Annotated in this window: 50 protein-coding genes (1 of these 50 running past the window's edge); 20 read left to right on the forward strand and 30 right to left on the reverse strand. The window is 52.2% G+C overall.

What is annotated here, in order from left to right; genetic code table 11:
* The first annotated feature begins 1,266 nt into the window (after positions 1-1,266).
* The gene (locus tag AC52W5_RS13865) at positions 1,267-1,623 is read left to right on the forward strand and encodes a hypothetical protein (RefSeq protein ID WP_495671418.1); all 357 of its coding nucleotides are present in this window, start codon (positions 1,267-1,269) and stop codon (positions 1,621-1,623) included.
* Positions 1,624-2,233: 610 nt separating this feature from the next.
* Here AC52W5_RS13865 and AC52W5_RS13870 read toward each other — a convergent pair.
* From AC52W5_RS13870 to AC52W5_RS13880, 3 genes are all read right to left on the reverse strand, one after another.
* Positions 2,234-4,435: an alpha-amylase family protein gene (locus AC52W5_RS13870; RefSeq protein WP_495671419.1), complete on the reverse strand. Its 2,202-nt coding sequence runs from the start codon at positions 4,433-4,435 to the stop codon at positions 2,234-2,236.
* A 70-nt stretch (positions 4,436-4,505) separates the two neighbouring features.
* Positions 4,506-5,735: an alpha-amylase domain-containing protein gene (locus tag AC52W5_RS13875; protein ID WP_495671420.1), complete on the reverse strand. Its 1,230-nt coding sequence runs from the start codon at positions 5,733-5,735 to the stop codon at positions 4,506-4,508.
* 250 nt (positions 5,736-5,985) lie between these two features.
* Complete coding sequence (locus AC52W5_RS13880) at positions 5,986-6,669, reverse strand: zinc metallopeptidase (RefSeq protein WP_495671421.1); 684 nt, start codon at positions 6,667-6,669, stop codon at positions 5,986-5,988.
* 495 nt (positions 6,670-7,164) lie between these two features.
* Here AC52W5_RS13880 and AC52W5_RS13885 point away from each other — a divergent pair, with 495 nt between their 5' ends.
* A complete protein-coding gene (locus tag AC52W5_RS13885; RefSeq protein ID WP_495671422.1) occupies positions 7,165-10,587 on the forward strand; it encodes a chemosensory receptor in 3,423 nt (1,140 codons plus the stop codon).
* A 185-nt stretch (positions 10,588-10,772) separates the two neighbouring features.
* On the opposite strand, the gene AC52W5_RS13890 is transcribed toward AC52W5_RS13885, so the two are convergent.
* The gene (locus tag AC52W5_RS13890; protein WP_495671423.1) at positions 10,773-11,519 is read right to left on the reverse strand and encodes a glycine-rich domain-containing protein; all 747 of its coding nucleotides are present in this window, start codon (positions 11,517-11,519) and stop codon (positions 10,773-10,775) included.
* Between the two features lie 310 nt (positions 11,520-11,829).
* Positions 11,830-12,183, reverse strand: a complete 354-nt coding sequence (locus AC52W5_RS13895) for a hypothetical protein (RefSeq protein ID WP_495671424.1) — start codon at positions 12,181-12,183, stop codon at positions 11,830-11,832.
* Positions 12,184-12,413: 230 nt separating this feature from the next.
* Between AC52W5_RS13895 and AC52W5_RS13900 the strand changes: the two genes are divergently transcribed.
* From AC52W5_RS13900 to AC52W5_RS13915, 4 genes are all read left to right on the forward strand, one after another.
* The gene (locus AC52W5_RS13900) at positions 12,414-12,812 is read left to right on the forward strand and encodes a hypothetical protein (RefSeq protein ID WP_495671425.1); all 399 of its coding nucleotides are present in this window, start codon (positions 12,414-12,416) and stop codon (positions 12,810-12,812) included.
* A 125-nt stretch (positions 12,813-12,937) separates the two neighbouring features.
* Positions 12,938-13,633, forward strand: a complete 696-nt coding sequence (locus AC52W5_RS13905; RefSeq protein WP_495671426.1) for a hypothetical protein — start codon at positions 12,938-12,940, stop codon at positions 13,631-13,633.
* A gap of 33 nt (positions 13,634-13,666) precedes the next feature.
* Entirely contained in the window at positions 13,667-14,629 is a 963-nt protein-coding gene (locus tag AC52W5_RS13910; RefSeq protein ID WP_495671427.1) for a hypothetical protein, read from the forward strand.
* Between the two features lie 117 nt (positions 14,630-14,746).
* Positions 14,747-16,138: an SLC13 family permease gene (locus tag AC52W5_RS13915; RefSeq protein ID WP_495671428.1), complete on the forward strand. Its 1,392-nt coding sequence runs from the start codon at positions 14,747-14,749 to the stop codon at positions 16,136-16,138.
* Between the two features lie 237 nt (positions 16,139-16,375).
* On the opposite strand, the gene AC52W5_RS13920 is transcribed toward AC52W5_RS13915, so the two are convergent.
* From AC52W5_RS13920 to AC52W5_RS13935, 4 genes are all read right to left on the reverse strand, one after another.
* Positions 16,376-17,875, reverse strand: coding sequence for a carboxypeptidase M32 (locus AC52W5_RS13920; RefSeq protein WP_495671429.1), 1,500 nt, complete (start codon positions 17,873-17,875; stop codon positions 16,376-16,378).
* A gap of 248 nt (positions 17,876-18,123) precedes the next feature.
* On the reverse strand, positions 18,124-19,479 hold the full coding sequence (locus tag AC52W5_RS13925) for a cache domain-containing protein (protein ID WP_495671430.1): 1,356 nt from the start codon (positions 19,477-19,479) through the stop codon (positions 18,124-18,126).
* Positions 19,480-19,585: 106 nt separating this feature from the next.
* Positions 19,586-20,284: a response regulator gene (locus AC52W5_RS13930; protein ID WP_495671431.1), complete on the reverse strand. Its 699-nt coding sequence runs from the start codon at positions 20,282-20,284 to the stop codon at positions 19,586-19,588.
* Positions 20,265-21,620 carry a cache domain-containing protein gene (locus AC52W5_RS13935; protein ID WP_074974623.1) on the reverse strand — a complete coding sequence of 452 codons (1,356 nt, stop codon included), beginning with the start codon at positions 21,618-21,620 and terminating at the stop codon, positions 20,265-20,267. Before AC52W5_RS13935 ends, AC52W5_RS13930 begins: the two co-directional genes overlap by 20 nt.
* A gap of 388 nt (positions 21,621-22,008) precedes the next feature.
* Between AC52W5_RS13935 and AC52W5_RS13940 the strand changes: the two genes are divergently transcribed.
* Positions 22,009-22,833 carry a Crp/Fnr family transcriptional regulator gene (locus tag AC52W5_RS13940; protein ID WP_495671432.1) on the forward strand — a complete coding sequence of 275 codons (825 nt, stop codon included), beginning with the start codon at positions 22,009-22,011 and terminating at the stop codon, positions 22,831-22,833.
* Positions 22,834-22,904: 71 nt separating this feature from the next.
* Here AC52W5_RS13940 and AC52W5_RS13945 read toward each other — a convergent pair whose 3' ends face one another.
* From AC52W5_RS13945 to AC52W5_RS13965, 5 genes are all read right to left on the reverse strand, one after another.
* A complete protein-coding gene (locus AC52W5_RS13945) occupies positions 22,905-24,323 on the reverse strand; it encodes a TolC family outer membrane protein (protein WP_495671433.1) in 1,419 nt (472 codons plus the stop codon).
* Between the two features lies 1 nt (position 24,324).
* On the reverse strand, positions 24,325-25,686 hold the full coding sequence (locus AC52W5_RS13950; protein ID WP_495671434.1) for an HlyD family type I secretion periplasmic adaptor subunit: 1,362 nt from the start codon (positions 25,684-25,686) through the stop codon (positions 24,325-24,327).
* An 82-nt stretch (positions 25,687-25,768) separates the two neighbouring features.
* Positions 25,769-27,484: a type I secretion system permease/ATPase gene (locus AC52W5_RS13955; RefSeq protein ID WP_495671435.1), complete on the reverse strand. Its 1,716-nt coding sequence runs from the start codon at positions 27,482-27,484 to the stop codon at positions 25,769-25,771.
* Between the two features lie 162 nt (positions 27,485-27,646).
* A complete protein-coding gene (locus tag AC52W5_RS13960) occupies positions 27,647-28,477 on the reverse strand; it encodes a calcium-binding protein (RefSeq protein ID WP_495671436.1) in 831 nt (276 codons plus the stop codon).
* A 949-nt stretch (positions 28,478-29,426) separates the two neighbouring features.
* On the reverse strand, positions 29,427-29,810 hold the full coding sequence (locus tag AC52W5_RS13965; protein ID WP_074974627.1) for a YegP family protein: 384 nt from the start codon (positions 29,808-29,810) through the stop codon (positions 29,427-29,429).
* Between the two features lie 353 nt (positions 29,811-30,163).
* Here AC52W5_RS13965 and AC52W5_RS13970 point away from each other — a divergent pair, with 353 nt between their 5' ends.
* Complete coding sequence (locus AC52W5_RS13970) at positions 30,164-31,507, forward strand: cytochrome P450 (RefSeq protein ID WP_495671437.1); 1,344 nt, start codon at positions 30,164-30,166, stop codon at positions 31,505-31,507.
* A gap of 227 nt (positions 31,508-31,734) precedes the next feature.
* The gene (gene trbK, locus AC52W5_RS13975) at positions 31,735-31,926 is read left to right on the forward strand and encodes an entry exclusion lipoprotein TrbK (protein ID WP_495671438.1); all 192 of its coding nucleotides are present in this window, start codon (positions 31,735-31,737) and stop codon (positions 31,924-31,926) included.
* Between the two features lie 245 nt (positions 31,927-32,171).
* Here the strand turns inward: trbK and AC52W5_RS13980 are convergent, their stop codons facing one another.
* The 4 genes from AC52W5_RS13980 to AC52W5_RS13995 form a co-directional block, all read right to left on the reverse strand.
* Positions 32,172-33,242, reverse strand: coding sequence for a hypothetical protein (locus tag AC52W5_RS13980; protein WP_143104315.1), 1,071 nt, complete (start codon positions 33,240-33,242; stop codon positions 32,172-32,174).
* 52 nt (positions 33,243-33,294) lie between these two features.
* A complete protein-coding gene (locus tag AC52W5_RS13985; RefSeq protein ID WP_495671439.1) occupies positions 33,295-34,011 on the reverse strand; it encodes an iron-containing redox enzyme family protein in 717 nt (238 codons plus the stop codon).
* Positions 34,012-34,199: 188 nt separating this feature from the next.
* Positions 34,200-35,204: a phenylacetaldoxime dehydratase family protein gene (locus AC52W5_RS13990; RefSeq protein ID WP_074974632.1), complete on the reverse strand. Its 1,005-nt coding sequence runs from the start codon at positions 35,202-35,204 to the stop codon at positions 34,200-34,202.
* A gap of 85 nt (positions 35,205-35,289) precedes the next feature.
* The gene (locus AC52W5_RS13995) at positions 35,290-35,988 is read right to left on the reverse strand and encodes an iron-containing redox enzyme family protein (RefSeq protein ID WP_495671440.1); all 699 of its coding nucleotides are present in this window, start codon (positions 35,986-35,988) and stop codon (positions 35,290-35,292) included.
* Between the two features lie 423 nt (positions 35,989-36,411).
* Between AC52W5_RS13995 and AC52W5_RS14000 the strand changes: the two genes are divergently transcribed.
* Positions 36,412-36,921 (forward strand): O-acetyl-ADP-ribose deacetylase, encoded by a 510-nt coding sequence (locus AC52W5_RS14000; protein WP_074974633.1) that lies wholly within the window; start codon positions 36,412-36,414, stop codon positions 36,919-36,921.
* A gap of 96 nt (positions 36,922-37,017) precedes the next feature.
* On the opposite strand, the gene AC52W5_RS14005 is transcribed toward AC52W5_RS14000, so the two are convergent.
* Positions 37,018-37,353, reverse strand: coding sequence for a DUF5335 family protein (locus tag AC52W5_RS14005; RefSeq protein WP_074974634.1), 336 nt, complete (start codon positions 37,351-37,353; stop codon positions 37,018-37,020).
* Between the two features lie 310 nt (positions 37,354-37,663).
* Between AC52W5_RS14005 and AC52W5_RS14010 the strand changes: the two genes are divergently transcribed.
* The 3 genes from AC52W5_RS14010 (at position 37,664) to AC52W5_RS14020 (ending at position 39,858) form a co-directional block, all read left to right on the forward strand.
* Positions 37,664-38,662, forward strand: coding sequence for an isoaspartyl peptidase/L-asparaginase family protein (locus AC52W5_RS14010; protein WP_495671441.1), 999 nt, complete (start codon positions 37,664-37,666; stop codon positions 38,660-38,662).
* A 292-nt stretch (positions 38,663-38,954) separates the two neighbouring features.
* Complete coding sequence (locus tag AC52W5_RS14015; RefSeq protein WP_495671442.1) at positions 38,955-39,209, forward strand: Clp1/GlmU family protein; 255 nt, start codon at positions 38,955-38,957, stop codon at positions 39,207-39,209.
* On the forward strand, positions 39,130-39,858 hold the full coding sequence (locus AC52W5_RS14020) for a Clp1/GlmU family protein (RefSeq protein ID WP_495671443.1): 729 nt from the start codon (positions 39,130-39,132) through the stop codon (positions 39,856-39,858). Before AC52W5_RS14015 ends, AC52W5_RS14020 begins: the two co-directional genes overlap by 80 nt.
* A 117-nt stretch (positions 39,859-39,975) precedes the next feature.
* On the opposite strand, the gene AC52W5_RS14025 is transcribed toward AC52W5_RS14020, so the two are convergent.
* The 4 genes from AC52W5_RS14025 to AC52W5_RS14040 form a co-directional block, all read right to left on the reverse strand.
* Positions 39,976-41,328: a glycoside hydrolase family 15 protein gene (locus AC52W5_RS14025; protein ID WP_495671444.1), complete on the reverse strand. Its 1,353-nt coding sequence runs from the start codon at positions 41,326-41,328 to the stop codon at positions 39,976-39,978.
* A complete protein-coding gene (locus tag AC52W5_RS14030) occupies positions 41,282-41,944 on the reverse strand; it encodes a hypothetical protein (RefSeq protein WP_495671445.1) in 663 nt (220 codons plus the stop codon). Before AC52W5_RS14030 ends, AC52W5_RS14025 begins: the two co-directional genes overlap by 47 nt.
* A gap of 69 nt (positions 41,945-42,013) precedes the next feature.
* Positions 42,014-42,556: a THUMP domain-containing protein gene (locus AC52W5_RS14035; protein ID WP_495671446.1), complete on the reverse strand. Its 543-nt coding sequence runs from the start codon at positions 42,554-42,556 to the stop codon at positions 42,014-42,016.
* Positions 42,557-42,596: 40 nt separating this feature from the next.
* Positions 42,597-43,592, reverse strand: a complete 996-nt coding sequence (locus AC52W5_RS14040) for an SDR family oxidoreductase (protein WP_495671447.1) — start codon at positions 43,590-43,592, stop codon at positions 42,597-42,599.
* A 234-nt stretch (positions 43,593-43,826) separates the two neighbouring features.
* Here AC52W5_RS14040 and AC52W5_RS14045 point away from each other — a divergent pair, with 234 nt between their 5' ends.
* The 3 genes from AC52W5_RS14045 to smbP all read left to right on the forward strand — a co-directional run bounded on the left by AC52W5_RS14045 (position 43,827) and on the right by smbP (position 46,007).
* Positions 43,827-44,294, forward strand: coding sequence for an amidohydrolase family protein (locus tag AC52W5_RS14045; RefSeq protein ID WP_495671448.1), 468 nt, complete (start codon positions 43,827-43,829; stop codon positions 44,292-44,294).
* Positions 44,291-45,118 (forward strand): metal-dependent hydrolase family protein, encoded by an 828-nt coding sequence (locus AC52W5_RS14050; RefSeq protein ID WP_495671449.1) that lies wholly within the window; start codon positions 44,291-44,293, stop codon positions 45,116-45,118. The genes AC52W5_RS14045 and AC52W5_RS14050 overlap by 4 nt, the downstream gene beginning before the upstream one ends.
* A gap of 547 nt (positions 45,119-45,665) precedes the next feature.
* Complete coding sequence (gene smbP / locus AC52W5_RS14055; protein WP_495671450.1) at positions 45,666-46,007, forward strand: small metal-binding protein SmbP; 342 nt, start codon at positions 45,666-45,668, stop codon at positions 46,005-46,007.
* A gap of 175 nt (positions 46,008-46,182) precedes the next feature.
* On the opposite strand, the gene AC52W5_RS14060 is transcribed toward smbP, so the two are convergent.
* Both AC52W5_RS14060 and AC52W5_RS14065 read right to left on the reverse strand, forming a co-directional pair.
* Entirely contained in the window at positions 46,183-46,584 is a 402-nt protein-coding gene (locus AC52W5_RS14060; protein WP_495671451.1) for a hypothetical protein, read from the reverse strand.
* A complete protein-coding gene (locus AC52W5_RS14065) occupies positions 46,581-48,701 on the reverse strand; it encodes an Agd3-related carbohydrate deacetylase (protein WP_495671452.1) in 2,121 nt (706 codons plus the stop codon). Before AC52W5_RS14065 ends, AC52W5_RS14060 begins: the two co-directional genes overlap by 4 nt.
* A 199-nt stretch (positions 48,702-48,900) precedes the next feature.
* Between AC52W5_RS14065 and AC52W5_RS14070 the strand changes: the two genes are divergently transcribed.
* Positions 48,901-49,398, forward strand: coding sequence for a VOC family protein (locus tag AC52W5_RS14070; RefSeq protein WP_495671453.1), 498 nt, complete (start codon positions 48,901-48,903; stop codon positions 49,396-49,398).
* Positions 49,399-49,507: 109 nt separating this feature from the next.
* Here the strand turns inward: AC52W5_RS14070 and AC52W5_RS14075 are convergent, their stop codons facing one another.
* On the reverse strand, positions 49,508-49,729 hold the full coding sequence (locus tag AC52W5_RS14075; RefSeq protein WP_495671454.1) for a hypothetical protein: 222 nt from the start codon (positions 49,727-49,729) through the stop codon (positions 49,508-49,510).
* Positions 49,726-49,995 (reverse strand): helix-turn-helix domain-containing protein, encoded by a 270-nt coding sequence (locus tag AC52W5_RS14080; protein ID WP_112891833.1) that lies wholly within the window; start codon positions 49,993-49,995, stop codon positions 49,726-49,728. Before AC52W5_RS14080 ends, AC52W5_RS14075 begins: the two co-directional genes overlap by 4 nt.
* Positions 49,996-50,332: 337 nt before the next feature.
* Between AC52W5_RS14080 and AC52W5_RS14085 the strand changes: the two genes are divergently transcribed.
* From AC52W5_RS14085 to AC52W5_RS14095, 3 genes are all read left to right on the forward strand, one after another.
* Entirely contained in the window at positions 50,333-50,653 is a 321-nt protein-coding gene (locus tag AC52W5_RS14085; RefSeq protein ID WP_495671455.1) for a hypothetical protein, read from the forward strand.
* 234 nt (positions 50,654-50,887) lie between these two features.
* Entirely contained in the window at positions 50,888-51,481 is a 594-nt protein-coding gene (locus AC52W5_RS14090) for a hypothetical protein (RefSeq protein WP_495671456.1), read from the forward strand.
* A 100-nt stretch (positions 51,482-51,581) separates the two neighbouring features.
* Positions 51,582-52,663, forward strand: a protein-coding gene (locus AC52W5_RS14095; protein WP_495671457.1) for an IS3 family transposase whose coding sequence is annotated in 2 segments (ribosomal slippage) — positions 51,582-51,834 and positions 51,834-52,663 — 1,083 coding nt in all. Because the reading frame shifts where the segments join, the coding sequence is not laid out codon by codon here.
* A gap of 270 nt (positions 52,664-52,933) precedes the next feature.
* On the opposite strand, the gene AC52W5_RS14100 is transcribed toward AC52W5_RS14095, so the two are convergent.
* The 3 genes in view from AC52W5_RS14100 to AC52W5_RS14110 are tightly spaced (each overlapping or abutting the next) and all read right to left on the reverse strand, a layout consistent with a single transcriptional unit that may run on beyond the window.
* Entirely contained in the window at positions 52,934-54,028 is a 1,095-nt protein-coding gene (locus tag AC52W5_RS14100) for a hypothetical protein (RefSeq protein ID WP_495671458.1), read from the reverse strand.
* Positions 54,015-56,504: a DEAD/DEAH box helicase family protein gene (locus AC52W5_RS14105; protein WP_495671459.1), complete on the reverse strand. Its 2,490-nt coding sequence runs from the start codon at positions 56,502-56,504 to the stop codon at positions 54,015-54,017. Before AC52W5_RS14105 ends, AC52W5_RS14100 begins: the two co-directional genes overlap by 14 nt.
* On the reverse strand, positions 56,504-57,671 hold the 3' portion of the coding sequence (locus AC52W5_RS14110; protein WP_495671460.1) for a DNA methyltransferase. 1,022 nt of this gene lie beyond the right edge of the window; the window shows 1,168 of its 2,190 coding nt (coding positions 1,023-2,190); its start codon lies off the right edge, out of view; it ends in the stop codon at positions 56,504-56,506. Before AC52W5_RS14110 ends, AC52W5_RS14105 begins: the two co-directional genes overlap by 1 nt.

A 57,671-nucleotide genomic window follows, 5' to 3' on the forward strand; every position in this document is an offset into this window, starting at 1 on the left:
CAAACGCAATCTGCTGCTCGGTAAATTTGCTTTTCTTCACGTCATGACTCCTTTCCAAAAAGGTAAAAATCATGCCGGAAATTCTACTTTTAAATGGTACGGTTTATCGGGGTAGGGTCAGGGCTTCCAAAAGCGTTAAAGTTTTGACGAATAAATCATCATTTAATTTAGTGTGGCGAAGCTTTATCCTTATGCCATCGCGCCCATTAGGTATCTGCATGGCCAGGCGATATCGCAGGACGTAATAGTCATTTGAACAAAGTGCATTTTATCTATGGGAGAGGGAGGAAATATGGCGGATAACGAACAAAAACACCAACTTGTTCCAGTACAACCGCGAGAAACCAAACCGAAAGAAACCGTGACGCGGGTTTATGAGATAGACGGCGTCAGATACGTGGAGACTCAAGAATTCGGTTGCCAGTTGGTTAGTCGGGAGAGAAAAAGACCTCAAGTCACTATTGATAACGGAAGGCAAATCTTGGGGGAGAAGTTTGTTCCTTTGCACTCCAAAAGGTCGGGGTTATTTGAATACAAAGTCTTCTGGTGTCTCCAATCCGCTAGAGATGATCAGGGACGAAAGATCAGCAAAACACAACTATTCAGAAATTTATTCCTAAGTTAAGGAATTCATAAGTGTTTTAAAGTTTGGCTGGCAGTTATAAAGCGTGAATTTTTAGGAATCCGGCTCGATTCAAAAAGCAGAATTGAATAGCTGGGGAGTGCCCTCTGGCACACTCCCTCAGAGGGAAATCACGTTGAATGGAAGGTTGTAGATTTCCCTCGCTTCCACCAAAATTAAAAGGTCACCCTTGAGGTGGTTTTTTGATTTCAGAGCATCCAGTCGCCGGCGGATCGGATGCAACTGTTATCATTCGATCATTACTGAACTTCTACTTTTGCCCCTGCCCGTAAGTGCATTTTTCCTTCAATTTCCGATCAATCGAATTTGATCCCATCGATTTGAATCATCATTTAATTATCGATCTGGCCAAAAAATACCATGAATCTCATCATTCCGGGCTTGACCTGGAATCCAGCCCCGACCAATAATGGCGTGCTTTAAACATCACTGAAAACCGCTTTCGCCGGTATGACGTTCGTACTATTTGCTTGCCTAATTAATAGCTTGGGGTGAACTTTATCCTTATGCCTGCCAAGTTGTCGCACTCCTTGGTATCTGCATGGAAAAGCGCGCAATACTGCGGGACGTAATAAGTTATTTGAACAAAGTGTATTTTTATCTAAGGGAGAGGGAGGAGATATATGGCCAAAGAACAGAAACATGAACTTGTTCCGGCACAACCGCAAGAAATCAAACCGCAAGAAATCAAACAGGAAGAAGCCGTAACGCGAGTTTATGAGATAGGTGGTGTCAGATACGCGGAGACTCAAGAATTCGGTTGCCAACTGGTTAGTCGGGAGAGGGATAGACCCCAGGTCACTATTGATAACGGAAGACAAATCCTGGGGGAGAGTTTTGTTCCTTTGCATTCCGAAAGGTCGGGGTTATTTGAATACAAAGTCTTCTGGTGCCTCGAGTCCATTAGAAATGATCAGGGGACAAAGGATCAGCAAAACAGGGCTGTTCAGAAGTTTATTCATAAGTTAAGGAACTCATGAATGCCTTAAAGTTTGGTTGGCAGCTATAAAGCGTGATATTGCAGGAATCGAACTGAAGTCTCAAAGCAGGAATCAAACAGGCTGAACGAGTTTGCTTCGGCTCGCTTCTCATCATCTTATGCTGCTCCCAACCGGGGATCCCAAGTGAACCTGGAATCCAAGCTGATCGGATTTTAAAACTGTGTAAAATCGGAGTGAAACACCGTTGAACGGTGGAGGTAACGGTGGAGGTTGTAGATTGTCGCCAATTAAAAGACCACCCTGAGGTGGCCTTTTAATTTCAGAGTATCCAATCGCCGATCGATCTTGTTTGGACTGTTAACATTCAGTCTGCTATCTTTGTCCTTGACCCATAAGTCCATTGTATCTTCAATTTTCGATCACCCGAATCTGATCCTATCAATTTTCTCATCTTGTGTCCTGGAACACGCTAAACCACCCTCTTGATGTATTTGTCGGGGACCACAGAGAATGGGAACGCTGGAATACTTGGAGATCGAAGGAAGATGATTTCAACAGGACATATATTTTTTCATTGATTGATTTTTATCCCGGGCCAGAGGTTTGATTATTCGAGCGCGGATGTCCTGGAAAGAGGGACAGCGAGGTTTTACCTCACACGCTCCAGTCGCAAATATTGGACTTCATTCGGCGAACTGAAATGTACATGGATACCGTTTGTGAAGATGTCGTTAGCCGTTCGGGGGTGAGGCCACAAGACAGCAGAAGGGTCATCCGCGACAAGGTTGCGCACTTGATAACGCACGCCGAGATTGATATCCAGCGGAACATTACTGGGAACCGCAAAGATTTCCGGGTTCATTTGCTGATCTCGCAGGTTCACGAATACGAGTAGGATATTGTCATCCTCCCATCTTGCGACTGAAAATATTGCCTCGTTAAACTCGCCTCCCCGTTGTCTGGTCAGGAAAAAGCGGTTGGTTGAGCGTAACCCGGGGTTTTGCTCGCGAGCCGCATTGATCCTGCGGTACATCTCAAAGACCTGGGGGTTGCTCCGGCCCCAATAGTCGGTGAGGTTCTGCCAGGAATACTGAAAATCGACCTTATTGCCAACCCCCAAGGGCTGGCCCATGTACACCATTGGGGCGCCAGGAAGAGCCGCAGCCACAGCATAGCGTGCCATCATCAACCATGTATTCGGATTTCCTTCTTCATCATGGCTCGTTCCATTGCGCAGGACGGGCGCGTTATACCCGTAAATATTCGCTTCCTGCTCCAGGCTGCCGACGAGCTGGCTCATCGTAACGGCACTGTTTCTATATAACCAGTGGTCGACAGTGGTCAAGAGATCAAAGTGACGAGCGACGCGATAACGAATGGGATCAGGATCCAAAGCTTCGGCAAGAAAGATGAAGTCCCACTTCTTCTGACGGGTCTTGTTGATGATGTACTCCCAAGCCTGTGGAGGCAGCCCCTGAGCGAAGTCGGCCCGGATGCCGTCCAGCTTGTTGTCAGTCTTGTCAAGCCAGTAAGGGAAGAGATAAGCAAAGTAGTTCCAGATATTCTCAACCTCGAAATCATGGCCGCCGGCCGGATCGAGATCGGTATACAAGAGATCGCGCTCATCCTCCGCACTGCCGCGGCTCGTATCACGTCCATGGCCGGGCTTTGGACCTAGGGAAGAATAGTCGCCAAAGTACCAGTCAATCCCTGCGTCATACCATTGGTGTTCCCCCAGACGATCAGTCGGCGCATACTCGGCAATGTCGCCCTCATTGCTGGCGTGGGAGCGGTAGTTGGATTTGCTTGTACTCCATGACGGGCGAGCACGGGCAACCGGCTGCCGCGCCTCATTTTGGGGAACAAGCCCTAGGTCGGCCGCTCCTTGCCCAAAGATGACATCACGTCCGGCGTGGTTGAGTGCGACATCGATAAAAACGTTCAGGTCGAGGTCTTCAGCCTTGCCCACCAAATACCCAAACTCACGCAGAGCAGACTCAGAAGTGCCTCCTTCCGAAAGTCGCTCACTGACAGACCAGTAATCCCGCGCGGCGTACGGACTGCCCGGAGAGTAATTTTCCACGCGTCGCCCCTGGTTCGGGTCCAGGCGTTCTTTTGTATTGGGGAATATTGGCATCAGCCAGAGTGTATTAAACCCCAGTGTGCTGCGAACATAGTGAAGGTTGAAAGGATCGTAACCATCCCGATCGTGATCGGTGAAGTCGTCGAGTGTACTGTGCTGTTGACCCGGTCCGCCCGACGTGGCTTCCACCACATACGGATTGGCTTCGTAAAGCGTCAGGTTCAAGGCTTTTCGCGGTGAAACGACAATGGCAGCATCACGTTGCATCCGGCCATCAGCTTTGAAATCGTTATGCCAACGCCACGGGCCATTGCCAATGCGGAACCGTCCCGTCAGCCTGTAGGCGCCGGCGCGGGTTGCAGCCAGCGTTGTTTTATATAGCTCATTATTGCCCACGTGGCTGACATAGCTCATCGGATAGGTCATATAGTAGCTGCCGGGGCGGCCAGCATCATTTACATTCTCCCAGACCTTGGCGTGGTCCCGTCGATTCAGGTTCGTAAAGACTTCCACCTGCAGCCCCGATAGCGCGTGCCCATCGGCATTGACTTGAACCAATACATCGAAGAAAACCTGCTCGTTTCGATCCTCATCCAGAAAGTAATGGACTGTCCCATAATTTCCAGGTCTCGCGTCACGCCACACCACGTCATCCCGGATCGCCAACCCTCCCATCCAGGGTTCCGCCCTGCCGACCGTCGGCAGCAAGAGGAAGATGCCAAGGCCGAACAGAGCTGCTTTCAACAACCTGGTACATTTGGATTTCATGCTCCCTCCTCTGGATGAGAAACCGGGTCCATCTCAATAAGAATAGACCAGGCACAAATTCCATTTCATGCTATCGGGGAGCCAACATCACGTAACTCATGGGTGGGATCCAAACCTCCACGTATCCGTCATTGTTGGTCCACTTGTCTTCTACATGAAAACTGTAATCATGCAGCTTCATGTTCCTCCAGGAAGTTTGCACCCATTGGTGGGACCAAGTCTCGGATTGATTGATTCCTGCAAGCAGATGTCCGGCACGTTCGAAAATTAGCGTGTTACGGTCTTTGTAGCGATTGATGTACGTGCCTTTTGCAAGATTCTCGTGAATCCAGACGAGGTTATTGATGGCCTTGTCATTAAGGAGCACGTTGTAGAAAGAGGGATACCCAGGGTAGGCTGAAATAAATGCATAAGCCAGCAAACGGTTGGGTGGAGGGCCGTAGTCGTGGTTTTCAACAAACGTCAGCGCTTTCTCGCCATTGCGCGCTGCGTATCCGGTTCCATCGAGAGCGGCAAGATTGCCCCCAAACTTGAAGTTGTCCGCCATCGCGGTATAGAGGCTCTGGTCAGTGACCGCCATGCCCGTATCGACATACGTTTGAAGCTTGTTTATATCCGACTCGACAACTTCGCCAAAATTGTATTTGCCCCATGCGTTGACGTTATTGACTATGTAGTCCTTCCAGAACCATTTCGGCACATGTTTTGCTGCATCCCAGCGATAGCCGTCAAATCCCATATTGTTGGTTTTAACGAGAAAAGCAAACAGTTCCTGCCGTACATACGGAGATTCTTGTGCCAAGTCCTCAAGTCCAAATAAAGAACCATTCTCAACTTGGTGCTCATCTTGCCAGTTCGAAATTCCTCCTGCCTGGTGAAAGTGTTCCGGACGAAATCGGTCATACGTAAAACGATGGTTCTGGCACATATGGTTCATGACCATATCGGCATAAATGTGCATGCCCGCACCGTGGACTGATTCGATGAGATCGGCCAATTGCTGTTCAGATCCGTGGGAACTGTTGAAGCTGGTGAAATCCTGCGGGTTATACCCCTTGCTTATTCCACATGATTTCTGATGCGGCGGAATCAAAATAGCGGTATATCCTGCCGCTCGTATCTGATCGACATGCTGCTTGATGAATTCCCAGTTCCATGGAAACTGGGCACGAGAGTGGGGATCGTGCTGGAGTTGAAGTATTACGCCGCCCTGGCTGCCCTGGGGGGCCAATCCTAGTGACAGGACAACAATAATGAGAAATTGAATGATCTTCGAAGCGAAACGCAGTTTTTTGTTCATATGAGATAGCTCCGTGATCGCACAGGGGACGAGAAGCTCGATTTGAATTTACTCCTGACAGATCATCCGTTCATCGCACTTCCAAATCATAGTCCGCGTTTACTCTGTGAGATGATTGGACTTCATCAGAGAAATTGAAAAGCGGGGTAGAGGCAGCGAAGAGTGGTGGGGATTGGAAATCAGAGCCGTTCAAGATCAATGGTAAGCCAGCCGAATTCACCCCCTTTGATCATTTTGCATCTGGCCTCCATCACCGGCGCAAGATCGCCAACCAACGAGCCATGTTGAGGAGAGTCATCAGGGAAGCTGCGACATAAGTCCATGCCGCGGCGCTGAGCAAGCGCCGGGCGTGCGGCATATCACCATCGAGCAGGTGGCGCTCTTGCTCCAAAAGCGGTAGCGCCCTGTCGAAACTGGCATTCAACTCCATCGGTAAGGTTACCGCGTGCACGAGCACCGCGCTTCCCAGTGTCAAGATGCCACCGACAAGCAAAAGCAACCCCGCCGCAGGTGAGCGGAATACCGCCATCATTACAGGAGCCAACATCAGGATACCGGCACCCAGTTTCTCCACACCAGCAGTCCATTGCACCAGTCTTGTACGCATGGCAAGGGGTGGATAGTTATCGTGATCCTGAATGGCATGGCCAACTTCGTGCGCTGCAACTGTTATAGCTGTCAGTGAACGGCCGTTGAATTTATCCGGTGTGAGACGGACTGCTTTTTTCAACGGGTCATAATGATCGCCCGATTCGGTTACCTCCACCCCTACATGTGGCAGCTCCGCACTGTTCAGCAGGTTACGCGCCAATTCCGCTCCGGTAAATGAATAGCGATTCGCGGGTTCGCTATATTTTTCCATTATATGTTTGACCCAATAGGAAGGCCCGACGATCAGGAGAGCGATGGAACAGATCAATATCAGATAAAGCATGCGGAAATTTAATAAAAAATTACTTTAATCGACTGTCAAAATGGCGCTTATCTATAACTTCGCTTCGAAGCGCGCTATCTGCACGTTTGATCAATAATGTTCAAAATAATTTCTTGATCCCAATCCAGACAACGCCTGATGCCCCACAGATACACAGCAAAGTCATTGAGCCACTCCTATAATTATTTTAAAGATCGTTCCTTGATAACAATGTTCGCGCCTCGAAAAACAAGAGCAAGAGGAAACGAAAAACATGGACACCGGTTTTGTGCAATCCATTACTTTTTCCGCATCCGACTTCCGCCAAGATTCAGCCGGGACGTATTTCTTCATCGAATTTGCGGTCCCAGTCCGGATTACCGCGCTAATCCGATCCACCTCTACCCTTTCCTCTATCCTGAAGGCAAAGGTTTGCAGGAGGGTAAATCGCCAAAGAATTTTCCCCATCCTGCTCCCGCTCACACCCTGTGATGATAACTCGGGGGCTACCGCAGAATGATGCCCTCGGTAAAAGAGCCCCTTGCCGGGCTGGCTCTGCTTGTCATATTCGGATTCCTGATCTGGTACAACCGCCCGATTGAAAACCCCCGCCTCTCTGACCCTAATCCTCAGAGCCGAACTTCGCGCTTCACTGGAGAAGATGCTTATGAAGCCTGGCTGTGGACGGACCCTTTCAGGTTCGATCCCGCTGACGGATCAGGCGGAATGGCCGAGGCATGGGCTTTGGCCGCCAAGGGGGGAAAACGCGATGAAAATTTCAGCACGGCGGTTCCAGCCGGTCTGACATGTAAAGCCTCCCTGAAAGATGCCCTCAATCTCGACAAAGAGAGGAGTGAAGGAATCCCCGAACGGATCGTACTGGCCCCGCTGGTCAAAGTCGCGCCCCACACCCTTGAAAATAAGGAGATGCGCACGAGGCAGCGCTATGCGGTCGTTGCTGGCCTGGTGGAATCGGGTTACCGTCAACTGGAGCCGGGAACGCTGCATTTTTGCTCCATTCAGGAGAATCGCCGCGAATATGACATGCGCTGGGAGCATTACCAGCACGAGTCCACGTCCAAAGATGGCAAACCCGAAGGCGGCAAACCCGATATTGTCGTTGCCTGGATCGACAGCGGGATACTGATCGACGAGAGCAAGTTTGCCGCAGGTCATGATTGCACCAGAAGGTGCAGCTTTGCTTTCAAGAACCTGCTGAAAGAGATCCGCAAAAATAACAAAATCTACCTCTTCGATGTGAGCAACATTCTGGGTCCCGAGCGTTCCAGCCAGGTAGAGGACCACATCAATTGCATCGAAGATCAGAATGCCAAGTGCCAAGTAACTGGGGCGAAGGGCGGAAAAGGGGGGCAGGTTGGATGCCATAACGATGTAAATATCCATCTCATCAAGCTTGTCGGAATGGAAAGCAAGGAAAAGCAAGTCAAATGCAATGACAAGACAGGCACCGCGACATCCGACACAAGCACATCCGGACAAGCGAGGAAGGACGCTCGGGCAACATGCGAAGAGCCTGCTAGGCAGGCAACGGGCGGGACAGGGCAGTGCGATAGCAAAAACCCCAGTGAAGAGACGGGCAGCGAAAAACTTGCTGGATTACTTGCCAGGGAACTGACGCTGCGCGGCGTTACGCACTGGTCGGAAGTAATGACCATTTCGGAACAGAACTCGGAAGATATGGCTGCCTTGGCGGGCAATATCCGGAAGTCCCTAAGTAAATTGTTTGCCGAACAGAAATGCGCCAAACCGGAGTGCGGTCACCAGAAATCCGATAGCGGCAGCGGCGCAGCCAGCCGTCCCGATGAAATAAGAAATGTCTTCTATCTGAAGGGCCTGGACGGAAACCCAAAAAAAACCGGCAACCGGGATGAAAAAGATAAGGATAAAAAAGATAAAAATGAAGTCCGATCGGCAGACAAGACTGAAAAAGTTCCTTCCATCGATCTGCATCATTCGCCGCCGCTGCCTCTCGGATCAGGCCAGTTGGATTACTTCCATCGACTGGCGGGGGAAATAAAAAATGTTCATCATACTGTGGATATTGATAAGCGCAACAGCGGCATAAGGGCAGTAGTCATTCTCGGCAGCGATTTCAACGACAAGTTGCTGATAATCGAGGCCTTGCGCGAGAAGATGCCGCATCTCCTGATTCTCACGACGGATCTGGATGCGCAGATGCTTCACCCGAAATATTGGCGCTCCACCAGAAACCTCGTCGTCGCCTCGCACTTCGATCTGCTGCTGCGTGAGAAAACCAAAGAAGATCAAAACAAACCTGATAAGCGACCCTTTGAGCAACGCGCATCCCAGGATCAATTTCCTCCCTTTCGGGACAGCCAGCAGACCAATATCTTTTACCGCACTCTGAGCATCGCCGCGGCCGATGGCAGCGGTATTCAGGAATCAGCGGAAACCTTTCCCCGCATTTTTGAAGTCGGTCGAAACGGTTTTGTCCACCTAGGAGTTGCGGAAAACGCGCAGCATTATCATCCTCCCGACGATACCCGGAAAAATACCGCTAAAGAACTATGGCTCCTGCTCCCGATTGCGGTTTCCCTCATCGTTTTTCACTGCGCCATACGCCCCCGGTCCGGCCTGTTCTCCAGATACCTGTTTTTCGCCATGTCAGTAATATTCGCTCTTGCTTTCGGTTTTGGCACGTATTTTTTTTCCGCGAATAAATTGAGGGAGCCGTTCAGTTTTGCCGATGGCGTGAGCCTCTGGCCTACTCTATTCATACAGATCATTGCGGTTTTATTGGCGCTCTGGTTTTTTGTTCAAACCATACGCGAGCTTAAAGAGAGCTTTTGCAATTTGAGCAGACGGTATTTTTCAAACATCTCCCAAAAACAGAGTAATCCAGGTAAATGTGAGCTGTGGTTAAGAAGGCTGAAAGAATGGGTTACAACAGGCGTTCTATCTGTTGTGCTCATAGGGACGATTATTGTCTATGCATGGAATGATGTTTATCCGTCAGAATTTCCCTTCTCCTGGTGCTTCGGAATTCTCGCGGTCATCGCAATTATTTATCTATTTTTTGTTGAAGGAATGAAAATTACGGATGTTTCAATCAAACATTGGGTGGAGACAAATAGCTGGTCCGACACAAATACCGATGGAAAGGAGCCTGAAATCATTCTGTGGGATCTGTGGAAAGAATATTACAACCATGGCCAGCTTGGTCCTCGCTCAATCCGAGTTGTATGGATATGGCTGATTTTTGCCATCATCGAAACCCTGCTTGTCTACCTGCTGCCTCCCTGGCCATTGCCATGGCGAGGCGCTACTGATCCAGCCAACTGGATCGACATGATTCATCTGGATCTCCCCCCGTGGGTAGGCGTGATAAGCTTTACGGTGACGATGCTTCTGCTCTTCTTCGTACTCGATGCGGTGAGGCTGAATTTTTACTGGATCAAGAAGCTGTGTACACAGCATCCATTCCTTACGGGTTGCGTCCCCCACCGTCTTGGTTATTCATCCGTCCTTCAGCGTCTTGATGGACTTGAAAATATCGTTTCGCTGGTCGCCGCGAGAACGCAGGCAGTCGACAGGCTGATCTATTACCCCATGTTTTGCATCATGCTGATGCTGCTTGCCAGGATCACCTATTTCGACAACCGGGAATTCCCGCTCAGCAAGGGCATCACCTTCGCCGTGGCGATTTCGTTTCTGTTCTTTTCCGGCTTCGTGCTCCGGCACGAAGCAAGCGAGCTCAGGAATTTCGTCAAAAAGAGCTTGCAGGACCTGCGCGTGAATAACGCTACCCGAAGAATAGATGAAACCATCAGCAGGATAGACGCCATCGACGAGGGCGCATTCCAGCCCATGCTGGAGCAGCCCGTCATGCAGGCATTGTTGATCATGCTGGCCTCGGTCGGCCTTTTTGCCGGTGAGTATCTTAAAGTATTTGGATGATCCAAGAGAAAGAGAAACGGGTCAGTTTCAGGAAGCGGAAAAAGTTCGTACATCTCCATTCTGCCGCTGGCGGACAGTTTCTGACATCCAGGGAGGCTGTCGCCCGAGACGAGACGCAGCAAATCATCTTGGGACTACGCTCGTCGAATGCCTGAAACCTCTTTTCCTGCCTGCTGCCCTGCTTCTCAGCTGCCATCACATCCACCACAGCCACAACCGCTGCCCTCGCCGGAGGCGCCTTCTCCGCCGTCGCTTGCCTGATCGCCATTCGCCGCGTAGTCATTATCGAGAGAATGTCGGAATCCGTCCGGAATGAGCAATCTTGCGTCTATTTCAAACAAGAACGGTAGGCGCTCCGGTTTCCTGGGGTCGATCCTTTCCCATTTGCAGGCGAGCCGCCAGGCTGTCTTCATTCCTGCATCGGCTCCATTGGATGATACCGTTGCTGCCGATACCCCGCTAGCCGGCACATGATGCAGGAAGCGGTTGAGGCCCTTGTTGCAGAATTCCGCATATTCGCGCGTGAACAGAATGAACTCGTGCCAGGCTGCATCCACCGCCTGCGAGGGCATCGATACCCTGCCGCCTCTCGCGGTATTGCACAATATGAAGTATTGCCGCAGTCCTAGCATGACCAGGGACAGTTTCTCCTCCGACAGGTGGGGGTAGCGTTTCCTGACTCGCTCCGCGACGGGAGCCGGAAATTCATACGCACGCAGGTATTTTATTCGTTCTGCATCCTTGCTCCTGTGGATGCACCAGTAAACAAAGAAACCCAAGGCAACCAGCAGAAGCCACGAGTCCCATATCAGGGACAGGAGAAAACCGCCGCCGACGATCAGCCAGAACAGGTTTGGTTCCTGTTTCGGGCTGTCCAGTGGTGGCGCTGCCAAAACGTCTCTGTTCTGGTATGAATTTCCCTGAGTATCCATGATTCACCTCCATGCCGTGAAATGCGATGCTTGTCTAGGCGAGTCTCATCCAGCCTGATTTTCCGGGAGCGGAATCAAGTATTCGCCGGGTGGTAGCCGGCGGCAAGCACAGGGCTGCGTAGTTTCCTTACGCAGGTGTGTACAGAAGAAGATCGGGACGCCGGAGGTACTACTATATAAGGGCAAGGGCCAGGGAGAAATCGGGCTTTACCCGATGAAGAGCTGACTGCGGAGCTGGCGCGGGGAAGATGTTTCTCGAAATCCGAGCCGGGCTGTGAGAGTAATTGAGCCACCATTCGCGGCCAGTTTCCTAATCCGAGGATCGCTTGTCCTGCAGGGGGAAGCGTTGCAAAAGAGGTCGGGGAAGAGTGGCGGTCACCTTCGTGCTGCCTGGCGCCGAGGTAATGGTCAGCCATCCGCCTGCCTCTTCCACGCGGGCTTTCGTATTACCCAGACCCCCCGTTTCGCGGCTGTGACTACCGACCCCTAATCCGGATCGAACCAATGCCATCGTCCCATACGATGAGCCACACCGCCTGCCTGTCCCTGCCAGGCGCAACGCAGCCTTGCTGGCGAGATGCACCGGTTCGATCACTTCGCGCTGCTCCCAGTATGCGTGAGACAGGCGCATGCGCATCCATAGGGCTATGTAGATGGGGTGCATGCATTTACGCTTTTCTTTCTTTTTTCGTTATCTGCGTTATCTGTTTCCCGGAAAAAGCGATTTTCCTCTCATCGGCACCAGCAGGCACCCGGCAAGTGCTACGTAATCTTGCGTAGCTGGCGTACGTATTCCTGCGCTTTTCCGGGGATTCGTTCAGGCGTGTAATACCTCAATCCGCGCCATGGTTCACAGAATATAACTAGATCAACTTGAAAATAAGGGGAAAAGCAATGATCTCAAGAAAATGGACAGCCTTTGTTTGCGTGCTGGCATTGGTTTTTAGCTCTGGGTGTTCAGTCTTCATGGCCGCCAAGCAGCCAGACAAGAAGAATGTTGATTTATTCCGGCTAGGTACTCCTCGGACCATGCTTTTGGGAGAGTTTGGCGCCCCTGCTACAAGCGAGACAAGAAATGGCAGGAAATATGAAGTTTTCAAGTTCGTCCAAGGGTACAGCACTGGGGTAAAAGCTGGCAGGGCGCTTTTCCATGGAGCCGCCGATGTGATGACCCTGGGCTTATGGGAGGTGGTTGGCACTCCGGCCGAAGCTGTCTTTAGTGGCGATGAAATGGCATTCGAGGTTTCGTATGACCGGAATAATCGGATCAACCAGGTAACGACAATAAAGTAATAGCTGAAATCTTTAATAGTTGCCCATCATTCAGCTTTGAAAATTTTTTTCATATAAAAGTGATGTTCCTGAGGCATTTCTCGAAAAAATTGAATTCGGCCTTTAATTGTTCCACATTGAAAATCATGCCAAATAAATATTTTATTATTTCCGCTCTCATTGCAGCTGCTTTGATCCTCACCGGTTGTGCTACGCCTCAGCGGCCTCTTTCTCTTTCTAAAAGCACATTAGCTTCAAAAACCCATCGGGTTGGTGTCGCCATGACGCCCCTGCCAAAAGTGGACATGCAGTTGCCGGGAGCCAGCTGTTTGCTCTGTATCGCTGCCGCGACTCTGGCAAATTCCTCGCTTATCGATCACACACGGACATTGCCGCACGAGGACCTACCAAAACTCAAGAACAGCCTGGCTGAACTGCTTCGCAAAAAGGGTTCAAATGTAATCGTGATCTCCGAAGACGTCGATATCAGCAAGCTGTTGGATTACAGCGGCAAAGGCACTGACATCGCCGAGAAAGATTTTTCTCCACTGAAGCAAAAATACGGCATCGACAAAGTTGTTCTTATCCAGATCACGGACTTGGGGATGCTTCGGCCTTATTCCACCTATTTTCCCACTAGCGAGCCTAAAGCAATATTGAAAGGAGTGGGGTCCATGGTCAGCCTGAACAACAATGCTTACGAATGGTACATGCCGGTGGAGCTGGCGAAGGGCTCAGAGGGTCCATGGGACGAGTCTCCGAATTTTCCGGGTTTAACCAACGCCTACTTCCAGGTATTGGAAATGGGCAAGGATGCCTTTCTCAAGCCATTCAATAATTGATGACATGCTTATAGTCGAGGAGACTTTTCATTCATGAGACCTGCACTGGCACGACAAATGATACCAACAGCATTAGCTGTCGCAGCCATCACACTCATTATCGTAATGTCCCCAGCAGAGGCTGGCAGCGATGCCCGATCCGGGGAGAGAACAGTCCCTGTAAGGTTGGGCACAGAACAGAATTGGTCTGTCCGCCTGCCGGAAGCTGACAAGGTGGTCTACAAGGGTGAGGTCATTCAAGACAACAGGAACGTTGAGGCAGAAGGAATCCATTCCATCGATGTTCTTTATTCTCTGGCGTTTGTCACCGGGAAGTACATCAAGGAATATGGAAAAGATGAGGAACTTCAGACTGAAGCTGACAAAGTACTCCTCCCATACCAAACCGCACTCGGCAATTTCACATACAGGGAATTGGTGCAGCGAGGATTGAATAAGACATCGGTGGGTGGCAGCAAGAAATGGGTGGAGTTCAATTCGCCATCCGTAGCTGAATGGGTAGTTGAAGTAATGCCATCCTTCACTCTTACTCAAGACCAAAGTGCCATAGTTCTGAATAACCATATTGCCATCTATGCTCCCGGTGCACCTTCAGAGCCTCTTTATAAAAATCTCATCAGGATTGTTTCCGATCCAAGGAATGAACCGGACCCTGCTGGTCTCTGGATGAGGGGCGGGGGTGAAAGACTGAAGGAGGAGAGCGCTGATCTCTTCGCACGATCTTTAGAAATCGCCTGGAGGGAAATAGGCAATGCTTCCCGCAAGGATGATCCAGCCCGCCCAAAGACGATACGGTATCGGCAGGGAAAATCAGAAAAGATGGAACGGGCAGGGGTAATTGATATGAGATGCAATCGCGCGGTGATCAGGACCTTGAGGGGTTGGCTCATGTCTGTTCCGTTGGCGGAACCAAGGGAGGACGCAACCGGGAACGAATGCAACAATAAACTCAGCCAGAACCTTGTGGAATTTAGGGGGAATACCTTTCTTCCTTGAGCAGTTCGGGGCGCTGTAGGCAAAACAATGTAAGCCTAAGCCCAATGTAAGCCTCATGCTGCCTGAAAACTACTTTGAGAAAGTAAGCGGGTAAGATATTTCAAGCCGGATAGGAGCATGCTAACACTGATAAATTCCTCTCCCCGTCACTGGGCATTGTTCGCAGGTCCTCTGCTTGCTGCTGCCCTTGCTCTAGCAATGAGTTCATATGGTTGGGATGCCAGAGCGTGCTGGACCGGGGCAATCTCTGTTCTCTGCGTCGTCTGGTGGATCTTTGAGCCCATCCCCATTCCTGCCACGTCGATTATCCCGCTGGCGGTATTCCCCCTGGTAGGTGTAATGCCGCAGGAGAAGATAGCCGCCGCTTACGGCAGCGATCTGATTTTACTGATGCTGGGCGGCTTCATGATTTCCGCAGCGATGGCGCGTTCGGGTTCGCACCGGCGGCTCGCACTGACGCTCGTCAACGTTATCGGAGGACACAGCAGCCGGCGAATCGTGCTGGGTTTCATGTGCGCATGCGCCCTAGTCAGCATGTGGATTTCCAATACTGCAACAGCCGTGATGATGTTGCCCATTGCCCTCGCCGTAATCGATGAGAGCCAGGATAAAAATCTTGCTGCACCGCTGCTGCTGGCTATTGCCTACGGCTGCAGTATCGGTGGTCTTGGAACGCCGATCGGTACGCCCCCTAATCTGGTGTTCATGCAGCAGTACCGGATATTCACCGGCAATACAGTGAGTTTCACCGAGTGGATGAGCTGGGGCCTGCCAACCGTGCTGTTACTGGTGCCGCTTGCGGGCTTTTGGCTCACACGCAACCTGAACTACCTAGGGGAACTGGTCATGCCTCCACCGGGACCGTGGCGGCCGGAAGAGCGACGCGTAATGATCGTTTTTGGCATTACCATCCTCGCCTGGCTGACCCGTACTGAGCCGTTTGGCGGATGGAGTACCTGGCTCGGCTTTGCGGAGGCTAACGACGCCGTGGTCGCCTTGATTGCCGTGGTGGTGATGTTTCTGGTTCCCAATGGACGTGGGAGCAGGCTGCTGGACTGGGAGTCCGCAGAGAAAGTGCCATGGGGCACTCTCATTCTCTTCGCGGCCGGTATCACCATAGCGCAAGCCTTTGTCGAGTCCGGCCTGTCAAGGTTCGTTGCCCAGCAACTGGCAGTTCTTTCCGGCCTGCACCCCCTGGTCATCATCGCTGCCATTGCACTGGTGGTAACCTTTCTCACTGAGACTACCAGCAATACGGCAACCACAGTCCTGTTGATGCCGCTTCTCGCACCAGCGGCTATTGTAGCGGATGTTGACCCGAGCCTCTTGATGGTGCCAGCAGCGATGAGTGCAAGTTGCGCCTTCATGCTGCCTGTTGGAACTCCGCCCAATGCCATCGTTTTTGGCACCGGCCGCATCCCTATCACCTACATGGCAAGGGAAGGGTTGGTTCTTAATTTGATAGGTGCCGTGATAATTACTCTGGTTTGTTATTTTCTGGTTGCATAGCGCAAATATGCCGCCCCAAGGGGCTATAACGCTGGGTTCAGCGCTTGCGCGATTGCTTCATCAACCTGCACAGACCGCCGTATGTTCAAGTCATAGCCAGTTGGTGATGGCATGGTGCAATGTAGAGTGGGGACGGACTATAGTATCGTCAGTTTCCTGGTGTTTTTGACGCCTTGCCCGTCGAAGCGGAAAACCCTGAAGCCAGTGCGTCAGTCACTCTTGTCGCTGTGGAAGTCCCTACAGGTATTTCCGCGTCAGGTACGCAACGAAGGGTTTCGACGATAAGTCGTGACCGGTCATACGGCGGATCAGTTCTTGCGGGAAAAGACTTGAGCCGTACTGATAAATGTTTTCCTTCAGCCATGAATGAAGGGTGCTGAAATTTCCCTGCATCATCGCCTCCGGAATTTCAGGATGGGCCTCAAGAGCAGCCTCGAAGCACTGTGCGCTAAAGAGATTTCCAATCGTATAGCCCTGGAACATTCCGCCAACGCTCCCGTAATACCAATGGACATCCTGAAGACAGCCCTGAGCATCGGACGAGGGGCGTACGCCAAGGTCAGCCTCATACCGGTCGTTCCAGGCCGCAGGCAGATCCTTCACTTGGAGCGAGCCATCCAGAAGCTGCGATTCGATGTCGAAGCGGATCATGACGTGAAGGTTGTAGGTCACCTCATCGGCCTCGGTGCGAATCAACGACGGTTCCACGCGATTAATGCCGCAATAGAATTCTTCCAGCGAAACATCCCCAAGAGCCTCTGAAAAACGGGTCTGCAGGTGGGGATAAAAATATGTCCAGAATTCCCGGGACCGGCCCACCTGGTTTTCCCACAGCCGGCTTTGGCTCTCGTGAATGCCGGCGGAAGTGCCGTGACCGAGAATAGTGCCATCCAGGCTTGGCGAAAGCCCCAGCTCGTAAAAGGCGTGACCACATTCGTGAATGGTGCTGAAAATGCCATCACAAACATTTGTCTCGCTGATCCGGGTGGTAATGCGCACATCCCCGGCGCCAAGCTTTGTCATGAACGGGTGGTGGGTGAGGTCCTGCCGCCCCCGATTGAAGTCATAACCGATATTCCTGGCAAGCCAGTTCAAAAACTCCAATTGCCGGGACTTGGGATAGGCCCGTGACAAAAAATCGGTTCGTGGCCTGCTGCGAGACGACACTTCCCGGACCAATGGTACGAGATCACGCCGAAGGTCAGCAAAAAGCGTCTTGATAGCTGTCGTGGTCATGCCAGGGTCAGCGTCTTCGATGTGTGGGTCCATCGGATGCGCCCATGCGGTTTCTCCGGTGTTGAAGAAATCCGAGAGGGCGCGTGAGTATGCGACCGTCTTTTCCAGAAAGGGCGCGACGACGTTGAAGTCGTTCAATTTCCGTGCATGGACCCAGGCTTCGTAAGTTTCGGCCATGTGCTGAAAAAATTCGGCCTTGAAACCGGAAGGGATTTTCGACGCACGGACAAACTGCCGGCGGGCCAGCCGCAGGAACGCCCGATCGTCTGCAGACAGCATTGCATCGGGCAATGCCGCTGTTTCCTCCAGAAGCGTGGCCAGATCGGGGTCGATGAGTTTTTCGTGAGCGGCCTTTTCGACCGTGGCTATCATACGGCCCCGGGAGGCTGTTCCGTCCTGAGGCATGTGGGTGGACATATCCCAATGGAGCACGGAAACGGCCCGCCTCAGGTCATCGATTTCTGCAAACCGGGCCTTCAACGACTGGAGGGCTGGATACATGGCAGCATTGTCCTTTCTAAGTGAGAAGCGCCCCCGAAAAATAAAAGCTTTTTTTCATGGGAATGAAAGATGAAATTACATGGAAATGGTTAAAGGCGCAATCGGGTAACGTGGCGTTCACCTGCCGTTATCTTGAATTTCCACAAAGTCTTACCTTTCTTTGCGGAACAAGGCATGGTGCTGATCCGTATCCTGACTGACCGAACTACGTTGTGACGGTCATCGAGTGACCATTCGCAACCAGTATCCTAATCGGAAGATCGCAGGTCCCGCATGGGGAGGAAGCGTTGCAAAAAAGGTCGAGGGATGGTGGCAGTCACCTTCGTGCTGCCCGGTCTTGACGTAATGGTCAGCCGTCCGCCTGCTTCTTCCACGCGGGCTTTCATGTTGCGCAGGCCCACTCCGTGTGAGCGACTGGCGGCCAAGCAATCCGACTCGAAGCCAATGCCGTTGTCCCATACTATGAGCCGCATGGCGTGCCTGGTCCCTGCCAGGCGCAGCGCAGCTTTGGTAGCGTGGGAATGCTGCCTCATGTTCTTCAGGCATTCCTGGGCGAGGCGATAGAAGGCAAGGCTGTTGCCATTGGAAAGCCCTTCGACCAGGCCGTGCCTGCGGAACTGGATTGAGGTCGTGTCATTTTCCATGTCCTGCGCAAGCTGCCGTAACGCTGCCGCCAGCCCAAGATTCTTAAGGATCATCGGGTGCAGGCCATGCGAGATTTCCCGCGTTTCCTGCAGGACATCCTTCAGATCCTTAACCAGATTCCGGAACACAGCTTGTGCCGGAACATAGGCAGGCGGTATGACCGCTAGATGGATGAGGCCGGCACTTGCCTGCATTCTGGCAGCTGCGAGCCGCTGGCAGATGCCGTCGTGCAGTTCGCTCGACAGCCGTACGCGTTCCGTTTCCTCCGCCTCGCGCCGGCCCCGGATATTGAGCATCAGGCCAAAAAAAATGATTGCCGCCATTCCCAGAAAGGCGAGGCTCCCTATCCAGCGCATCGTGGCACGGTTGTTGCCGGTGACCTGCGTGTCCACCTTTTTCAGCACATACTCCACATCTTCGAGATAGATGCCAGTGCAAAGCAACCATCCCCATTCTGGCAACGGCATGACGTAGGTAAGCTTGAGAGCAGGCTTTCCGCTGGATGGCTTTCCGATGACATATCTGACAAAGCCGCCGCCCTCGCGACCTCGTGCAATGAGGTGCTGGACATGAGGAAATCCGTTGAGGTCGCGATAGTCGAGCCGGTTCATTCCGATCAGCTCGGGGGTGCGGGGATGCACAAGCAAGATCCCCTGCAGGTCATACACGAAAAAATAGCCGTCGTCCCCATAATCCATGCGGGTGAGGATGGCTTTGGCTTCCGCTTTTGCTGCCTCGTCCGTCCGGTCTGAATCATAAAGATGAGCAATGGCATGCTGCGCCAGCACCAGGTAGCTCCTGAGCTCGGCTTTTTTGCTGGCAAGATACGCCGGTTCGATGACCTCGCGCTGTTCCTTCGCCAGTTCGATCGACTGGGTGTTTACGGTGATGGCCAACGCAACGAGCGCCAGAATCAGCGGTGCCAAGGCGAGCAGGATGATTTTTTTGCGCAGCTTCACGACCGCTCGGCCGGCAGGGGAAGGTTCAGGTCATCGGCAAGCGGGGACGAGGGGTGCCCCGGTGCTGAATCACCCGGGCTGTCTCTGCTCCCTCCGGCGGCGAAGCTCATTCCGACGGATACTCCAGGCAGCGGAAGCGGTATTCCACGCCCAGGATGACAAGCAGATTGGGGTTGCTCGTTTCTGCTGCCGGAAGGACCGCTTTCAGTTTATCCCAGATATTATGCCGATGGGTATTTACGGTGGCCTCGACGATACCCATTCTGGCTGCGATCCTGGCGGTATCGTATTTCCGGTGGCCGGTGAGCCACAACACCCGCTTTTCGCTCAGAGTCAGACCCTGTTCCGGCTGGTATTTAACCGGAAAAATCCGTCCCCCGCCCGCAACCGTATGAATGGCATTAAAGATATCCTGTGGTTCAGCATCTTTTATCAGGTAACCATTCGCTCCTGCCGCTATTGACCGGCGGATGTACGCGTCCCCTTCATTCACCGTGAGCATGAGTATGAAGATCCGCGGATAACGGGCCCGAAGCTGGGATGCCAGTTCGACGCCGTCCGTGCCCGGCATGTTGATATCCAGCAACACGAGGTCGATATCCGTTTTCTTCGGATCGTCCAATGCTTCTTTTTTCTTCGAATCGTCCAATGGTTCTTTTTTCTTCGCCTCGTCCAATGCTTCCTTTGCACTCCCGGCTTCAGCCACCACCTTGAAGCAGGTCTGGGTTTCGAGCAGCGTGCGGATGCCCTTAAGGAATGCGGGGTGGTCGTCCACGATCAGTATCTTAATGGGGAGGTTGGGCATGATTTCCAGGTATCAGTCGTTGTAAAAAAGGTCGAGGGATGGTGGCAGTCACCTTCGTGCTGCCCGGTCTTGACGTAATGGTCAGCCGCCCGCCCGCTTCTTCCACGCGGGCTTTCATGTTGTGCAGGCCGAGCCCGCGCATCCCGCTGCAGGCCCGGTCGCGTGCATCGAAGCCGATGCCGTTGTCCCATACGGTGAGCCGCACGGCCCGTCTGTTCCCTGTCAGGCGCAGCAATGCCCTGCTGGCGAGGGAGTGCTGCCTGATGTTCCGCAGGCATTCCTGGGCGAGGCGATAGAAGACAAGGCTGGTGTCCGCGGGAAGCCCTTCGACCGGGCCGTAGCTACGGAAACGGATGACGATGCTGTCATTTTCCATGTCATGCACAAGCCGCTGCAACGCTGCCAGTAGCCCGAGATCCTTGAGGATCATCGGATGCAAGCCATGGGAGATTTCCCGCGTCTCCTGCAGGACATCCTTCAGATCCTTAACCAGATCCTGGAACGTGGACTGTGCCGGAGCATAGGCCGGCGGTACGCCTGCCAGCTGAATGAGGCCGGCACTCGCCTGGAACCGGGCAGCCGCGAGCCGCTGGCAGATGCCGTCATGCAGTTCGCTCGACAGCCAGGCACGTTCCTTTTCCTGTGCCTCGCGCCGGCCCCTGATATTCAGCATCAGGCCGCAGAGGATGATGATCGTCATGCCCAGCGATGCCGCCACGCCGATCCACAGCAGGGTATCGTAGTTGTTGACGGCCACCTGTTCGTCTACCTTCGCCAGCACGCCTTGGACATCGTCCAGGTAGATGCCCGTGCCCAGCACCCATCCCCAACTGGGCAGAAGAACGGCATAGGTAAGTTTGGTGGCGGGTTTGCCGGTGGAAGGTTTCTCCGTCGCATACTGGACAAATCCGCCGCCCTCATGCGCCTTCCTGATCAGCATCTGGATGGTGGGATAACCATTGATGTCGCGGTAACCCAGCCGATTTTTCCCGATCAGTTCCGGCTTGCGTGAGTGTACGAGCAAGGTTCCCTGCAGGTCGTACACAAAAAAATAGCCGTCATTTCCATAATCCAGTCGGTGCAGGATGTCCTTTGCTTCCGACAATGTGGCCTCGTCCGTGCGGCCTGATTCATGAAGGGGGGCAATGGCATGCTGTGCCAGTGTCAGGTAGCTCCTGAGCTCGTCCTGCTTGCTGGCAAGGTATGCGGGTTCGATCACGTCGCGCTGCTCTTTCGCCAGTTCGACCGACTGGTGATTGACCATGACGGCAACCATGCAGAGCACCAGTACAAGTGGCGCCAGGGCCAGCAGAATGAGTTTTCGCCGGAGTTTCATGGTTCCATTATGCGTGAGCCAGGCGCATGCGCATCCATAGCCCTGCGTAGATGGGCTACATACATTTACGTTTTTCCTTCTTTTTCGTTATCTGTTTTGCCGGAAAACCAGTTTCCCTCTCATTGATGACACCAGCTGGATGCTCGTCAAGCGAATACGTAATTCTGCGTAGTTGGCGTATGTATTCCTGCTCTTTCCCGGGCATTCGTTCAGGCGCAACCTAATACCTCAATCTGAGCCATGGATGCATTTGTCGAAACTGACGACTCAAGTCGAATGAGACAACTCTCAATTCTAAAGGAGAACCATATGGTTCAGCCACAAGAGGGAAGCATCCTCCGATCTCTATCGAAGAACTGAATCTGTAACTCACTGTTGCGCTCATACAATGTTTGAAAATCTATCAAGAACCGCGTCGATTGAGGAACTGACGATATCAGGCAGTTGCCGTGCCCGCCACGGCGGTGACGTGTTCAAGGATTCAAAAAAGCAAGAGGTGGGAATGGGCGCGGTAAATAAATCAGTTGAACGAGGCGGCGCGTCACTTGCAGGTATCAAAGAACTTCAAAATCTGTCAGTTGCGGAGTTGGAAGCAGTGACTGGCTGCTGCCGCACCCACAGATATGCGGCGGGGGAAACCATTATCAGGCATCAGGATGATACAAATAGTACTTTTTTTATTGTGGAAGGCATGGTACGGGTTACCTATAATTCCTGCAAAGGTCATGAGGTTATTTTGTGTGACTTATCGAGCGGAGACATATTTGGAGAGCTGGCGGCCATTGACGGCCATACTCGCTCGGCAACTGTGACCGCTAAAAAAGATTCAGTGGTGGCCTCCCTGCCGACACAATCTTTTTTGGATCTCATTTATTCCAACAAGGAAATATATTTAGCTGTTCTGAAGCGATTGACAAGCCAGGTAAGGCATCTTATAGACCGGGTTTATGGCCTTAGCGCACTGAAAGTTCCGAACCGTATTCGTGCGGAGCTTCTGCGCCTTGCGAAAACGCATTCAGCAGCACCAAATCAGGGCCTAATCTCCCCGGTACCAACTCACGCGGAGATAGCCAGCCGTCTCAACACCCAGCGTGAGACCGTAACTCGCGAATTGAATGCATTAGCCAGAAAAAAGGTGATAGCCCGGACAGGACGTGATCTGCACATTCTTGATATGGCCGGCCTGGGACAAATGGTAAATGGTAATGATTGAAGCGATATGCGGTTCTTTCCGCTAGATCGCCTCCCGCCTCCTGCCTCCTGCCTCCTGCCTTTCACCTCACTTTACCTGGAAGTATACGTAATCGAGCTATCAGCCCTTTCCATCTTGTTTCCCGTGGTTAACGCCACATCTATTGATACCGGGGAGGTATCGCTGGAGGTGAAATAGGTCGCGATATCGTGCAAATCGCTGATCCCGACTATTCCTGCGGCCTTCCGTAACCGAAGATAGGCAAGCAGATAGCCATAACGCGCCTCAGCCAGATCCCGTTTTGCTTCAAATAACCGCTGCTGGGCATTAAGGAAATCGAGATTGGTGCGCACTCCGCCCTTGATGCTTTTCACAGTGGCTTCCACCAGAAAGCTTGCCGAATCGACAGACTTTACCAAAGCGGCAATACGAGAAGTGCTTGTCAAGGCAAGATTGAACTGTTTACGCAATTCCACGGTTATTTGATTCGTTTTCGTCTCCAGATCGGCTTTCGCTTTTTCGTAGTTGGATTTTGCCTGGCTCGTCATGGCGCTTACATTGCCACCGGAATACAAAGGCAGGCTTACTTGCACGCCTATGCTTTGCGTAAGCGCATCGATGCCAACCAGGATCGGGTTATCGGATTTGTTACGCGCGATCGCTGCCACAGCTTCCACCCGAGGGAAGTGACCCGCCTGCTGCTTGTTAATCTCCTCCCGCGCCACGTCTACCGCATGACGCCGAGTAGCAATCTCGGGATTATTTTCCAGGGCAATTTCCTTCCAGTCGTCAAATCTTCCTGGCTGCAGGGGTTTGACCCGAAAATCATCCGATAGTGGATCAAGTTCCGTGACTTCCTCACCCATGATGGAGGCCAGCACATCGCGCGCGTTCGCGAGACTGTCCTGCGCTTCGAGTACCTGGGCTTCCGCGAGATCATGTCTTGCCTGTGTTTCCAGGGCATCAGTTTTTGTACCTTCACCTTTTTCCAGCATGCGTTCGTTTGCCCGTCGCTGCTCCTCCAGGGCTGTCCGTTGTGCAGTGACTAGCGCCAACTGATCTTCGGCATACTTCACATTAATATAGGCGCCTACAAGGCGCAGGATAAGCTCCTGACCCTGATTGGAGAATTCGGCGTTGCTCTGGTTCGTTTTTGAAACCCCCTGTTTATAGCCGGCGAACGCTCCCAGGTTGATAAGAGGCTGTCTTAGCTGAACCATAGCTGTTTGACTTTCATAGCTTCGTTGGAGGCTGATGGCCTGGCGGGTGAAATCCTGTTGGTTCTGGTTTATCGCAAAACTTGCGGAGAGGGAGGGGAGCAAGGCGGAACGGCCAATCGCCGCGAATTCCTGGCCCGCCCTGTTTTCGTGAATCGCCGCCTGATAAGCGGAGTCGTTCGCCAAAGCTGTTTCGTAAACCTGGACCAACCCTGCTGCCAATGCCTGCTTCGGTGGAAACAGCGCTAGCAGGCCAAGGGCTGGAATAATCAGACGGTGGGCTCGAACAGGCATTCTAATCCTCCGTCATGGCCATTTTTAAATGATCCAGTATCGGCTTCAGGATGTAGTTCATCATCGTACGCTCACCCGTCTTCACGAACAGATCAACCGGCATTCCCGGCTTGATCTGCAGATCAGCGATAATTTTTATCCCTTCAGGCGCCACCTTGGCATGCAGTTTGTAGTAGGGCTCTCCCGTGTTTTCGTCAACAAAGCGATCCGCAGACACCTGAGTCACTATTCCTGGTATATGAGGCGTCAGATTGCGATTGAATGCGGTAAATATAAGTTCCACGGGAAGATCGGGATGGACTTTATCGATCAGATGCACTGGCAGGCGACCTTCAACCATCAATGGATCATCTCGGGGTACAATGTCCATCATCTTAAAACCGGGGGCGATTACACCGCCTCGGGTGAAGACGTTCAAGCCGACTACTGTGCCATCCACCGGCGCTTTGACCAGTACGTTTGCGAGATCATGATCCAGACCGCTTAGCTTGTGAGCAAGCGCCTCCGCTTCTTTTTGCACATCCGATAACTGGGAGCGCACTTCCTTCTGGTATTCCTGCTGGCGCTGGATACGGCGCAGCTTTAGTTCGGCAATTTGTCGCTGCCCGCGACCGATGTTGCCAATGTCTTCAGAAATCGCTCCCCTGATCTGGACATACATTCGCTCCAGTTCCAGCAATCGATTGCGCGCCACGTAACCTTCGGAGGCCAGATCACGCATCCCACCCAACTGCTCTTGTAAAAATTCCAGTTGCTGTTTTTTATTATCCCGTGATTCCTCCAGACCGCTGGTTTGCAACTTCAGGCCGGAAATACTCTCATCCATTGCGGACAACTCGCTCTGTATTTCCAATAGCCGGGAGCTGAACAGATGCTGCTGCATGGCGATATAGTTGGCAACAACTGGGTCGCTTTTCATCTTTTCCAGCTCTATGGGAAAAACAATGGCATTTTTCCCATCACGCTCGGCAGTCAAACGAGCCTCTGCTGCACGCGCACCAAAATATTGGACCCGCATCGTCTCGGCGTTAGCTTTAACCTGCACGCTATTCATGCGAACCAGGACCGTACCCGTCTCAACCACATCTCCTTCTTTCACGAGGATGTCTTCAATCGTTCCGCCCGCTTGATGCTGAATTGCTTTCCTGTTGGTCGCTACCGTAACAGTCCCGCTAAGCGGCACTCCTTTATCGAGCGGAGCCAATGAACCCCACAATAAAAAACCTCCGATCCCCGCGATGACGATTCCCCAGCCGAGGCGGATATACCGGACAGCATCGCTGTCTACTCCTTCTACTCCTGAAAGGGGCGATTCCTGGGGGCCGCCATAGCTACTGCCGCTGCTCTGCAATTTCATCTGCATTTCATCCCTCCTACGATCTCATGCTCGTCAGGCAGACTTTGAGTTCTCTGATAGACATTCCCTTTTTACTTCCGGCCAATTTTTATCTTGACTGCACCTGCTGCACCTGCTGCACTGGCTGTGGACGGGGATTCCTCAACCTGTCCAGGACTTGGGCAGTCGGGCCAAACAATTGCGTTTTTCCATCCACTAACAGCAGCAGCTTGGTTGTGGCGGCCAGTACACTGTTCTTGTGACTGATTATTACAATGGTTTTACCCTGCTTGCGCAGATCATCGATTGCCTCGATCAATGCCTGCTCACCCACTTCGTCAAGGTTCGAGTTGGGTTCATCCAGCATAATCAGGGAGGGGTCACCGTACATTGCCCGCGCCAGCCCGAGACGCTGCTTTTGACCACCCGATAATCCTGCTCCACCGTCTCCAAGAGGGGTGTCGTAACCTTGGGGGAGGCGCAAGACCATTTCATGAATTCCCGCGCGCTTGGCTGTCATTACCACTTTTTCTGAATCGACCTCTCCAAAACGGGCGATATTCTCCGCAACCGTTCCCGCAAACAGCTCGATATCCTGGGGCAGATAACCGATATGCGGGCCGAGCTCATCCTTGTTCCAGTAATAGACATCTGCTCCATCCAGACGTACTTTACCCATTGCCACTGGCCAGACCCCTACCAGCAAACGCGCTAGTGTCGATTTTCCTGAACCGCTGGGGCCGATGACTCCCAACACATCACCGGGCGCAATCGTAAAACTCAAGTTTTTAAGAACGCTGACTGTAGAACCCGGGGGAGCGGCGGTCACCGCTTCCACCGACACTTTTCCAAGCGGTTTTGGGAGCAACATTCCTGTTTCACGCATGGGATTCGCTGCCAAAAGTTCATTCAGACGCTGGTAAGCACTTCGCGTGCTACTCCAGCTTCTCCATACACTTATCAGCTGCTCCACCGGGCTCAATGCCCTGCCTAGCAGAATCATGGCGACAATCATCATTCCGGGCGTAACTTTCCCTTCCAGGACAAGCAGGGCGCCCAGGCCCAATATCAGCGACTGCATCGAAACCCGGACGAACTTTGTAATCGAGTTGATCTTTCCCGCCTTTTGGCTGGCTTCCGCTTGCAGTCGCAGAACCCTGTCATTAAGTCTTAACCAGCGTGCCATCAGGTCGGGCAGCATCCCCATTGCGGCAATGACTTCGGCATTCCGCAAATTGTTGGTTGCGAGATTGCCTGATGTAATCGCTACCGCATTTGCTTCCTCGAGTGGTTTTTTGGACAAGGCCTGGTTGGCAAAGGCCAAAGCAATGAGCACCGCAGATCCAGTCAAGGCAAACAAGCCTAGCAGCGGACTAAACAGGAAAATGACAATCAGATATATCGGGAACCATGGAACATCAAAAAAAGCAAACAGGCCTTGGCCTGTTAAAAACTGACGGATAGTGGTGAAATCCTGCAGCGCCTGCCCCGCGTTACCCCCTGCGCGCTTCAGATTTTGTTCAAACGCAGCTGTATAAATGCGTTTGTTCATCTTCATATCAAGCTGTGCCCCGATCCGGATCAGAACAAAGCTTCGTACAAGTTCCAGAGCGCCCATGAACAGAAAGGCTCCGAGCGCCATCAAAGTCAGCATCAGCAAAGTCGTTTCGTTCCGGCTCGCCAGAACTCTGTCATACACTTGCAGCATGTACAGGGATGGAACCAGCATCAACAAGTTGATAATGGCGCTGAAGATCCCTACCGTTCTGAATGCCCCTTTGAAGCTTAGAAGGACTTGCGCAATTTCTGTCTTGGGAAATTTCAATTTGTAAGTCACCTCAGAGCCAGGTCCAGGCGCAACTGTATGAGTGGGAACGAACCCTTTGCGGGACCTGAATGATTACGGTCTGGGGAAGATGAACTCGCTTCCTCCCCAAAATCTACCAGGTCACGCGGCGTGACCCAGTAGAAGATGAGTTATCAGCGGTTAAGCGATAACATCCAGGCTTGGAGTAAATCCTGAGGCGCCGATCAGGGCGATCTGAAGGTCCGCGCCTCCGTACACATCGGCAGTCAATATGCCTGAAGAGGGGTTATACGATAACTGGCTCGAACTGAAACTTTGATTGCCAGTTGCCCACCAGTTCACGTCTGCATCGATTGCGGAAAGATCAATCGCATCCCCTTCCCACCATTTGAAGTCGGAGATGGTATCGATTGCTCCCCAGGCTGGACTCTCAGTTACCGAGTTGAAGACGAACGTATCCGCTCCAGTGCCACCGGTAAGAAAATCCATTCCGGCTCCACCGATGAGTGTATCGTTACCGGCTCCACCATCGAGGCTATCGTTACCACCCCAGCCGTACAACTGGTCGTTGCCGCCATATCCGTAGAGAGAGTTGGAGTAACCATTGCCGGAGATAAAATTACCGAGATCGTTGCCGTCCCCAAAATAGGCAGTACCGGTAAGGGTCAGGTTCTCGACATTGGCGGGCAACCATTTGTAACTGGTGCTGACCGAGCTGTAGGCATGGTCAACGCCCTGGTTGTAGTACTCGATTACTTTGTCTGTCGTCGTATCCACGTAGTACACGTCGTTGCCAGTCCCACCGTACATCGAATCCGTACCTGTTCCACCGTCCAGCGTATCGTTACCAGAGTATGCATAGATGGTGTCATTTCCCCCGTAACCATAGATGTAGTCGCTGCTGCTTGTGCCTATCAATGATGGAAAGAATTTATATTCGGAAAACCATCCATTCCATGCCCACTGCGACGTGTCGTTATCATGAAATTGGGTTCCATATATTGCTGCCATGACATTCTCCTCAGTAGAAGTTAAAGACAAGCGTGTAGTTACCACGCAAGTAGAGAGTAATTGTGTCCAGTAGAATAATCTGTGAGAAAAATCACATGATGGTCATGGCTTCACGCAGACTCCCTCTCACTGCTCTGTGCACAGGTATGCCCTAATCTTTCGATTGCCAGGCTTCAAACCGCGAGGATTCTGGAAAGTATTACGGAGATTTTTTGCACGTCGGACCAGGAATGGCGCTTCACCTGGGTAGATAAGGAGGTGGAAAACCGGCTGTGCCGCATACGGGGCGATCTTCCAGGATTTGTACCTGTCAGAAGCTTATCTCAAATGTCTCCTCAGCTTGACAACAGCCATCTGTTAACATATTCTTCACAAAAACATAACAAAAAAATCACAAAACTGAGAGAAAGACGGAATCGATCCGTCATATGCTAAAGCTGAGCTGCCGCTGCAAAGCGGTTTCGTCGTTTCTAAGACTGAATAATTGAATACCTTCTTTGAGGAAAAAAATGGTTGAATTGATTGAGTTTTTGAAGCCTGCTCTTTTTGGAGCCCCGTTGATGACCGTGCTTTACGGAATCAGGCAGATATGGGAGGAGGGTCCGGATCAATCTAGCTGAGTAGATATTCGAGAAGGTATGCACGCCCCCTCGCAGGAGGCATATTCCTGGTGATGCCAGCCGAGTATGTCTGGCCGCCTGCATCTATCGCTTTATGCTGTCCTCGAGCCTGGAGTTCAAATCTCCTTCAAATCCAGGCTCCTCTGATTTTCAATCCTGAAAACAGGGAAAACGATATTCCGGATAGAAATGAAATCCGTCCAATTTTTCCCTGCATTTTGCAACTGTCGATCGACAGTCACCACTGGAATGCAGGGTCTGGCCTGCTGATTACCTGATGATTGAGGGAAGGACTTCAACAGAAGCCCTTCAAGCTGAAAACCCGGCGTTCAGACTACTGCTTCGGCTGGTGGAGTGCCAGGTACGCTTTTCCCAGTCGGCTCTGTCATATCGGCAATGATGGCGGCTGGTGCGTTTTTCTTGACTGATTCTATTCCGCCATCCCGCGCTTTTTCCGTCTCATAGGATTCGCTGGTGCCAATCACCTGATTGTTGCCTGATTTGAGATTGAACCTGTATTTGCCGCTTTCAGTGGTTTTCCGTTCATACCGGGAGTCGTCCGGCGCATTTTTTCGAACAGACTCCACTCCATTCATGCATCCCGCTCTAGCCTTGTAGCCTTCACTGGCAAGAATGGTTTGTCCATTGGTGGCTTTCAATCTGAACCGAAACTCACCTGCCTTATCTTTATAAATTTCGAATTTTGCGGCCATGAAATTCCTTTCGTATTAATATGTTGAGCCGTATCAGCCCCTTGGTCCTTTCGATTCTTTCACGAACGGCAGCATCCTTACGGCTTGCGAGCTGCCGCATTGTTTAACGCAGAGAAAGAGCTGGCGTTGACCTGCTATCATCCCAGGAACGACCTGCTATTCAAGAGAGATTGAAAAGAACATCCGTGCGGGCAGCCAGGACAGGAATCAATGACAAAGCAACTGAGAATGCAGACTATTGGTTGCTATTACTTGAACGGAGGCGATTTGCTTTGTTTGGCTTATTGCATTGGTAGATGCATGGGGCGAATTGATGTTAATGAACCTGTCATTAAAATTCCAACTTATTGACGATGATGCATAACAAAACAGTTCCACAGGTCCAAGGCGATTTTCTGCTGGGTAATTTAAGGCAGATGGCGGCGAATCCCCTTCAAGCCTTTTATGACTGGTACCGAGATTATGGGGACTTGGTCAGCTTCAGATTGGCTACCCGCCAATTTTATTTATTCAGTCACCCAAAGCTGATTGAACAAGCCTTGATCAGGCAAAGCGATATTTTTGTAAAAATCTACAATCCTGAGAAACCCACCGGTATCGCGTTGATTTTAGGTCAGGGCTTAGTAACAAGCCAAGGCGATTTATGGCAAAGACAGCGTCAGTTAATGCAGCCTGTTTTCCAGAGAAGTAATGTAACCACGCTGCTGCCGCTAATGGTTACCGCGGGCAGCAATATGTTGAATCGATGGCGGCAACTGGGTGAAGGTGCACACCTCAACCTCTCTAATGAAATGACGCGGCTTACGTTGGAAGTCATCACCCAGACCATGTTCAGCACCAGTGTGCTCGACAAAATAGAGCATATCTCTCCCTCTCTGGATACTTTGCTTCGCTATGCCATTAAAAGCATCGTGAATCCTTTGACTCTTCCGTTATATGTGCCCACCCCCGCGAATCAAAAATTCAAACTGGCGTTGGGAATAATCGATGATGTCATTTACGGAATCATCGATCAACGCCGCGCCGCACCGTCAGGGCAGAATGACCTGCTGGATATGCTGCTAAAAGCACGCGATGACAGCAGCGGTGAGAAGATGACCGATAAGCAGATTCGTGATGAAGTTATTACCATTTTTAGTGCAGGCCATGAAACGACCGCGAACTTGCTAAGCTGGACCTTGTATTTACTAGCCCGGCATCCGGATGTACTTGCCAGAGTGCGTCAGGAACTTGACGGTTTGCTGCAAGGAAGAATCCCGAACGCCGAGGATTTGCAGCAGCTTGCTTATACCAGAGCCGTGCTCAGTGAATCGATGCGCCTCCGTCCACCTGCTGGCTTCTTGCTGCGTAAAGTTAATAAGGATACCGAGGTTGATGGGTATCTTTTAAAGGCTGGCAGGTCGGCGATATTCAGTATTTATAATCTTCATCATCATGCCGATTTCTGGCGGCAGCCTGAGCAGTTTGACCCTGACAGGTTTCTATTACCTCAAAAGAAGTATTCGTTCATACCTTTCGGTACAGGTGAACGGATCTGTATCGGTAGTCATTTTGCGTTAATGGAAAGCCAGCTTTTGCTAAGCATGATAGTTCAGCACTGTGATTTACAGTTGCTTGACCCGAATGAAGTCGAGATTGAGATGGCGGTAACCCTGCGACCTAAAGGTGGAATTCCGGTCCGCATAAACTGGCGATAAAATCAATCTTCGGTTCTGTAGCTGGGTTATCTACAAAAGCTGTTGCGAAAACTGCTCGGGCCAATAAAGCGAGGCACTACCAACAGGGCACCGATCACGCAAAGTGCTGGGATTTAGAGTTCCTCTGAGGTATTCTTCGAGGTGTCGATGAGCTACGCCATCAGTTGTTGTACCTCAACTTGAATCTGAGTCATGTTGATGATTGATTTTTAAAAAGGGAGAATTTAATGAAGTCTAAATATATTGTATTTATTATTGCGCTGAGTGGCGCTTTGACTAGTTGTGGTGGTGACAAGGCTCCTGAGGCAAATTCAACAAATTGTTCTGGCATAGGAATGCAGGCGGTGCTTCCAACTTTCGACAACGAAGCTGATCGGCAAGCATTTATTGATAAATGCCAATCTATGGCAGAAAAATAAAGCTCGGGACAAGCTGTCAGGTCGAGTACAGTTGTTATCACCGGATAAGAATTGGTCAAACTTTGAGTTGTTTGCCGGTCGATGACCGATATGGCGCGTTCCTGCCTGTGGCGAGATAATAAACTTATGTGAGCGTTGTCCGACTCCGCGCCCTGTCAGCGTCATTTCCCTATCTATCCTCTGCTTCGCTCTTGAGTCTTCAAGAGCTTGATGTCAACATCGGCCAGGTTTACAGACAGGAGACATTAGTGATTGGCGGATGGTAGCCGGCATTCGATCCCGTTCTCTACACTCTTCATGAAGGCACTTGCCGCATGGCCGGTAATGTCAATCCTCTGCGTCCTATCTTCCAGGGTCAGGCCGAAACCGCCCCGTTCCCTTTCCGTTTCACTGTGGATGGATTGCAGCCTGAGCAAATATGTCACCCCGGCGCAGATGCAGTCATGATAGCGTTTAGCGCGCTTATCGTCTGAGGTGTATGCGAGCAATGTGAGCGCATAAGCGTCGTTGAGGCCCTCAAGGGCACAGGCCACTTCCACTGAAACCTGCTGTGCCGGGTGGCGCTCAACGTTCTCATAGAAGTCCCGCTCCATGATCTGGTCGTGCATCCGGCAGAGGTAGTCGGCGACATCCTTCTTGATCTCCATACTCTGGGTGCACTTGAACAAGAGGCGGCACGCCTGTGATTGCCAGTTGGCGAAGAAGACAAGGATGTTTCCCGCAACCCGATCGCACCGGAAGTACTGCGCATCATAATAGGAGAAGGCACGTTCCGCACTTTGCAGGCATCGGGCGTCCTGCAACTGCCGGTAGGTTTCCAGAAGAGCGAGCATTGCCTCGCCGGCGTACAGTTCTTCCCCGTGGTCGGGCAGATCATGGAAATACACCTTGTACGAGCCATCCGGCCTCTGCTGATGGAGTATCCCCTCGGCGAGAGCAGTGATCTCCTCCGTCCGGCGGGGCGATGGGGCGTGCAGGAGGGCGAGAATCATAAAGGCACTGTGAGCGATCGACGAAGGCTCCTCCAGCCGATCCGGGTCGAGGATCAGGTGACCGTCGCGCTCCACGAGGTAATTACCGTAATGCCGCAACGACTTCCGGATCAAAGGCCGAAGCTCATTCCTGTTCAGAAAATCGCTGAGTATTTCCAAGTCCCACACGGAGGCGATATCCCGAATGGGGGATTTTTCGCGCACGAATGTGTCAGTCTCGGGGAGGTAGAGGTACTCAAACATTCCCGTATCCCGGTTGACCATGCCTTGGTACCATCGATAGACGAGTTCCAGACGCTGAGTCAGTAACTCTCCTGTTTTCATCGTTGGTCTCGCCCGTCACCTAATCCGAATATTGTCATTATCTGCTAGGGGATTAAGCGACTCGACCAAGGGCCAATTCTGCCGGGGAGGGTAGTTTAAGTCTTCGTTCAACTGGAACGTCGCTCCATGTCTCGAACTCCTGAACCCAAAGGCTTGCTACTTCCCAAGCGGTTCGGGCGTATGACGTGCCGGTAGGTGAATCGGGAGCAGCCGGCGGAATGAGGTCAAGACCTAGAATTTGATGTTTCATATCGGCTTTGGCGTGAACTGCCCAGTAGCCTTTGGGAGTCAAACCCAATTCGTCTAATTTAGGATTTACTGCCTCGTAGAAATCACATGCCATTCCCTCGATTATCAAATTGAGCGTGATGATCTGATGGGGTATAGGCTCGCGGATAGCCGAGCGAAGAAAATATGAGCCTAACGCCAGAGTCTCAAAAGTCGGAGGAACGGACATGGGTTCTTCATTGGTTGCGAGAAATCCGAACTCGCGCATCCATTCGGCCAGGTCTGCGGGATGCGTCACTTCTTCGGCTGCGTGTTCGCCGAAGGCATCACGAAAACGAGGGTCTCGGCAACTGCCATAACGCACCGCCACTGCAGAGGTAAAGTCGGAGGACAAATAGTACAACTGTCGGATCCATTTGAAGTCTTCCATGGAAGAAGCGGAAGCCACTTTCTTAAAGAAAGTGCTTTGTCTGATGATACTTCGATACTCCTCCTGGAGATTCTTGAGCCATTGTGTAACGGGTGCTGTACTGGTTGTCATAGCAATTCTCCTTTTCACAACATTCAATTGCTCGTCGAATAAAGACGCAAATAGCGGGTATTTGCGAGGACGCGGCTATCACTGATCCCCAACCATCAACTTAATTGTGTCGAGGAAAGTCAGTCTGGCAATTGCAATATCCGTAACGAATTGTATAAGGATAAAACTGATTCTTAGGCCCTCACCGGCTACTGACTCTTTAGCTCTTCCACCTCAAACCACGGCAGCAGCCCTGTGGCGGAATGGCAGTTGTGATATTCCAGGTGAAGATGGTTTCCGGGCACCACCCACACCTCGTGCCAGAGCTTGAGGCTGATCTGGAAATTAAGCTTTTGTACCATTCTCATAAAGCTTTGAAAAATAGCGAGATGGCTGGGATGCGTTTTCGCCCAGCGCTCCAGATGATCGAGCGAAAGGAAGTACGCCGCCATACAGGTCTTGTCTAAAGGCACGCCTGTTTTCAGGTCACATTCGTGCAGGAAACGGCCAATGCAGCAGCCACTCTCTGAAGGGTTACTGCAAAGGTAACGTACCCCCTCCGCCAACACTGGCGCCACCATATCCAGATAAGTTGCGCGCTCCTCTTCTCGACAATCGCTCCAGTTCTGCGCGGTGCGAATAAAACAGAGGTTATCCGGCGCCCTAACCCGCAGTCGTTTCCCCTGCGTCTCATGTCGCTTGGGCTCACCCAACACCGCGTCGGGCAAGGTTGGCGACAGGCCATCCGTTTCCGCCATAGCGATACGGTCGCGTATGGCGCCCCAATAGCCGTGTCGGTCAGTCAATGGCATCTCGCTGGCGAGATGCGACATGCCCGCTTCGTGGTTCTCGGTGTCGTAGAGTGTTTCCAGAAACGGCGGTGGGATCTTAGCCACTTCAAACCATTTTCCCGCATCATCTTCCATTTGCTCCCGCCATGTTTTGACGGCTGGGCTTTCCAGCCAGGCTGCATAGCTTTCGGCGTTGTCCCAATAGGCCAGAAATACGTCGTTACGGAGACCAGACACGTCCTCGAAGATGGCACGATCCACGTGTTTAGCGTTACCCAAGGTTTGGGCAATGGCGTGAAAGGCAGGTCGGTTTGCCTGTTCACTCTGTACGCCGATCTGAGCAAAGATTATTTCCTTAACGCCGGAAAATTCGGAAGTCCAGGCGGGAAAGGGAGGTTGAAAGCCTTCCGGTTTGCGGTACATGACAGCAACTCCTTCTGGGAAATGTCGGAAACCTGTATCGATAAGGATCCATGGGACTCAAGCGAGGGCCACCTCAAGCAAATGATCAAGTTTCTGCTTCCGGAATGGGCACCTTAAACTTTTCGAGCTGACTACCGCTCCACGAATCAAATACCAGCCTGAAAAAGCTTGCCGTTGTCCGAAGTGCATGGGCGTATGACCTGCCGCAAGGCGAATCCGGAGCGCATTGGGGAATGAGGTCGAGACCTAAAATTTCATGTCTCATATCGGCTTTTGCATGAACCGCCCAGTATCCCTTGGGAGTCAATCCCAACTCAGCCAGTTTCGGATTTACAGCCCAGTAGAAATCGCATGCCGTTCCCTCCGCCAGCAAGTTAAGTGTAAGGAGTTGATGAGGTATCGGATCGCGTGTAACGACGCGGATAAGATAGGAGCCTAACGCCAGAGTTTCCAATGTCGGCGATACCGAGGTTGGTTCTTCGCCGGCCGCCAGAAATCCGAACTCACGCATCCATTCGGCTAGGTCTGCGGGATGAGTCACTTCTTCAGCCGCATGTTCGCCGAAAGCATCTCGGAAACGCGAATCTTGGCAGCTGCCATAGCGTAATGCCACTGCGGCCGTAAAGTCGGAAGACAGATAATACAACTGTCGGATCCATTGTAAATCCGCCGCCGAGGAAGCTGCAGCGATTGATGTGTATAGCGGGCTCTCTCTGATAAAGCTTCGATACTCCTCCTGGAGATTCTTGAGCCATTGGCCGGTGGGCGTCATGCTGGCTATCATAGCTATTCTCCTTTGCGCAATCTTCGTAAGGTAGCTTGTCAATCAGTGCGGAATTCACTAGTTTCAGCGTCCCAATAATGACTATCAAACTTTTCATGCAAAATACCGGTGCAAGAACTTTTTATGGTTAGAATTCAACGTCGTTACATGGAATCAACGCTATTACCTGATCAAATTTGCTGCTGATTTACGTGCAGGATTAGATATGCATTAAGTTTTTATAGATATCGGAATAGGAAAAGGCAACTTCTCTAATAGCGCGCTGATGAAAGTTTTGCTTTGCATAGCGGTGTAGGCTGGGGCCCACCGTCGCGCTCGCCGAACTTGTTGTGATAGGACAAGGGTATGGCATGTTAAACGACAGAGTGCCATGCTAAATTTCCATTCTGCGATTTATAATCCGCTAAAGCCGGGCCACAATCAATGACAACCAGACTTCATGCCATTCGTGGTGACATTACAAAGCTGGAAACCGATGCAATCGTGAATGCCGCTAATTCGTCATTGCTGGGTGGGGGTGGTGTTGATGGCGCTATCCATCGAGCTGCTGGTCCGGGGTTGCTGGAGGAATGCAGGTTGCTTGGCGGTTGTAAAACCGGTGACGCTAAGATCACAAAAGGTTATCGCTTAAAGGCAAAGCATGTCATTCATACCGTTGGGCCGGTTTGGCATGGGGGAAAAAGCAATGAACCGGAACAACTTGCCTCCTGCTATCGGCGGAGCTTGGAAATTGCCCTTGCCAATGGTTTGAGTTCGATTGCGTTTCCATGCATCAGTACCGGGGTTTATGGTTACCCGCCTGAAGCTGCCGCAGACATAGCAATCAAGACCGTGCGGGAGTTTGTTGAAACCGAAACTTCACTCAAAGAAGTGATCTTTTGCTGTTTCTCCGAGCAGGACCTTCAGTTATATCAATCAATGGGATCAGAGTGATCAGAGTCGAGTGATCTTTAAGGTGTCGAGATGGATGAGATGGCGTAGCATGCCCCTTGGACCCCTCCGCGGGATATTTTTAAGAACCCTTGCTTCTCAAGCTGCCGACAACTTGAGCGGGTCCTTCAGGAGCAAGATGTGGTGTTCTTCCGCAGTATCCACCACCTCGATGCTGTAGAGGCCCTCGACATCCTGGTCGACATGGATCTGCTTCGGATGCCGGATATTGTGTTCAATCCCCTCAACCATCACCGCCAGAACGTCTCCCCTGGGATCGTAGCTCAGTCCAATCAGCGGCAGCCAGTCCACTTCAACTTGGTCGCCGAGTCCAAGCCCTGTGACCTCTATTTCCACCAGCTTTGCACCCAGAACCTTGGAAACGCGGTCGAAGTAGTCCTGCCACTGGGGTTTTGCAAGTTGTGTCAATGCCATGTCTTAGCTCCTTTGATGCCGAAAAATCGAGCAGAATATTTGCACGCGTTGTTACCATCTCCTTAACTTTAGCACCGGGTACGTGAACCGGAGGTTGGCGTTAATTCATCCGGTTCATGACTATTCAACATAGCAGCAGTTTCTGATTCAATCCAGTGACGTGTCACCGGAATTTTTAAAGAATAAAGATTTATTGCTTTGCGAGTCCGTATCCCTGTTAACGCAGAAAAGTACCCTTCGGGTTCACAAATGATCCGTCAGGAAATTACGATGTGTCCCTGTTGTCTTTCTTACTCTTGGTTCTGATCTCATGACGATACAAACACACAGAAATACGGGGAATAATTTACCCATCCGCCTCGTGATTCACGGGGGTGCTGGAGCCGTTAAACCTGGCAAACAGCGGCGGGACCGCGAGCAGGCTTACATGGAGGCGCTCGCGCAATCGCTGATCGCCGGCCATGGGGTGCTTGCAGCGGGCGGCAGCAGCATCGATGCGGTGATTGCGGCAATTGCGGTGATGGAAGACTGTCCCTTGTTCAATGCCGGCAAGGGTTCCGTGTTCACCCATGATGGTCGCAACGAACTGGAAGCTTCAATCATGGAAGGATCCACTCGCGCGGCAGGCGCCGTTGCGGGAGTGACGACGATTCGCAATCCGATTCGCGCCGCACATGCGGTAATGACGAAAAGTCCGCATGTGATGCTCATCGGTCAAGGTGCGGAAATCTTCGCTGCGGAGCAGGGCCTGGAAATCGTGAACCCATCCTATTTCTATACTCAGTACCGCTGGAATCAATTGCAGAAAGCCATCGCTAAAGAAAGTATTCTGCGCGACCATGATGCTGGCCTGGATACGTTGCCGGGCGAGGATGAAAAACGCGGAACCGTCGGCGCTGTCGCGCTGGACTGCCATGGCCATCTGGCGGCCGGCACGTCGACCGGCGGACTTACGAACAAGCACTCTGGACGGGTAGGGGACTCGTCCATTATTAACGCCGGAACCTATGCGGATAATCGCTCAGTTGCGGTATCCGCGACTGGCACAGGCGAAATGTTCATTCGTACCGCTGCTGCTTTCAATACGGCAGCGCAGGTGCGAATGCTTCATACTCCGATTGCCCAGGCTGCCGATAACACGCTGGCGGAAATCGCCGCGATGTGTGGGGATGGCGGCCTGATCGTGCTGGACGTGAATGGCGATTATGCGATGCGTTTCAATACCGGCGCCATGTTTCGCGGTACGATCGGAGAGGATGGCATAGCACGGGCAGGTATTTTTTCCGGGCCTGAAACAGCCGTTATGTAAATTTAATAGGCTGACGACCTTTGGTGACCAGGCACACACAGGTTCCTGAAAAGGAAGTCATCCAGGATTGAATTTTTATCTTCTCGGTGCATAGCAAAGCCTTCTTCCTGTCCCTTCTTTGAGGTTCCCCGTATTCCTTTCTCATGTAACCAGCTGCCTTTCTTAAACCTGTCATGGTGCCCTGCGTATTTCCTCAAGTGGGAAGCAAAAAAATGGCTGAGACCGGCCTCGACGTTCCAGCGACCTGGGAGCGTTCAGCCAAGCGCATCCAAGCAGGAACTGGCGGCGGATTATGGTCCTGGGCGCGACTGACCTTGGCAAGAGCAGCTACTGCAGGTTTCTGGTCAATAGGCTTTTGCGAGGAGGGCACAGAGTCTCCTTCATAGATGCGGACATCGGCCAGAAGGACATAGGCCCGCCGGCTACTGTCACACTTGCCGAACTCAAAACCGATATGGATTTTGCCAATGCTGCCTGCCAGCACATGTACTTCGTCGGTCACATTAACCCCATGGCACATTTCCTCCGGCACCCGGCAACTGGTTGAAGCGGCCCAGGGAGAGTTCGTGGTCATCGACACCCCAGGCTTGATCGGTGGCAGGGGGCGCGTACTGGTAAGCTTCCAGATCGAATCCCTGCGCCCGGATGTCCTGGTAAGCCTGGAGCACGACGACGAACTGGCTCCCATCCGCCATGCAGCGCGTCACTGCAACATTTTGCGTCTGCGGCCCTCCCACCTTGCAGCACACAAAACGCTACGGACGCGCCGTCGTGCGCGGGAGGAAGCGTTCCGAGCCTACTTTCAGGGGGCACGCGAAGTGGGGTTCGGGCTGGAAGAGATTATTGTGCAGCGTAGCAGTCTCTTCAGCGGCAAACCTGTTGAAGACCCTCGTTTTGTCTATGCCGAACTCCTGCCCGAGGGTCTGATTGGAGTGGCGGATGAAGCAAATCCCCCCGCCTTGGAGGGGGTTGAGGTGCTGCCTCGAAATTTTGCAGACCAACTGCTCTGTGGTCTCGCGGATGAAGCGGGAAAGTGTCTGGGACTGGCTATCATCAGCGGCATTGACTTCGCTCTCGGGATTCTCACACTTTATACCCCAGTACCAAAAGCATACATACATATTGTCCTGTTTGGCGATCTGTACCTCGATCAGGACGGGCACGAACTGCACCTGGGGCGACGGGGGCATTTCTAGATTGAGACGAAGTGAGATGGCGAGGACGAGCAACCGTCTCAGCGAGTGTTCAAGAGCCTTTACCCTTTACCTTCCCAGGGCGATAAGCAAGATATTGTTTTGTGGTTTTGTGCAGACTCAAGGTGCACGGGTGATACTATGCTTCATTGCTAGCAAGGCGAGCCATAGGTTGGCTTGAGTCCACAGTAGCGGCACATGATCATTGGGAACGTATCGGCCATGCTCCAGGTAGTAGGCTTCGGGGCAACGCAGCTCACCTTGCGGACAGTCAGGGCCGGTGATCTGTCCCAGAGAGCGGTTCAGGTGGTGGGTCTGCCTTTCCAGGTCGGCAGGGTCTCCGGTGCGCAGGTAGCGGCGACCAGCAGTAATTGAAACGATGGGGTCGAAAATGCACCACTCGGCTTCTTCACCCGGCTGTGCAAGGGCGTCGCGTTCTGCCTGACGCTCACTCACATCTGCGGTACGCTCTGCGGGCACCAGCTTGTCCTTGTAGTCGGCTGTCCAATAAGAGTCCCCCAGATAGCGGCGGATGCCATATTTGCCTTGCAGGTGCTCCAGTACATCGCCGATAATGCGTTGTCCCATATCATCGTCCACCACCTCCAGCGGATAGACCAGGAAGAGGAGGGCAGCATCATAACGGCGCGCCCTCCGGGGGTCGGATTGAACACATTCGGCTGGCAGTATCGTGGCAAGCGCCTGTTTACCTGCTGCGGCCAGCTCATCAACGACCTCCACCGTGACTGTCCGAGTGCCGAAACGGCATACAAATGTTCTATCCCTGATCAGAAGTTCCCGCAACGATTCCAGTCCCGCCAATACGGTACCGATGCTGGACGCCTCTACCTTACGCATCTCTTCCCAATGGCCGCTGTCTTCGTCCTCCCAATAGCGAATACGATCAAAGTACAGCGCGAAAAGGGCCAGTAATTGCCTGTCCGGTTTCAGATGCCCATTGCAAGCAATGCGGCAGTACAACCATAGGAAGTAGCCAAGCGCATCGTTCTGGGCATGCGCCCATTGCGAGGGGATTTCGACGAGGTTCAGCCCATCAAAGCGCACCTGGGGGCGATTCATGGGCAGCTTCGGGTCCACAAGCCCTTCCACGATAGCCTCCAAGCGACGTCGGTACTTGCTGTAGAATGCAGCGAGCGCCTCCGCAACGGCCGTTGCCGCTTTCCATTGCCCGGCTGTTTCGTGAGCGAGGGCAACATAGACATTATCTCGAACCCAGGTATTACCGTAGCCGCTCTGGATGCTCGCTCCTTGTTGGATTGCAGCCGCGGGATGTAAGCCGGTAGGCATCGGCGTGAAGCGCAGCGTCCCTTTGCCCTGCAGAAAGATAAGAAGATCGGCAATTTCATCTGCGCCATAAGACGATTTAACCCGCCGACGTATCTCCTCGTGATGGATGATGGTCATGTCACTCTTGCCCAGGTTGGGAAGGCGCCCCTTCTCGACAGCGCGCATCGCCAGTAAACTTCGAACGGATTTCCTCAATCACACTCGCATCTTCCGCAAGTACATTCAAGGCATTTATGCGACGGCGGTAGCGCCGGCGAGCGATCAAGCTCAGGATTATGCCGATGAGGCCAGATCCGATGAACATTGCCCGGATGAAATCCCCCGTTTGCATATTTATGGGCCCGATTGACATATCAGTTTTCAAGAGGCTGATTTCAGGGAGTTCCGGGAGTATTAGGCCGGCGCCAATGACAAGTAACGACAGGACAACCGTGGAACCTTCCAAAGCCCACTCTTCCAAGGCGAAGACATTCAGCTTTTTCGGTTCGATGCTCGTGGTTTTTTTGACAAAACATTCATAGGCCGTCTCCATATCGCAGGAACCAATACGCATAAAGGCCCCGATGACGATGATGCGAAGCGAAAGATGTCTGCAGAGTAAGTCTACATAGAAGCACACAAGAGGAATAAGGAGCAGTACCAGATAGGCGCCGCGGACTCCGCCGTGTTCGGTAAAGCCTAGTCCGCTGGCTCCCAGGGCCGAGACAATCAAAAGTTTCCATTTGAGAAGTTCTGATCGAATTTTTTGGGACTCGATGATTTCTTCTCGTAAGGTTGCCATGCCTCTCCCCGTTTGTTTCCAAATCAATGAGGGGTCAACCGAGTCTGATAGGGACCATCCTTTGTTTTTTCAGTGCGTTAGCACGAACGGAAAGCGTTCCCTGAATGCACGGCCGAACAGGGCGATGCCACACTCAGTGCCTACCGTTTCCGCTGCCACAATGTAGTCTGCATTTGTGAATGATACCTGCAATTGTTTGCCCCTTGCTTCTGCCAACGCCTTGAGATGCTCACCCACCTGGCGTTCCACCTCTTGGCTCATGACTTGGCCCAGCAATCCGCGCCGCTCCAACCGCACATGAAAAGTGCCCTCTGACATGCGCTCTAAGAAAGGCGTTATCCCCAATTTGAGCTGTTCAATCAGGGTTTCGGGAGTGAAGGAAAAGGTTTGCTCAACCGGGATGACGCGCCCCAGATCGGAAAACCACGGCTTGTCGTTTCTGCGAGCCGCTTCCAGGGTTTCGAGGAATTGGGCTGTATTCTCGACATGTCCCAAGCACACGTTTTTAAATTCTGTGCGCTCAAAATGGCCAAGCCGGCGTAATTGACCTAGCAGCCGGGATTGACGGCCTGGTCCTGCTGCCACGGTTACGACCACGTTCCAACTTCTCATCTTTCCTCCCGCGCATAGACCAGCGATGCCGCTATTCCAGCTACGGATATCCCTTCCCACCCGACATGCCGTACACTTGCCCCGTCGCATAGCTCGACTCCTGCGATGCAAGCAAAACGTAAAGGGGGCCGAGTTCCGCAGGCTGGCCGGGACGACCCAGTGGAGTTTCTTCGCCAAAAGTACGAAGGTCCTCCGGGGCTTCCACGCTGCTCGGTTGGAGTGGTGTCCAGAACGGCCCCGGTGCAACAGCGTTCACCCTTATTCCCTGTTTGGCGACCTGCTTGGCAAGTGATTTGGTGAACGAAACAATGCAAGCTTTGGTCTGCGCATAGTCGAGCAGCGAGGGGGATGGATTATAAGCCTGGGCGGAAGACGTGTTGATAATGGTCGCACCCGGTTTAAGGTGCGGCATGGCGGCTTTTGTGATCCAGAACATCGCATAGACGTTGGTCTTGAAAGTAGAATCGAACTGCTCGGTTGTGAGGTCCATGATCGAATGCTGCCCGACTTGCGCTGCCGCGTTGTTAACCAGAATATCAAGACCGCCCAACTGGCGCACAGCGTCCGCAACCAGCTTCCGGCAAAAATTTTCGTCGCGAATATCACCTGGGATTGCGACTGCCTTCCGCCCTTCGGCCCGGATGAGCTCGACGACCTCTTGCGCATCCGGCTCCTCGACGGGCAGGTAGTTGATTGCAACATCCGCACTCTCCCGGGCAAAGGCAATAGCCGCAGCACGTCCGATACCGGAGTCTCCTCCTGTAATGAGCGCCTTCCTACCGACAAGCCGGCCAGAGCCCCGGTAGCTCGTTTCTCCGTGATCCGGACGTGGGGTCATCTTGCTTGTAAGACCAGGAGGCTCCTGCCGTTGCGGCGAAAAAGGAGGTTGGGGATATTGAGTCGTCGGATCCTGTTTGCTGGATTGCCGAACTCCGCTTGAGTAATCGGCTACGGTTCCCTGGTGCGCAAGGGCCGGAGCAGTAAGCGCCGCGGTAAGACCTGAGGTTACCCCCCCAACGTTTCTCACGTTACCCATGTCGATAATCTCCTTCAGTCCGGTTACCAACAATTTGAGCCAACTATTCTCTTAACTCACCCCTTCGGTTATTTTTTATTAAGGCAATTCGCGCTCGGTACAAAGGTGAAAAAAATTCTTTGACCTACTATAGTAAAGTTTTTATGGTGCTGCTCTATTAACAACGCATTTTCAGGCTGAGCTTTGGCAAATTTTCGCCCGGAGACAAGCAGATTGATAATCGGTTCCACGAGCATGAAAGCGAACAACCCGATACTTTTATTTTTTGTCTTGGCTATATTGGTTGTGATGCTTCCAAAAGCCCAAGCTACTGCCGGTGCGGTTCGCTGCGGCAAGTTTCTCGACGTTCGCACCGGACACCTGCTCGACAATCAACTCATCTTCTGGGACAAGGATGGCGTCATCACCTTCATCGGCCCCGCGGACGCCACACCGTTCGGCATCGTGCCCATTGATCTTCTTGATGCTACTTGCCTGCCCGGTTTGATCGATGTACACACCCATATCACCTTCGATCCGCAGAACTCCGGTTACAAGTCGCTCGGCATCTCGGTTCCTCGCGAAACGGTAATAGGGGTAAAGAATGCGCGGCTCCTGCTGCTCGCCGGGTTCACCTCTATCCGCGATGTCGGCGCATCCCACTACACGGATGTAGCGGTGCGTGACGGGGTCAAAGCGGTGATATTCCAGGTCCACGCATGATCGTTTCCGGTCCGCCGCTTACGATAACCGGTGGACATTGCGACAAAAACCTTCTCCCAAGCGAATTCAACTTCAAAGCTGAAGGTGTAGCAGATGGTCCATGGGCGGCGCGGCAAAAGGTGCGCGAAGTGATCAAATTCGGTGCCGATGTCATCAAAATTTGCGCCTCTGGTGGAGTCATGAGCAGGATCGGCCATCCGGATGTCCCGCAATATACCCTGGAAGAAATGCAGGCCATCACCTCGGAAGCTCATAGGCTCGGGCGCAAAGTCGCTGCACATGCCCATGGTACGGAATCGATCAAGAATGCCATCCGCGCCGGGGTCGACTCCATCGAGCACTCCAGCCTCATTGACGAAGAAGGGATTCGCCTTGCCAAGGAGCGCCGGACGTATCTCGTCTTCGACATCTACAATGATGACTACATCCTTGCAAGTGGTGAAAAGAATGATGTCCTTCCCGAATCTCTCGATAAAGAACGCCAGATTGGTCGTCTGCAGCGCGAGAATTTCCGCAAGGCATTACAGGCTGGGGCCAGGATGGCCTTCGGGACTGACTCCGGTATCTACCCACACGGCGACAACGCAAAACAATTTGGCAAGATGGTCGAGTGGGGTATGAAGCCCATTGATGCCATTCAGTCCGCGACCATCAACGCTGCCGACCTCCTTGGCCAATCCGACAAAATCGGCGCGGTCGAAAAAGGCTGTTATGCGGACATCATTGCCGTTCGCGGCAATCCTCTCGACGACGTCACCATCCTCGAGCATGTCTCTTTCGTCTTGAAAGGCGGCACCGTCTACCGCAACGACATCACAAAGTAAAAAAGCTGAATGCATGCTACCGGCACAATACCGTCTCCGTGTTTTCTTCAACTGCTCCATGCGGCGGAAGTCACGTCGCCCTGTTACACCGTGAAATGGAGTGATGCGCCGGTGGCGCTGATCAACTGAATGCGGTAACTCTCCTCTCCCGAAATCAGAGTGGGCGAGACCGCTGTTATGAGCAATTGCAAAAGGGATTGTGACCGCCAAGCCGGGACCTTAAGCCGTAACCTTAAGCTTGGGGTGCGCAGAGCGCCTAGAGTGAGGCCACTGCCAGTATGAGGGCGGGTTTGCCAGGCTCGCGATCCTCCATGCGCGAGTGTAGATGCGGGTTAGATATGACTCAGTTTCGTTGCTACATCAAGATAGGTGGTCGCTAAAGGCGAGTTGTCGGAAACAACCATCGGGGAAGAAAAAGGTGGTTGGCTGATCTATACTTCCAGAGGTGAGCCTCGGCATAATACAGGTCAGAGTATTGATAGATGCGCTGTAAGGCTCTGCTGCTGTCAGTGAAATTTATTTCAATAGACTTTATGGAGGTTATGTCATGAGATATATACCAGCAAGTTTTGCCATCGGTGTTTTGGGCGTTCTTCTGGCAACCCCGGTGATTGCCGATCATCACACTGCCCAGGCGATCGAACATGCCGCGATGGCAAAGGCACATGGCGAGGACGGTCACGCAAAAGTGCTGCTCAAGCACGCGGAAGAGAGTCTGGGCCATGCTCAGGCGGCGGAGAAACAGCACGCCGAACAACATAAGCATATGACGGACTCCATCAAGGAACTGAAACAGGCAATCGAGCATGCCAAAGCAGGGCACGCTGACATTGCCGCCAAGCACGTTGACGAAGCCCTGATGCACATGCGCAAGTCAACAAGCGACTAGACCGGGGTCAGACTCGATTGATTCTATCCCTGGCAGAAGGATCTCAATCCGGAGGGACAGGTTCAATCGAGCCTGACATGATGCGGGGCCGTGGTCTTTTGTTTTGAATACCATGGGGCACTCTGAATGAGTAGGAGTGTTTTGTACACGCCGTATTCCCGTTTCCAACTACCGCTCAGAACGCCTCAGACTGTTTCTCAAAATAAGCAGCAGCATCGAGAACCGGCTTCGGGTCGTCGCATCGCTCCACGAGCACCTTTGCAGTCTCCCTGTAGCCCTTTGCCAGTGATTTTGCCTGTTCCGGAAATAACGGCTCGCGCGCCTTCAGCTTGAGATCGTTCGCCTGCAGTATCTTTTTCCGAGTCTCATCTTCCATTTGCCTAGACGTTTTGGCTGTCTCACCAGCCTTTTCGGATGCTGCATTCGCTAAATGGGGGATTCCGACGATATTGGAAAGCGAGAATGCGACAAGCAACAGAGTGGGAAGAATTCTGATCGGGGGAAGATTGCCCACATCCTGAATTTCCTTCGGCTGTTTAGGATATTTAGGAAACATTCGCGCACTACGGACGTTCATCGAGTCAACCCTCTGTCGACCACGTATGCTGTAACCTTCGTATCCACGCTGATGTCTCCGATAAGCTGGCCGCCATACAACTCTCCACCGGAAAGACCGGTGACACGGAGATGAGGCACCGCTTTGTTTGCCGATAAAGTAACCCGGTTGGTTGTCCGATTCCATATTGCATCGATCTTTGCAGACTTGGCGTTGAGGTGTTCCGCAGTGTGGTCGCCGATTTCATAGTAAGGAAGATTTTTGACCGGCAGGGTGAACAACCGCTCATATTCAGTGAAGACTGCATCGAGCCAGTCAAATTGAAGCGTACTGCCGTTTTTATCATACTGAGCAAGATTCGACTGATGAAAAAAATGCGGCCACCGGTTAAAGCTCAACATCTCTCGCACCGCGATATCCGCGTCGATTGCGAGAATTTCTTGGTAACTCCGGGGGGAGCAAACCATCTCCTTACCTCTGCATGGATTCTGCCCCGTGTCGACGAACCGTTGATAGTACAGGTAGTTGTATTCGTCCTCCAGCTGGGAAGGATTTGTCACGTTATAAAAAATATGGGTCGGCCAGCGTGGCAGCATGAGTCGATCCGTTTTGCTGCCATCTTCATACTGGGTGATGTACTGCTCAATGTTCTGAGCCTTTTGTGACGTATCGGCAGCAAGATATTCCACACCTGCGGTGGCAGCCGCCTGAAGAAATAGTGGATTGGCGCCACCTGCATCAAACGCTATATCGTCAGCCTGGACGTCGAACATTTCCGGATGCAGTCCCTGCATAACCGTACATTTCGGGTCTTCCAGGCCGGAATGCATGCCGCTGATGAGCACACGGCTGTTCTGGTTTTTTTCTGGAAGATCCAGAAGTTTCCACACGTCCCGGTTCCGAGTGATTTCCGCCCGGATCGCCTCAGCATTCGTGAAAGTGTGGTAATCGCAGGGGGCATTAGCTGGAACCGGTGGCTTGTCCATGGACGCATGCGTGAAGGTGTGGTTGATGAAGCGGAAATGAATTTTGTTGGCCGCTACTGCTGCTACCAGATCATCCTTCCAGTTTGCAGTAAGTGAGGTTGCTTTTGGATTCACCACCGCTCCCATCCCATTGAATGGGAAATCCAGCTTGAAATTCCCCGCCGTCGGATGGGCGGCCCGGAGGGCAACCTGTTTGCTTACGGCATTGGTTATGTCAGCCCCGGTGACGCGATGAGTATCGGCAGCAGCGTTCTCCTTATGGAGAGCAGGATTCCATGTACGGCTACTAGAAAATAGATCATCCACATGCGCAGCAAGATGGATGAAGCGCGCACCGACGAAAACTCCCTGGGTTGCCCAGTTGACGAACTCATAAGCCAGAACTTTCGAATGCATGAGGAACGACGCATTCGTAACCGTCGAGATCAGCACTTCGCGCGTCGGCGCGGATTGATCAGGCTTCATGTACCGCACAATGGACAGCAGTGCTTCGTTCTGTCCGGTTCGTAAAAGCGGCTCTACATAGGGTATGGAGCCGTCCTTCAGGGGGTTCCTATCGTTTCGGGGACGGGTCGCAAAGGCAAGGGATGTAATTGGAAGCGGATTATTCCTGTTTACGTATTCAAAGACTTCCTTGCTGTACCTCTCCGGTATTGTCCACCGCGCATCATGATTGTATCCGCTTGAGGAGTAGGCGAGACCATAATCCAGATAGATGTCGTGAGGCACCTTCGGATCCGTATATGTGGCTGGCCACCCCGACAATACCGCTTCCCGGACCCTGAAATTCTTCTCGTAATTGTGCAGTATGTCCCATTCGGCCGGGATGAAGCCTGGAACCAGGTCCGCGTCGGTGAGGATGATTCCATTGTAGTTGCCGACACAACCTGCCTCTTCGGCCTTGCAGGCCACCCCCTGCGAAGAAGCAGCCAGAAACGCGGGAGTCAGATCCTGCCTCCTGGCATTCAGCACGACATATGGAACGCCCATTTCATCGAGGACAGGCTTGATATAGGCCAATCCCAGGTCTTCCGCCATCTCTCCTGTAGCAATGACCAGTGTTCTCAGTTTGACAGCATTATCAGCATGCGCTGGAGCCACGGCAATTATGGTAAACAGCATGGCTATTGCTGTAAGAAGCTTACGCTTCATGAATGAATCTCCTTATCGCGAAACAAAATGTAACGATTTGACAAATCCTCCTGTTATTTAGGTTCCTTGCAAGTCATCTTCATACACCATCGCTGTCTTGTTGTTCCGGTTGTTTTAAGAAGTTTGAAAAGCATTTTCCTTGCGGATGGAATCTGTTACGGTTCCAACTCTCAACCTGAATAACAACCAGGAGATAAGCATGCAAAGCATCCAAAGGATTACCCCCTGTTTGTGGTTTGATAATCAAGCCGAAGGGGCAGCGGAATTTTATGCGAGCATCTTCAAAAATTCCAGAATTACAAAAGTGAGCCACTATGGAGAAGCCGGACACGAGGTTCACGGACAAGCGGCGGGAACGGTAATGACCGTAGCATTTGAGCTCGATGGGCAGGGATTTGTCGCTCTCAATGGCGGCCCGACCTTCAAATTCAACGAGGCCATCTCGTTTCAGGTCAATTGCGAAACCCAGGAAGAAGTGGACTACTACTGGGAGAGTCTTTCCGAAGACGGAGACGAAAAGGCGCAGCAGTGCGGTTGGCTCAAGGACAAATATGGTGTTTCCTGGCAAATCGTTCCCCGGATTTTATCCGAGATGATTAATGATCCCGATTCTGAAAAATCCGGGAGAGTCATGGAGGCAATGCTTCAAATGAAGAAAGTCGACATCGGCGGACTCAAGCGCGCATTCAATGGGTGACCCTTTTGAACTCCACGTAGCGAGAGAAGGGGCGGATGTCTACGGTGCGCACCGTTTCTGCACGTAAAACACGCCGGGATCAGTGACTGAACGGAAGTGGGATCCAACTTCAGCCTGTTCTGAGTTTGACCGAGAAATCCGCTATGCCGATTTTGAAGAGCAATTTGGCGGCGGCGTCGAGTGTTTTGAATCCGCGTGTTTCGCGTTTAGAGGTCTCAAGGGGCTGGCCGTCGATCACGACCATGTATCCGGCCGATATCACCGCGTAATGCACCTGTACACGCTTTATCGCATTAGCATCAAGCAGAAGCTTCACTTCGCGCTCTATCATGCTTTCTTTCCTTTTGCTAAAGCATCGGTAAGACCCGATGCAACCGGTGTTTCAAACAGGTCCGGCTGATCGATCATCACAAGCAAATCACCCGGCTTCACCTGCAAAAACTTGCAAAGTTTTTCCAATACGGCACGATCGAAACTGTTCACACGGTCATAGTAGTAGCGATCCAATGTAGCGCGAGCGATACCGGTTCCACGGCACACCTCCGCGACCTTGATGCGCTTGGCGCCGAGGATGACAGAAAGTCGACAACTGATCATTTAATGGTATTATTTGCTCTAAATCGATCAAATAATACCATTATAGAAGTAAGATGCGCCAACGGCTTATTCAAAATCACAATGCTACAGCCAACGCAAGAGCCGCCGTTGCCATTGATCCATAGCTTATTCTGAGGAGGAACGAATTCCCTCAATTCCCTCAATTTCATCTTCTCTACTCTTGTTTTGATACAGTAGAAGTGTGGCAAGAAAGTAGATCAGCTTGAGAACAGGCAGTGAGCGACAATAAGTAATCAATGTCAGGAGGCGCCAGTTCAGCCGTGGCAATAAAAAACAACACCAACCAGAACCTGTAGCCACTAGAGGGAGGCACCTCGTGAAATTCATCATCCTTGCCCTACTTGCCGTATTCATTTCTCCCGTAGCCCAGGCTGACCCATCACATCTCAGAGATCAACAAACAGGAAAATATCTGGGCAATCTGAGTGCGAATCCCTACGATCCAAATTCGGTCAACAATCCCTACGGCCGGTATGGGAGCTCATACAGCGCAGATTCCATCAACAATCCCTATGGGCAATATGGGAGTCGCTACAGCAACGACAGTCCAAACAATCCCTATGCGACCAATACGCCGGGAATATATGGGGGTGATGAAGGGGCGGTTATTGACGATGGAAATTGCTACTCAGAGTGAGCAAGACAAATTATCAATTGAACTGGATTTAACATGTTCGGAGATCGCGGCGAAAGACTTCCATTCCAGGTAAGCCTTCATGCCGATACTGTCACCCAACTTATTGATGATGCGTTTCATGGCGATCGTGTCTACGAGTTTTTTCAATACGCCGTCGTGTCGACATCAAACACTATCTTTGGGTGCGGATCATTGAAGTTGCCGAGCGAATAAGGGAACGTTATCGATATGCACGTGAAGACGCCTTGGCCGGAGAACGAATGTCCGTTTCCAGCATGGGACCACGCTCTCTTTTCGACTCGGGATGAATACCCGGAGGAATGTGCTTGGCATCAGGCAAAGGCGTTGCCCGTACTCAAGGATTTTATCGATTACTGGTTTGCTCATGTGCGGCAATCCCAAGGGGACCTCCGGCAATCAGAAGATATCTTTATCCGGGGAGAGATTCAGTTGATCGATAGTGGCTGGCATGACTATGAGTATGAAACCATGCCGCCATTTATGCTCACGCCAATTGGATTTCTGGGAAAAAAAGCGGAAGACCAATACCCGGAATGGTTTTACGAGGAACTGGCTCGAATCCTTGGCTGGCCCGATATTGGCTCTGTTGCCTATCGCTCTGCTGATCTCAGAGCATTTCGCTTGTTGTGCATGGAGCAGTTGAAGCGGTGCGCCGTCACCGGCGGCGCTCCAGAAGACGTGTTCAGCATTAGCGTGCTGGACCTGTCAGTTGATGGAACGGCGGATAACTGTTTTCCCCAAGCGAGCCGGGTTATGCCCGCTACTCGGAAGAGGGCCTTGGACATGGCGATTTATTCATCGACATAAAGCGGCGCGTGGGCTATCCAGCCAAAGTCCTGTGATCTGCTAAGAATTTTGTAGCCACCTGCTGAGTGAGTCTTCATGTTAATTTTGGCATGGAGGCGAAATGAAGAAGCGATTCAGTGAAGAGCAGATTATTGGGATATTGAGGGAAGGTGAAGCGGATGGGGTGGTTATCCGGGATGTATGCCGCAAGCACAACATTACGGAGCAGACATTTTTCCGGTGGCGCTCGAAGTTTGGAGGCATGACGGTATCGGATGCGCGCAGGTTAAAGGATCTGGAATCGGAGAACGCGAAGCTGAAGAAGATTGTTGCTGAGCAGATGCTGGCTATCGAGGGTTTGAAGGAAATTGCCACAAAAAAATGGTAACCCCGGCAGCCAGACGCGAGGCGCTTGAGATTCTGACTGGCAAAGGATTATCGCAGCGGTCAGCGTGTCGAATTGCCGGGGTAAGCCGTCGTATTGGCAGTTATGAGGTCAAGCAGGCCATTAAGGATCGTGCTGTTGCTGCACGGATAATTGAAGCATCAAGCCGCTACCCTCGGTTTGGGTATCGGCGCATTGCTGTCATGACTGATCAGAGCATGGGGCGTGTGTGGCGCTTGTGGGGTAAGCTGGGACTAAGCTTGCCCAGGCGCAGACCCAGGAAGCGCCGCTGTGGGACGGATATACGCCTTCCTGGAGCAACAAAACCAAACAGTGTCTGGACTTATGATTTCGTCCATGACCGACTGGCCAATGGGCAGACGCTAAAGCTGCTTTGCGTGCTGGATGAGCATACGCGTGAGTGCCTTGCAATCGAAGTCGGCAAATCGCTGCGTAACCAGGACGTCATCTTGACCCTGTCACGGCTGATGCGAATCTATGGAAAGCCTGCCTTTATTCGCTCGGACAATGGCGCTGAATTTACTGCAACTGCAGTGATGAGGTGGCTGCGAGACAATAATATTGGGCCGGCCTTTATCAAGCCTGGCAGCCCTTGGCAGAATGGATTCGTGGAAAGCTTCAACGGCAAATTGCGTGATGAATGCTTAAACCGTGAATGGTTCATCACACGGCATGAAGCAAAAATATTGATCGAGAAGTGGCGGCAGTTTTATAACAACGAGCGTCCGCATTCTGCGCTCGGCAACCGAAACCCAGCCCAGGCAGGCTTGCAAAGGTTGCAAATCCAGAATGCTTGAACCCAAAGACTCACTTTGAAACTGGCTACAAAAATCAATAGCAGGTCACCTGGTTAACAGTATTTGTGGCACGACGATCTGCCTCTCTACATCCTGACTGATGAAGATTTTGGGCAAATCAAGGGATATGATCAGAAGGTGTTAGGGGCGGACTACTGTTGCTTTACAAAAAGGTATCGAGGTAACTGTAACAGCCGATTCTTTCAATTCTTTCTTCCACTTCATATCCTGATGGGAAGGCAAAGGGAATGCAGTAAATTCAAGCTGAGTTCATTTCCGCTTCCGTTTCCACAATTCCCCGCATGGGGCGGGATGATCACGTATGTCGGATATCTTCTTTCCCCCGAAACCCCATCTGCCTTCCGCCGCATAATCCATCAGTTCTTGCCGGCGTCTCTTCCTTGCCCATGTGCCCAGCATGCCAATAGCATCCGGCTTAAGATAATCGCGCAGCAAGGCTGCCACGAATTCCGATTCGGTCTGTTCCTTCTCGCTCTTCCGCAAATCGAGGTCACATTCAAGCTCGCCCGAAGGAGTAAAATACGGGGTGCTCTCGAAAAGGTGCGCTGACAGAGCGAGGAGATGATCAATTGTCGTATCCTCGATTAGCAGTCGCAGCACATCGTCGATATAGGTCCCATCGGCACGCTGGAATACGATGCGCCCACGTTTGAAATCGTCCAACGTCGGTGGGGCAAAACGGCCCATCTCGTCCATTACGTTGAATTTGGCTTGTGTCGAGAGGTTCGCGAACGGCGAGTTGGATATCAGCACGCCACGCAATCGAAATGTCCATTGCTCACCCTCGAATTCCACTTTCAGGCCATTCGCTGCCAGCTGGCGTTCGACCACGTGTGGCATGTAAAGTGTGGAAATAAGCTTGTAATTTTCCCAGCCTTCTCCCATTCCTTGAACCAATCCCTTTGGATCCACAAAACCAAATGTCTGCGTGCGGGTCTTGTGATCCACGATCCAGACGATGAAGTCCGGGTAGAACCAGTCCGATTCGTCTACGCGCAGCCGGAACGAGTCGTTTCGCTTCTCGATATTACGTTTGAGCCAGATTTCCTTGTCGCCCCACCTCAGGGGTGTCTTGTCACTCTTTGGATGGTTCCCAGCCGGGTAAAGGCGCCGAATCAGATCGCGAATAAATGCTTCCTCGTACTGGTCCAGTTTGCCCGGCCCGGCGTCAACGTCTGGTGTGTGAGGCGAGAGCAGCAGGGGCTGATACAGGCTTCCCGGCGCCAGCACCTCGATAGAACCCTGTGGTTCAACAATCAATGGCAGGTTGTCGATATTCGGACAGGAAGGTGAAGCGCCAAACAAAGCGCTTTGGATGGGTTGCGCGGACCTATTGTTGGACATTGAGGAAATCCTTGTAGTACTCGCTGGGAATGCCGCTTTCGTTCGCCGCAATCAGTGTATAGCGGCTTTTTTTGCTTTCCTCTTTTCTATAGGTGCTTTCAAACAACCGGCGCACCACGGTGGAGGCCAAACGGTTCAGACGCGCGAGATCGACGCCATCATGCACGTCCAGCATCCGCGGCAGCCCCATAACAGCAAATTTATCGCTGGCAAGGGCGCTATCGATAGCTTGGCGGTCGAAGGCGAAATTCCACAAGCGCCGGGTACGCTTCCACTCCATCATTTCCCGGTACAGGGCATCATGGTCCAGCAGCCTGGCCCATCGTTTGAATTCCGCCGTGATATCCTCGCCCACCACGCCTTGCTGTGCCAAGATATTGCCCTCTTTGAGTTTGGTCGTTGCAATCGAGGTGGTGAGGGATATTTTTACTTTGTTCACTCCAGCTACCCACCTGCTGCCAGTAGCTACGACCTGAAAATCGCGAGCCTCGGGTGCAATGGCACGAACCGATCGCAGCAAGGGCGGTGCGTGCTTGCGCACGTCGCATTCGATTCGTTTTGACTCTGGCACGCCATTGTTGATCAGGCTCTGCAAAAAGGTATCGAGATAATCTGACTTCAGGCCGAACACATAAGCGGTTTGTAAGGGGAGGAGTGCCGGCGATGGCGTGTCCAGCCGTTTGCCGTCCCCATTTATACCCATGAATCGGACTACGCGCCCGAACATCTGGATGATGAGCGAACCTTCTCCCTGACCTAGACGCAGCAAGGTCAGGCTTGATGCGCGGTAATTGTCCCAGCCCTCGGCAAACCGGCGGGAACCAATCAAAACATTGAGGCTGGTAGAGGCCTTGGGGGTCCCATTGAGGGCAGCGAAGAGCGAGCCTGAGAGCGAATCATCTTCAACCGGCAGCTTTGCTGATTCCAGTGCCTTCTTGAGGCCAGTTGCATCGCCCACGTTGACCACGCCATAGTAATGCGACACATCTCCGCGAAGCAGGCCCAGTCCCAATTCCCCTGTGGCAGACTTGATAAGGCGCAGCACCGGTTTGTCACCGTGTTGCCAGCCAAAGCAATCCGACAGTATGCGCTCGGCCAGAACCCCAACGTTCCATCCTGCTGTCACTTTTTCAGTGAGGGTTTGACGCACCTCGGCAGGCAGTATCCCGGCGCCTGTCGTGGTTGCCGCCAGCAGCGATTCCAGGCGTTGGGTTAGTCTCGCTGGTTGCGCCAGTATGGCAGAAAGATATTTTAGGACCTCGATTACATCAGAAGTCTGTTCCTTATCCCCCTTCCCGCTGCCGCCTATTACCGATAGTCCGAGTAATACCCACAGCGGGGGAGCAACCTGTAAACCTAAATCAGCGCATATTCGTTTGCCGGCGGATGAGCGAAAGCATGCCAATTGATGCCAATAGGCAAGCAGGGCCGCTGTCAATGTCTGATGTTGTGCCGCGTCGCTGGCGTCTCCCTTGGCCTGCACTCGCGTATGCCAGAAGTCCTTGCCGTAGCGATCGCGATGAAAACGGTCGTAGGCGTAGTCGAAAATCACGGCCTTGGCGTAGCGGTCAAATGCGTATTCTGCCTCAGCGACTTGGCCGAAAGTGGCCGAAAACTCGATCAGCAGGCCCTGATGCTGCCGCTGGGGATCACCAATGCCAGCCAGATCAGCCTGCAGAGCCTTCCACGTGCTGGCTTCTGATTTCTGTCCCTTGTGCCCCTCATCCACGAAGACCAGGTTGCGTCCTTCGCTGAAAACCGAAGTCGGGACAGTAACGCCGTCACCCTTTTTCTCTGTTGCCAGTTTGTTGATGTCGAGTACAATCACCGCGTCCGGCGGCAAACGAGGTATAGACGAAGAGTCGCCGTCCATTGGGTAGGCAAACACCTCCCAGCTTGAAAGCGCGCGCAATTTCGCGGCATGCTGCCGGGTGAGTGGCTCGGACGGCGTAATCAAAATCACTCGATCCCATGGGTGGCGTTTTTCCAGCAGCGCCAGACAAGCGTGCAGCACATGGGTTTTGCCCGCCGCTGTCGCCATCCAGAAGGCGGCCAGTTGCAGATCAGTTTCGCTAAATTCCGACACCGACTCACCCTTGGGCTTGTGCGTTGAAAGAAAGCTGTTCAGGCGGGCGAGAAAGGCAGCCGCGTCATCCTGTTGAGCGTGCAACCAGTGGGCGAACAGCACCAGCGCAATATACTGGGCATAACGGGGAGAAAACTGTGCCCGGCCACATGCTTGCCGCACTTCAGCATCCAATGCCGACAAATGCGCAGCATCACCCTGGCAGACCGAGCCCAGTGCCTCCAGATATTTGCCGTCGGCCAGGCCATGCCCCGCGCCGATATTATCTTCGACGGTGCGCAACTGCGCCATTGCCGCCGGAAGCTGAACCCCTAGCTCCACCATCAGCGCATCACGCAGGACAAGCGCAGCTTTTAGCCTGGCGTGGCCGGAACGCTTTGCCGCTACCATTACTGTCGCCTGAACTGTAATGCGAACACCGACTCGATTGCTTCCAGTCTGTCGCACCCCTCGAAGCTGAGTGCAGCTGGGTCATTGGTATACACACCGTCGGCTGGATGCAGTGCAAGCTTTTCAGCCACCCATTCTGCCGAACCCTTCACAGCACAGTCACGGAAGAATATCGAAACCGACTGGCCCCGCCGGTTGAGCCCCAGCATGACGACGCCCTGGGTTTCCCGATAGAGGCGGTGGACATCCATGCCCAGCAGGTAAGGCAGGCTTTCCACCAGATCAACTTCGCACTCTGTTGCTTCGCCTGTGCCAGAGGCACGCTTGAGTTGATAACCGAAAGGGGAGGTAAAGCAATCCATCCTGCTATATATGTTGCGTGAAGTCTTGTCCAGGCGGTAGCACAAAGCAAAGGCTGGGTCATGGAATGGGAGTTCGTTGGAGTCCCCTTCGTTGATTTCGGCATCCAGACTTTCGAGCGTGTCGTCATATTGTTCAAATGCTTGAACTTTCATAAACAGGCCGGCTCCGTCTATATTCGTCGCCTTTCCACCGGACCAAGTTGAAGCAGTAGCGACTTTTACAATCCGTGGAATGGTAAAGGAATAAATGTATTCATTCGTTTCAAAAATAAGGAATTTCCGCGAACCTTCATCGCTAAAGTTTAAATTCAAAACGGCATGAGGCGTAGTTCCCGATCCTCCGAAAATATCGAGTACCAGCGCATTTTCGTGCGCACCTGCTACTACCAGACAATCTTCGACGGCGTGGACAGACTTCGGGAACGAGAATTCGCGCTTATTGAACATATTTTTCAACAGAACACTACCGTACTCTACAGCTGAGTGCTCAGCTTTCATCCATACCGTCGATGGAAGCGAACCTTCATTCTGAGGGCGTACTTTTCTGAAGATCGAAACTACGTTTTCCGAATTACGACGGACTTCAAGGTCCTTCATGTTTCGTATTGCCGTAAGGTGTCCCCAACTCCAAACCCTTTCTGTTCCGTCATCATTTATAGGTAGTAACACGACCTCGTTTATGGAAGGTCGATCCAGAATCCTCCACTCCTTTTTGTCCTTCTGCCATTCTAGCTTTGGAATTCTGATCTTGTCGTTGTCGACATAAATCGGGTAGTACTGCTTCGGACGAGCTGAACGATGCGTA

It is taken from the genome of Nitrosospira sp. CT, from assembly GCF_059489795.1.

Excerpts from the sequence above, each read along its gene's own strand:
- AC52W5_RS13865 (WP_495671418.1), top strand. The coding sequence starts at position 1,267 with ATGGCCAAAGAACAGAAACATGAACTTGTTCCGGCACAACCGCAAGAA.
- AC52W5_RS13870 (WP_495671419.1), bottom strand. The coding sequence starts at position 4,435 with ATGAAATCCAAATGTACCAGGTTGTTGAAAGCAGCTCTGTTCGGCCTT.
- AC52W5_RS13875 (WP_495671420.1), bottom strand. The coding sequence starts at position 5,735 with ATGAACAAAAAACTGCGTTTCGCTTCGAAGATCATTCAATTTCTCATT.
- AC52W5_RS13880 (WP_495671421.1), bottom strand. The coding sequence starts at position 6,669 with ATGCTTTATCTGATATTGATCTGTTCCATCGCTCTCCTGATCGTCGGG.
- AC52W5_RS13885 (WP_495671422.1), top strand. The coding sequence starts at position 7,165 with ATGATGCCCTCGGTAAAAGAGCCCCTTGCCGGGCTGGCTCTGCTTGTC.
- AC52W5_RS13890 (WP_495671423.1), bottom strand. The coding sequence starts at position 11,519 with ATGGATACTCAGGGAAATTCATACCAGAACAGAGACGTTTTGGCAGCG.
- AC52W5_RS13895 (WP_495671424.1), bottom strand. The coding sequence starts at position 12,183 with ATGCACCCCATCTACATAGCCCTATGGATGCGCATGCGCCTGTCTCAC.
- AC52W5_RS13900 (WP_495671425.1), top strand. The coding sequence starts at position 12,414 with ATGATCTCAAGAAAATGGACAGCCTTTGTTTGCGTGCTGGCATTGGTT.
- AC52W5_RS13905 (WP_495671426.1), top strand. The coding sequence starts at position 12,938 with ATGCCAAATAAATATTTTATTATTTCCGCTCTCATTGCAGCTGCTTTG.
- AC52W5_RS13910 (WP_495671427.1), top strand. The coding sequence starts at position 13,667 with ATGAGACCTGCACTGGCACGACAAATGATACCAACAGCATTAGCTGTC.
- AC52W5_RS13915 (WP_495671428.1), top strand. The coding sequence starts at position 14,747 with ATGCTAACACTGATAAATTCCTCTCCCCGTCACTGGGCATTGTTCGCA.
- AC52W5_RS13920 (WP_495671429.1), bottom strand. The coding sequence starts at position 17,875 with ATGTATCCAGCCCTCCAGTCGTTGAAGGCCCGGTTTGCAGAAATCGAT.
- AC52W5_RS13930 (WP_495671431.1), bottom strand. The coding sequence starts at position 20,284 with ATGCCCAACCTCCCCATTAAGATACTGATCGTGGACGACCACCCCGCA.
- AC52W5_RS13935 (WP_074974623.1), bottom strand. The coding sequence starts at position 21,620 with ATGAAACTCCGGCGAAAACTCATTCTGCTGGCCCTGGCGCCACTTGTA.
- AC52W5_RS13940 (WP_495671432.1), top strand. The coding sequence starts at position 22,009 with ATGTTTGAAAATCTATCAAGAACCGCGTCGATTGAGGAACTGACGATA.
- AC52W5_RS13945 (WP_495671433.1), bottom strand. The coding sequence starts at position 24,323 with ATGCCTGTTCGAGCCCACCGTCTGATTATTCCAGCCCTTGGCCTGCTA.
- AC52W5_RS13950 (WP_495671434.1), bottom strand. The coding sequence starts at position 25,686 with ATGCAGATGAAATTGCAGAGCAGCGGCAGTAGCTATGGCGGCCCCCAG.
- AC52W5_RS13960 (WP_495671436.1), bottom strand. The coding sequence starts at position 28,477 with ATGGCAGCAATATATGGAACCCAATTTCATGATAACGACACGTCGCAG.
- AC52W5_RS13965 (WP_074974627.1), bottom strand. The coding sequence starts at position 29,810 with ATGGCCGCAAAATTCGAAATTTATAAAGATAAGGCAGGTGAGTTTCGG.
- AC52W5_RS13970 (WP_495671437.1), top strand. The coding sequence starts at position 30,164 with ATGATGCATAACAAAACAGTTCCACAGGTCCAAGGCGATTTTCTGCTG.
- trbK (WP_495671438.1), top strand. The coding sequence starts at position 31,735 with ATGAAGTCTAAATATATTGTATTTATTATTGCGCTGAGTGGCGCTTTG.
- AC52W5_RS13980 (WP_143104315.1), bottom strand. The coding sequence starts at position 33,242 with ATGAAAACAGGAGAGTTACTGACTCAGCGTCTGGAACTCGTCTATCGA.
- AC52W5_RS13985 (WP_495671439.1), bottom strand. The coding sequence starts at position 34,011 with ATGACAACCAGTACAGCACCCGTTACACAATGGCTCAAGAATCTCCAG.
- AC52W5_RS13990 (WP_074974632.1), bottom strand. The coding sequence starts at position 35,204 with ATGTACCGCAAACCGGAAGGCTTTCAACCTCCCTTTCCCGCCTGGACT.
- AC52W5_RS13995 (WP_495671440.1), bottom strand. The coding sequence starts at position 35,988 with ATGATAGCCAGCATGACGCCCACCGGCCAATGGCTCAAGAATCTCCAG.
- AC52W5_RS14000 (WP_074974633.1), top strand. The coding sequence starts at position 36,412 with ATGACAACCAGACTTCATGCCATTCGTGGTGACATTACAAAGCTGGAA.
- AC52W5_RS14005 (WP_074974634.1), bottom strand. The coding sequence starts at position 37,353 with ATGGCATTGACACAACTTGCAAAACCCCAGTGGCAGGACTACTTCGAC.
- AC52W5_RS14010 (WP_495671441.1), top strand. The coding sequence starts at position 37,664 with ATGACGATACAAACACACAGAAATACGGGGAATAATTTACCCATCCGC.
- AC52W5_RS14015 (WP_495671442.1), top strand. The coding sequence starts at position 38,955 with ATGGTCCTGGGCGCGACTGACCTTGGCAAGAGCAGCTACTGCAGGTTT.
- AC52W5_RS14020 (WP_495671443.1), top strand. The coding sequence starts at position 39,130 with ATGCTGCCTGCCAGCACATGTACTTCGTCGGTCACATTAACCCCATGG.
- AC52W5_RS14025 (WP_495671444.1), bottom strand. The coding sequence starts at position 41,328 with ATGCGCGCTGTCGAGAAGGGGCGCCTTCCCAACCTGGGCAAGAGTGAC.
- AC52W5_RS14030 (WP_495671445.1), bottom strand. The coding sequence starts at position 41,944 with ATGGCAACCTTACGAGAAGAAATCATCGAGTCCCAAAAAATTCGATCA.
- AC52W5_RS14035 (WP_495671446.1), bottom strand. The coding sequence starts at position 42,556 with ATGAGAAGTTGGAACGTGGTCGTAACCGTGGCAGCAGGACCAGGCCGT.
- AC52W5_RS14040 (WP_495671447.1), bottom strand. The coding sequence starts at position 43,592 with ATGGGTAACGTGAGAAACGTTGGGGGGGTAACCTCAGGTCTTACCGCG.
- AC52W5_RS14045 (WP_495671448.1), top strand. The coding sequence starts at position 43,827 with ATGAAAGCGAACAACCCGATACTTTTATTTTTTGTCTTGGCTATATTG.
- AC52W5_RS14050 (WP_495671449.1), top strand. The coding sequence starts at position 44,291 with ATGATCGTTTCCGGTCCGCCGCTTACGATAACCGGTGGACATTGCGAC.
- smbP (WP_495671450.1), top strand. The coding sequence starts at position 45,666 with ATGAGATATATACCAGCAAGTTTTGCCATCGGTGTTTTGGGCGTTCTT.
- AC52W5_RS14060 (WP_495671451.1), bottom strand. The coding sequence starts at position 46,584 with ATGAACGTCCGTAGTGCGCGAATGTTTCCTAAATATCCTAAACAGCCG.
- AC52W5_RS14065 (WP_495671452.1), bottom strand. The coding sequence starts at position 48,701 with ATGAAGCGTAAGCTTCTTACAGCAATAGCCATGCTGTTTACCATAATT.
- AC52W5_RS14070 (WP_495671453.1), top strand. The coding sequence starts at position 48,901 with ATGCAAAGCATCCAAAGGATTACCCCCTGTTTGTGGTTTGATAATCAA.
- AC52W5_RS14075 (WP_495671454.1), bottom strand. The coding sequence starts at position 49,729 with ATGATAGAGCGCGAAGTGAAGCTTCTGCTTGATGCTAATGCGATAAAG.
- AC52W5_RS14080 (WP_112891833.1), bottom strand. The coding sequence starts at position 49,995 with ATGATCAGTTGTCGACTTTCTGTCATCCTCGGCGCCAAGCGCATCAAG.
- AC52W5_RS14100 (WP_495671458.1), bottom strand. The coding sequence starts at position 54,028 with ATGTCCAACAATAGGTCCGCGCAACCCATCCAAAGCGCTTTGTTTGGC.
- AC52W5_RS14105 (WP_495671459.1), bottom strand. The coding sequence starts at position 56,504 with ATGGTAGCGGCAAAGCGTTCCGGCCACGCCAGGCTAAAAGCTGCGCTT.